Below are 55,070 nucleotides of genomic sequence, written 5' to 3'. Positions count from 1 at the left end.
AAGTAGAGGGTTTGGACGTTTTGCGCAACCGTAAACACATGTTTCAGATGTCACGTTCGGTTACGCTCTGTTTGGCCTTAAGTGTTCTGGCGTGGCCGGTGCTGGCGAAACAGCCGGTCGTGAGCGGCAGCGCCTATGCCGTCGATGGCGACACCCTGGTGATCAAACACCGGCATGTGCGCCTGTTCGGGATAGATGCCTTCGAGCACGATCAGACCTGCGGCCGCTTTCGCTGCGGCGTCGAGGCGACGTCTGCTTTGCGTGGGCTTATTGAAGGCCAGATCATCACCTGCCGGCAGCAGGATCATGACCAGTATGGCCGCATGGTTGCGATCTGCAAGCTACCGTCAGGCCTTGATCTCGGGGCTGAGATGGTGCGGCGCGGACTGGCGGTCGATTACCGCAGCTTCACGCTGGACTATATGGATGAGGAGACCGACGCCCGCGCGCACAAACGCGGCGCCTGGGCGCGGGGTTTTCAGAGCCTGGTGCAATATCGCCGGGAGCATCCGAGGTAGGAAAGAGTTGAACACGGAAAGGCACGGATGATGCGCAAGCGCATCAAGACGGATAAGGCACGGATTTTATGGGCTCTATAAGCTAGTGAGTTGCCGTAGCTATGAATGACGGCTTCGCCGTCTATAATAACAAGAGCGCGCATAGGTCTTTGGCTATTACCCTGAAATCCGTGCCTTATCCGTCTCGCCGCGCAGCGGCATCCATGCCTTTCCGTGTTAAAGCTTAAAAACTACACCTTCAGGGCGTTGGCGGCCGAAAGCACCGCCTTGATGCTGGCCGTGGCGACATCATGATCAATGCCGACGCCAAAGACCGTGCGGTCGCCGGCCCTGCACTCGACATAGGCCACCGCCTGGCTTTCGCTGCCGACATTGAGCGCGTGTTCGGCGTAATCGACCACTTCAAGGCCCAGATCATAGTGCGAATTGAGCCCGCGCACGGCGCTGGAGATCAGGCCATTGCCATGGCCAATGACCGAGGTCTCGATACCATCCTTGATGATCCTGCCCACGAAGGTGCGTGTGGCGCCGGAACGCACCGGCCCCTTGTGGTCGTATTCGATCAGTTCATAGGCCTGTGGCCCGGTCAGGTGGTAAGCCGCCTGGAAGGCGTCCCACAGATCCGTGCCACTGACTTCCTTGGCCGAGGCGTCGGTAATGTCCTGAATCTTCTTCGAGAAGTCTACCTGAAACCGGCGGGGCAGCTTCAGGCCATGATTTTGCTCAAGAATCCACGCTATCCCCCCCTTTCCGGACTGGGAGTTGACGCGGATCACGGCCTCGTAGCTCTCGCCGAGATCGGCCGGATCGATCGGCAGATAGGGCATTTCCCAATAGCCGTCGTTACGCTTCTCGTGGGCCGCGAAGCCCTTCTTGATGGCGTCCTGGTGCGAGCCTGAGAAGGCGGTAAAAACCAGTTCGCCGGCGTAGGGGTGGCGCGGATGCACCGGGATATTGTTGCAGTGTTCGACCGTCTTCACCACCTCGCGCATATGGGAGAAGTCGAGCTCCGGCGACACGCCCTGCGTATAGAGATTGAGCGCCAGCGTCACCAAATCGACATTGCCGGTGCGTTCGCCATTGCCGAACAGGCAGCCTTCGATGCGGTCGGCGCCGGCCAGCAGGGCCAGTTCGGCCGCCGCGGTGCCGGTGCCGCGGTCATTGTGCGGGTGCAGGCTGATGACCACGCTGTCGCGCTTGCTGATATGGCGGCAGAACCATTCGATCTGGTCGGCATAGGTGTGCGGACCGGCAACCTCGACCGTGGCTGGTAGGTTGAGGATCAAAGGCTTTAATGGCGTCGGCTGCACAACCTCGATCACGGCGTTGCAGACCTCAAGCGCGAACTCGGGCTCGGTGGCAGTGAAGGTTTCCGGGCTGTACTCGAAGCCCCATTCGGTTTCCGGTTGCGCGGCGGCCTCGGCGACCAGCAGGCCCATACCCTTGCGCGCCAATGCCAGCACGTCTGGTTTGTCCATGTTGAACACGACGCGGCGGAAGAGGGGGCTCGTCGCATTATAGAGGTGCACGATCGCCTTCTTGGCGCCGCGCAGGGCCTCGAACGAGCGCTTGATCAGGTCTTCGCGCGATTGCGTCAGCACCTGGATGGTGACGTCGTCGGGAATCAGGTTTTCCTCGATCAGCTTGCGCACGAAATCGAACTCGGTCTGCGATGCCGACGGGAAGCCGACCTCGATCTCCTTGAGGCCCACGCTGAGGAGAAGCTTGAAGAACATCAGCTTCTTGTCGACATCCATCGGATCGGCCAGCGCCTGATTGCCATCGCGCAGATCGGTGGAGAGCCAGCGCGGCGCTTTCGTGGTCACCTTGTCCGGCCAGGTGCGGTCGGACATGTTGACGCCGAGGGAAAACGGACGGTACTTGGTGTCGGGATTGGTCAGCATCATGGGTGGAAACCCTTATAGGTCTTAAAGAGTGCGAGTGTGACGCGCGAAGGCTCAAAGCTTCAGGATGTGAAGCCGGGGCGAATGCGCGGGAGAGATAGCAGATGGGAGAACATGATCAAAACCCGAAACGGGGATAAAGCCAAAAAAAGACGCAAACGACTTTCGCCTGACCGCAGTTAAGCGATCAGGGTGCCAATAAGGAGCGTGTTTAGGGCTTTGGACGTGATCATAGGCGGTTTTTGTCATGATTGACCGGCACGCGTCAATAAGGATTTGCGGGCAAACCGTCAGCCTTTAATGGCCGCGCCTTGCGCTCGCACAACAAATTTCATGAATTTCTTGTCTTTTCCGGCGACACGCGCTATTGGCACCGGTTCATGACTTTTTAGTCCTCGCCCTATGGCCGCCTCATCCTGTGCAGGCCAAGCGAAGACGCTCCTATATTGAGGTTCCTGCATGGCCCGCGTCACCGTCGAAGATTGCGTCGAAAAGATCGATAACCGCTTCAACCTCGTTTTGCTGGCCGCGCACCGCGCCCGCGCCATCTCGTCGGGTTCGTCGATCCTGGTCGACCGCGACAACGACAAGAACCCGGTCGTGTCTTTGCGCGAAATCGCCGACGGCGTGATCGAGCCGACCGTGCTGACCGAAAGCCTGATCGCTTCCCTGCAACGCGTTGACGAGCGCACCGAGGCCGAGGAAGAGGCCGAAACCCTCGCCCTGCTGGCCGATCCGTCGCACATGCAGATGTCGGAAAGCGAACTGATCCGCGCCCTGCAATCCGACCGCGATGGCGGTCAGGAAGAGCGCTACTAAGCTTCCCGTCTGGCAAACGCCGGCAAACTTATTATTTAAAAGGCTCAAGGGGATACCTTTGAGCCTTTTTACTTGTGTAAATCCGCGCTTGTGAGAAACTTTTTAACCCCTGATCCGATTAGGATAAGGCGAAGCGTTATCGAAAGTAAGTGTATGTCGGCAGAAAGCGAGCAGGTTTTGGACAAGGCGGCATCCGTTGAGCCAGCGCCCTTAGCCACGCCCGAAACGCCGAAGCCCGCAACCCATCGTCAGAAATTCCTGCGCCAGATCGAACTGATCGATCGCGTGGCCGCCTACGACCCGACGGTCGATGAGGCCATGCTCAACCGCGCCTATGTCTATGCCATGAAGATGCACGGCGCGCAGTTGCGGGCTTCGGGTGATCCGTACTTTGCCCACCCGATCGAGGTGGCCGGCATCCTGACCGACTACAAGTTAGATGCCGCCGCCATCGCCACCGCCCTGCTGCACGACACCATCGAAGACACGCCGGCGACCTATGAAGAGATCGCGTCGAAGTTCAGCGAGGAAATCGCCACCATGGTCGAGGGCGTCACCAAGCTGACGCGGCTCGAACTGCAATCGGAATACACCAAGTCGTCGGAAAACCTGCGCAAGTTCATCCTGGCCATCTCGAAGGACATCCGCGTCCTGCTGGTCAAGCTGGCCGACCGCCTGCACAATATGCGCACCCTGCATTTCGTGGCGCCGGAAAAGCGCGAACGCATTTCGCGCGAAACGCTGGAAGTCTACGCGCCGCTGGCCCGTTCGATCGGCTGCAACCGATTCGCCACCGAGCTGGAAGACCTGGCCTTTTCGCACATCAATCCGCTGGCCCATCAGGCGATCATCCATCGCCTTGAGGAGATGCGGACCGAGAAGGGCTCGACAATCGCTGCCATCGCCCGCGACGTTGCTGCCAAGCTGGAAAAGCAGGGCATGTCCGCGCGGGTCATGGGGCGTGAAAAGTCGCCCTATTCGATCTGGAAAAAGCTGCAGCGCAAGTCGGTCGGGTTTAACCAGTTGTCGGATATCTTCGCCTTCCGCGTGGTGATGCAGAATACGGACGACTGTTACCGCGCGCTTGGTATCATCCATCGCACCTGGCCGTGCGTGCAGGAGCGCTTCAAGGACTTTATCTCGACGCCAAAGTCCAACAATTACAAGTCTTTGCACACGACGGTGGTTGGCCATAAGGGAACGCGTATCGAGCTGCAAATCCGCACCGAGGAGATGGACCGCGTGGCCGAAGAGGGCGTAGCGGCGCACTGGGGCTATAAGAATCAGGCCTATGGCTTCGATGAAGAGGCGGCGACGCGCGACGGCGGTCGCAACCCGATGAATTCTTTGCGCAATATCGTCAACATCGTTGAAAATGGTGGCGACAGTGAGGATTGGGTCGAGCACGCCAAGATGGAGATGTATCTTGATCAGGTGTTCGTCTTCTCGCCGAAGGGACGTTTGATCTCGCTGCCGCGCGGCGCCATGCCGCTCGATTTCGCCTTTGCCGTCCATACCCAGGTCGGCGAAACGGCCATTGGCTGCCTGATCAATGGTGAGCACAAGCCCTTGCGCACCGTGCTGCAAAACGGCGATCAGGTCGAAATCCTGACCGGGTTGGAATCGCGCGTCAATCAGGACTGGTTCAGCCTGACCGTTACCGGCAAGGCCCGCTCGGCGATCCGCCGTCACCTGCGCCAGCGCGAGGCCGGCGATTTTATCAAGCTCGGCAAGACGGCTATTGAGCGTGCCGCCGCGCAGGTCGATAAGGCTCTGAAGGATATAAGCTGGCGGCCAGCGTTCGAGCGCTTCAACGTGACGAGCGAGGACGAGCTGTTTGAGCTGTGCGGCCGTGGCAAGATCTTCCCGGCCAAGATTCTCGAAGCCATCTTCCCCGGCCTCAAGCTGCCGATGATGCTGACCACCGATAGCCTGACGCGCATCAAGGATGGCGGAGGTGGCGCGGCCTTCGTGCGGGGCTCGGCCCTGCATGAATTGCAAACTGTCATCTTCTCGAAGTGCTGCTATCCGGTGCCGGGTGACCGCATCGTCGGCTTTGTCGAAGGCGATGGCGTCCATGTCCACTCCATCGAATGTGAGCAACTTGAGGCTCTTGAGGCGCAGGACGAAAGCTGGATCGACCTGCACTGGACGCTGAACGCGGAAAAGAACACGCTGTCGGTGGCGCGTCTGCGCGTCAATATGCAGAACAAGCCGGGCGTGCTCGGTCAGGCGTGTACGTTGATCGGCGAGGCCAAGGGCAATATCGTCAATATCAGGATAGCGAACAAACCGATGGACTTCCTTGATGTCGATTTCGATATCGAGGTGCTGGATGCCCGCCACATCACCAATATTTCGGCAGCGCTGCGTACCTCACCGATGATCGAAAGCGTCGACCGCGTGAGGGGGTAGACGGTATTTCATAATACCTTCGATCACGGCTTCATCTTCGAGGCACGCGCTTGCTGAACAACTTCATTGAACGCGTCAAGCAATGCGTCGGGGCGTTCTTCAAATATGAAATGGCTGGCGCCCTCTACAATGACATTCTTTCCTTGTGTGGAGTTGCGAGCCTGGTCTTCGTGGGCGCTGATCCAGGCATTATAAAGTGTATCCGCGTCCACACCGTTCGGCCTGTCTTCAGTAAAGTGCGCTTTGTCAGAAGAGAGGATAACAAGGGGGATCGAGCCAAGACTATGTCGGTTGGCGTCAAGATCATTCGACGAGGTTTCATCCTTACTTTCAGTTTCGGATAACATGACTTCAAAACGGCTCTTGCTGAAATATATTTCCGTAAGCTTTGACCATACGGCTTTGGACAGATCATGTGGGCGCTTAGGAAGGCAAGGATCCTCGGCCCCCGGCAGAATAAATCCGGGAGTGAGCGGGCCGGCCTCGAGTTGTTTCAGGCAGCCACGGTAGAAGCTGAGATTTTCATCATGATAGCTTTTAGGATAGGGCAGGCGTTTGTCGCCATGCTCTATGGCTGGGTCGACCAACAGAATACCTGCAACGTCCTCGGTATGTTTGTAGGCAAACAGGCGCATGTTTATCCCGCCCAACGAGTGCCCTACCAATATATAGGGTGGTTTAATAGCCGCTGCCTTCAGTGCGTTTTCGAGATTGCCGACTTCCGCAGAGGCATCACGCGGTAAGGGGCCTGGATCGCTAAAGCCGTATCCGGCCCTGTCGAAAGTACAGACCCTGGTGACTTGAGCCAGATCGCGCTGGATGTCCCGCCATTCCAGACTCCATTGACTAAGGCTGGAGTCTATCAGTGCCGTGGGACCGCCAGACCCAATACAGAAGATATTGAAACGCCGGCCATCCGGTAATTTAACGGCGTTCTGAGGCCGAAAATAGGCTTCCAGAGGCAGGGGCTCGGCTGCATGAGAGACCGTCGGTAAACCGAACAATAATACAATTTGCAGACATGCGCATACAATTCGAAACATAAGCCCCCCTCAGTCGTCGGCCGCGCTTCCGGCCCGTCTCCTAGATGCTCAATCTATACGTAACGCTTGTCAAACCTATTTGCTTGCCCTTTCAGATAAGGTTTAGGATTTCGACGGTTTGAACAAAGCTCAGCGCAATTCTTCATCTTCCAATAGCCGACCGAACGCGCTAAACCGCTGGCATCAGACAAGGATTCCCCATGACCAGTGAAGACGTAATCAACGAGTTCCGCGCCGCCAACGCTCTGCGCGAAGGCCATTTTGTGCTGTCATCCGGCCTGCACAGCCCGATGTTCCTGCAGAAAAACCTGGTCTTCATGAACGCCGACCGTTGCGAACGCCTTTGCAAGGCCTTAGCCGACAAGATCACTGCCGCGGTTGGCCCCGTCGATCTCGCCATTTCGCCGGCCGTCGGCGGCATCATCCCCGGTTACGAAACCGCCCGTCACCTCAAGGTGCCGTCGATGTATGTCGAACGCGAAGGCGGTGAGTTCAAGTTGCGCCGTGGCTTCCATATCGAGCCCGGCCAGAAGGTCGTGATGGTTGAGGATATCGTCACCACGGGCCTGTCGTCGCGCGAATGTATAGCAGCCATCAAGGCGGCCGGCGGCGATGTTGTGGCGGCGGCGTGCATCGTTGATCGCTCCGGCGGCAAGGTCGATGTCGGCGTGCCTTTGATCGCTCTGGCCTCGCTCGAAGTCCCGGCTTACCCTGCCGATAACCTGCCGCCCGAACTGGCCGCTATCCCGGTCGAAGACCCCGGTTCGCGCCGGCTGGCCAAGGCTTAGGGGCCATGCACGACCGTATCCGCTTAGGGCTCAATGTTGATCACGTCGCCACCGTGCGTAACGCCCGCGGCGGTCATGCGCCTGATCCGGTGCGTGCGGTGCAAATGGCGCTCAAGGCCGGCGTCGATGGCATCACGGCGCACCTGCGCGAAGATCGCCGCCATATCCTTGATAAGGACGTGTTCGCCATCAAAGAGGTATGCGACACCTTCGGCCGGCCGCTCAATTTCGAGATGGCGGTGACCGAGGAAATGGTGGCCATGGCGGTCGAGATGAAGCCGCACGCCGCCTGTCTGGTGCCGGAACGCCGCGAGGAACGCACCACCGAGGGCGGCCTTGATGTTGTCGGGCAACTGGAGGCGGTTGGCGCGGCGGTTGCAAAATTCAATGCTCTGGGTATTCGGTCGTCGCTTTTCATCGCCACCGATCCGGCGCAGGTGAGGGCGGCGGCCCTGGTCAAGGCGCCGGTGATCGAGTTCCACACCGGCGCGCTTTGCGATGCTTTCCGCGAACAGGAAGACGTCATTTTTAACAATGAACTGAACCGCTTACAGGCGGCGGTTCAACAGGCGCATGATCTCGGCATCGAGGTACACGCCGGCCACGGCATCGATTTCGACACGGTCGGTTTTATCGCCAGGATACCGCATATCCGCGAACTGAACATCGGGCACTTCCTGATCGGCGAGGCCATCTTTATCGGTCTCGAAGCTTCGCTGCACCGGATGCGAGACCTGATCGACGCCGCGCATAAAGGCGTGAAGGAATGATCGTTGGCATCGGTGTCGATCTGTGTGACGCCCGCCGCATCGAATCGTCGATGGAGCGCTTCACGGCGCGTTTTCTTGATCGCATCTATACCCCTGGCGAACAAAGCCACGCTCAGGCGGCGGCGCGTCCGGCCTTAAGTTTCGCCAAGCGCTTCGCCGCCAAGGAAGCGGTCGCCAAGGCGATGGGCACCGGCGTGCGCGGCTTTTTCTTCACCGATATCGAGGTCGTTTCCGGTCATCTTGGCAAACCGCACGTTATCCTGCACGGCGCGGCGGAGGAGGTGCTGCGCGGCCTGCTGCCGGAAGGCAAGACGGCGCATATCCATCTCTCCCTGAGCGACGAAGACCCTTACGCCACAGCCTATGCGGTTATCGAAGCGGTCTCTACGGAATAAAGCCTTGTGCTTGCCATAATCTGAGGTTAGGTGAATCCTGACATTACGGGAGCAGTCCCGCATTCTATCAGGGACTTTGGGGCCATCCTTATGACGAAACCGGAAAACGACAGCGCGAACGAGGCGATTGCCGCCGCGGCCAATACGGCTGCCAGAGTGGACGCGCATATCGAGGCTGAAGCCCACGCCGAACCTGAAGAGGTGGTTGATACGCGCAACGCCAAGCAGGTTGCTATCGACGAAGCCAAGGAAATTTTCAGCGTCGTCGGCGTTGCCCTGCTGCTGGTGCTGATCCTGCGCACCTTCCTGTTCCAGCCCTTCACCATCCCGTCGGCGTCGATGGAGCCCAATCTGTACGAAGGCGATTACATCATCGTCTCCAAGTGGGATTATGGCATTTCCAAGTATTCCTTCCCGATCACACTGCCATTTATCGAGGGCCGCATCATGAACCACGCGCCGACGCGTGGCGATGTGGTGGTCTTCAAGCTGCCGCGTGACAACAAGACCGACTATATCAAGCGCGTCATTGGCCTGCCGGGCGATACCGTACAGATGAGGCAGGACCAGCTTTATATCAACGGCAAGCCTGTGCCGGCCACCGATCTCGGTCCGGTCGAGGCCAAGGATTTCCCCGGCCGCTACGCCACCGCCTACAGCGAAGCCCTGCCGGATGGCCGCACCCACAAGATGCAGGACATGGTCAAGGATGGCCGCGCCGATGATACCGGTGAGTTCGTCGTGCCCGCCGGCAACTACTTCGTGATGGGCGACAACCGCGACAACTCGCTGGACAGCCGCTTCTCGCCGGAAGATCCTTATGAGCCCGGCGTCGGTTTCGTGCCGGAAGCCAATCTCGAAGGCCGCGCCGTGCTGGTCCTGATGTCGTGGAAAGAGGGCTCGTCGCTGTGGAAGCCCTGGACCTGGCTTAACTTCCACTGGAACCGCTTCTTCAAGCCTTTGCACTGATTAAGTGTAGCTGAAGCGCCGCATGGCTTACCTCGCATCAGCTCGGGCGGGCCGTCGCCCTTGCCAAACGCTAAAGCGTTTGGAGATTTCATAGGCTCAACAACCTTTTGCCTTTGGCAAAGGGTTGTTGTACATGCAAGCGATGAATGCCCGCGTGCCCCCTTCCAAAGAGACCAATCTGCGTCTGAAAGCCATCGACGTCCTGCAAAGCAATCTCGGCTACACCTTTCGTGACGCCGCCCTGCTCGAACTGGCGTTGACGCACGCTTCGGTCGCCGAAGGCGCGCGCAAGATGGCCGATAACGAACGCCTCGAATTTCTGGGTGATCGTGTGCTCGGCCTGATGATCGCCGAAGCCCTGATGGAAGCCCTGCCGGACGCCACCGAAGGCGAACTGTCGCGCCGCTTTCATACGCTCGTCAGCCGCGAAACCTGCGCCGATATCGCCCGCACGCTCGAACTGGGCGCCGCCATCCGTCTGGCCGCCGGCGAAACCAAGAGCGGCGGTCGCACCAACCCGACCATCCTCGGCGATGCCTGCGAAGCCCTGATGGCCGCCGTCTATATCGATGGCGGCTATGAGGCCGTGCTCAAAACCTTCAAACCCCTGTGGCTCAAGGCCCTGACCGAAAGCGGCAATGTTTCCCGCTCCAACCCCAAGTCCTTCCTGCAGGAATGGGCGGTCGCTCAGGGCATGGGCGCTCCTGTCTACAGCGTGGTCAGCCGCAAAGGGCCTGATCACGCCCCGGTCTTCACCATCGAGGTCCGAATCGACCACCTTCCCCCGCAATCGGCCACCGGCAAATCCCGTCAGGAGGCCGAAAAGGCCGCCGCGCTTGGCCTTATCGAACGAGAAAAACTCAATTGACCGAAATACCTCAAGCGACCCCGACTGAAAACACGACCTGCGGCTTCGTCGCCATTATTGGCGCGCCCAATGCCGGCAAGTCGACGCTCGTCAACCAACTGGTCGGCACCAAGGTGTCCATCGTGACCCAGAAGGTGCAGACGACGCGCTTCCCCGTGCGTGGGATCGCGCTGGTGGGGGATTGCCAGATGATTCTGGTCGATACACCGGGTATCTTCAAGCCGCGCCGCCGCCTCGATCGCGCCATGGTCAAGTCGGCCTGGAGCGGCGCCGAAGATTCCGACTGCATTGTGCTGCTGGTCGATGCCGCCGCGCAACTGGCGGTGAAGCACCCTAATGGCGATACCAAGGCGACCGGCGCGGATCACAAGGCGGTCGAAGACGTCGACATGATCATCAAGGGCCTGAAAGACAATGGCGCCAAGGCCATTCTGGCGCTCAACAAGATCGACCTGATGAAGAGCGAGAACCTGCTGGCCATCGCTGACGATCTCTACAAGGAAGGCGTCTTCGAGGACGTCCTAATGATCTCGGCCGAGAAGGGCCACGGCGTCAAGGACCTGCGCGCCCTGCTGGCGGCCAAGATGCCGGCGAGTCCCTGGCTCTATCCGGCCGATCAGGCCGCCGATGCGCCGGTGCGTATCCTCGCCGCCGAAATCACGCGCGAAAAGCTGTTCCTGCGCGTCCACGAAGAGCTGCCCTATGCTGCGGCGGTCGTCACCACCGATTTCACCGACAAGGCCGATGGTTCGGCGCGTATCGAACAGACCATCTTTGTCGAACGTGACAGCCAGCGTTCGATTGTGCTGGGCAAGAACGGTCAGACCCTGAAATGGATCGGCATGAAGTCGCGCGAGGAACTGGGCAAGCTGCTCGATCGCCAGGTCCACCTGTTCCTGCATGTCAAGGTCGAGGAACGCTGGAGCGAGGATCGTGCGCTCTATGCCCAGTTTGGTCTGGAATACGAATCCTGACGTCTTTGCGTCGGACAGAGTTGTAAGGTTTACCCGCAGATGACGCATGGAATTTGAAGACGAAGCCATTGTTCTTACGGCGCGGTCTCATGGCGAGACCGGTGCTATTGTCCATGTCCTGACCGAAAACCACGGCATCTATGCCGCACATGTCGCTGGCGGAGCGTCGCGCCGCATCAAGCCGCTGCTGCAGGCCGGATCGAGCGTCGCCTTCGCCTACCGTGCCCGCCACGCCGATCAGCTTGGCGCCGCCACGCTGGAAGCCTCCGGCACATCGCCCGATCTGCTCGATGAACCGCTGGGCCTGCTCGGTCTGCAATGCGCCTGCATCATGACGCAGAAGGTGCTGCCGGAGCGCGAAGCCCAAACCGGCGCCTATCACGCTCTTTCGGGCCTGATCACGCTCTTTGCCTTCGAGGATATCTGGCCGGCGGTCTATGTGCGCTATGAGGCTGGTCTGCTGGAATCTCTCGGCTATGGTCTCGACCTCAGTGCCTGCGCCGTCACGGGGGAGCATGACCAGCTTGTCTACGTCAGTCCGAAGTCGGGCAGGGCGGTCAGCCGCAAGGCCGGGGAGCCCTACAAGGACAAGCTGCTCGGCCTGCCGGGTTTCATGTTGTCGTCGCAAGGCGGGCTGGAGGTGGGCGATATTGCTCGCGGGCTGGCCTTGACCGGCTTCTTTCTGGAGCGCCACGTCTTCCATCCGCATAACCAGCCCTTGCCCGATATACGGATGCGGCTGAAAGAGTCTCTGATAAACAACGGCCTATAGCTCTCGGCGCCGACTCACATCAAAAACCGTTTGGTAACCGATATGTGTCATAACTCCGTTACATAGAGAGGTCGTGAATTTCATATGCTGCCCTACAGCGAACAGGAAGTGTTAGCCGCCAACGTCAATCCCTCCACGGGTTTGGCCACCGACTATCTGAATCTGTTCAATGAAGCGATCATGCTGTTCGAAATGGGCCTCGACATGCCGGACATGGCCGAGGAGCTGGCCGACTGGAAAAAACATAGCTACGTCGAACACTTCGAGAAATCGGGATTCGAAATGAAGGACATCGTCATATCGGCCTATCACCATGCGCCGGCTGAATTGCGCTGCGATTTTGACGATGTTTGCGAACGTGCGCTTTCGGTCTTCGATTCCTCGATTGATATTTTGATGAGCTCAAATCTCGAAGACGACGCGGCCCGCGTCGATCTGACCGAACGCCTGCGCGATATGAAGGCCCTGGTGATCGAGATGGATTCCCATATCCATGGCCGCGCCGACATGACCAAGAGCCTGCAAAGCGAAGTCGACGCCCTGTTCTAGCGGACTTCATCTTCAGCCCTTTTCACCTCCCTTAATTATAAAATAACGCGGTTGTGGCAAACATTGGCGTAACGGCGTTTTTATTGAGTTTTTGAGTAGCCATGCCCACCGCGACTTCCTTTTCGGATCATTCCATAGGCGCACAGCCAGAGACCATCGCTCGTATCGGTGAGGGGATGCTGGCGGCAGGCACCGCGCTGGCGCTTTTTACGCCCAGCGAAAACCTCTACTTCGCCACGCCCGGCTTCATAGAACTTTATGATATCCAGGAGGGACAGCAGAGCCTTGCCAGCATCCTGCGTCATTGCGCTGAAACCGGCATCGGTCCGGTTATTGAGGCGGACGAGATCGAAACCTGGCTGGCCAAGAATTGCGAAGAACTTCGCTACGGCACAAGCCTTCATTTTGAAGTGGCTATGCGTGATGGACGCTGGGTAATGGGGACGAAAACCCAGCTCAGTGATGGCTGGATTGTGCTGGTCATTACCGATTTCACCTCGGTCAAACGGCGGGAATTTCGTCTTGAAAGTGATCGTGACGCCGCGCTCATCGCTGCCGAAACCGATCACCTGACCGGTATTTATAATCGTGGCGCCACCATGTCGCGTTTCGGTCGTCTGGTCGAACGCGCCACAAAAACGGGCGAAGTGTTCAGCGCGGTCCTGATCGATCTCGACATGTTCAAGGCGATCAATGACCAGCACGGCCATGATGGCGGTGATCAGGTTCTGGTGCATTTCGCCGCCTGCGCGACGCAGGCCTTGCGCGAACGCGATATTCTCGGCCGAGTTGGCGGTGAGGAGTTCCTGATCATTATGCCAGGCGCCACGCGCGAACAGGCTCATACGGTCATAGAACGTCTTCAGGCGCATGTGCGCGACCAGCGCCTCGTCCTGGGTGGTGTGACCCTGCGCTATACCTTTTCCGCCGGCATCGCCGAATGGAAGCGGTCGAAAACGCTCGATGGTCTCTATCATGCGGCGGATCAGGCGCTCTATGCCGCCAAGCATGCCGGTCGCAACCAGGTGAAACTGGCCGGTTAGGCACAGGCTTGATCGGCGGGGGGACTTGTCTAAACCCCTTGTCCGTCCTAGGTTGCGACTATGAGTGACCTAGTGATTCCTGACGACGCCGGCGGGCGTATCCTTGACGAGCCGATGGGCGACGCCCTGTCGAAGCGCTACCTGGCCTATGCCCTGTCCACCATTATGCACCGGGCACTGCCCGATGTGCGCGATGGCATGAAACCTGTCCACCGTCGCATCATGTACGCCATGAGCACCATGCGCCTGTCGCCGGAAGCGGCGGCGCGCAAATGCGCCAAGGTGGTCGGCGAGGTCATGGGTAACTTCCACCCCCACGGCGACGCGTCGATCTATGATGCCTTGGTGCGTCTGGCGCAGGATTTCGCCCAGCGCTACCAACTGGTCGATGGCCAGGGCAATTTCGGCAATATCGACGGCGATAACGCCGCCGCCATGCGTTACACCGAATGCCGGCTGACCGCGGCCGCCATGCTTCTGATCGAAGGCATCAACGAAGACGCCGTCGATTTCCGCGCGACCTATGACGATCAGGACGAAGAGCCGGTCGTGCTGCCGGCGGGCTTCCCCAACCTGCTTGCCAACGGCGCGACCGGCATCGCCGTCGGCATGGCCACTTCGATCCCGCCGCACAATGTCGGCGAACTGATCGATGCCTGCCGCAAGCTGCTGACCAAGCCCGACACCACCACCGATGAGCTGGTGGAGTTTATCCCCGGTCCGGATTTCCCGACCGGCGGCATCTGCGTCGAATCCAAGGCGTCGATCCTCGAATCCTACAAGACGGGTCGTGGCTCCATCCGTACCCGCGCGCGCTACGAGATCGAGGATCTTGGCCGCGGCGGCTGGCGCATCATCGTGCGCGAAATCCCTTACTATGTGCAGAAATCGCGCCTGATCGAACAACTGGCCGACCTGATCGAAAACAAGAAAGCGCCGCTGCTCGGCGATGTGCGCGATGAGTTGGACGAAGAAATCCGCCTGATCCTTGAGCCCAAGTCGCGCAATATCGAACCCGAAGTGCTGATGGAGAGCCTGTTCAAGATCTCCGATCTTGAAACGCGCTTCAGCGTCAACATGAACGTGCTCGACGCCACCGGCACACCGCGCGTCATGGGGCTCAAAGACTGCCTGACTGCCTTCCTCGACCACCGCCGCGTCGTTCTGGTGCGCATGTCGAACTGGCGTCTCGATCGTATCGAAAAGCGCCTCCATCTGCTCGATGGTTTGATGATCGCTTTCCTCAATCTCGATGAGGTGATCCGCATTATCCGCGAGGAAGAGAAGCCGCGCGATGTCCTGATGGCGCGTTTCAACCTGACGGAACTGCAGGCCGATTACATCCTCGATACCCGCCTGCGTCAGTTGGCGCGGCTCGAAGAAATGACCATCAGCGACGAGCACAAGAAGCTCTCGGAAGAACGCGATGGCATTCGCACCCTGCTGGGGTCGGAAAAGCTGCAATGGAAGCGCATCGACCAGCAACTGGCCGAGGTGCGCAAGAAAATGCCGTCGCCGCGCCGCACCACCTTTATGGATGCGCCGGTTGGGATCGAGATATCCGCCATCGAATCCTATCTGCCGAAGGAGCCGATCACGGTCATCCTGTCGCAGCGCGGCTGGATCAGGGCTACCAAGGGCAAGGTCGAGGATCCGTCCGAGCTGAAGTTCAAGGAAGGCGATGACCTGGCCTATCTGGTGCCGGGCTTCACCACCGACAAGCTGCTGATCCTGACCTCCGACGGCCGTTTCCTGGCGCTCGGCTGCGACAAGCTGCCGTCGGGCCGTGGCAATGGCGAACCGCTGCGCCTGATGCTCGATATCGAGGAAACGGCAAAAATCGTCACCCTGTTCATGATGAAGACCGGCCAGAAGCGCCTGATGGTATCGAAGAACGGCTACGGCTTCGTGATGAACGAGGAAGACGCTTTCGCCAACAAGCGCGCCGGCAAGCAGGTGCTTAACGCCGATGGCACCGAGGCCTTCGCGGCCCTGGCGGTTACCGGTGATCACGTTATGGTGCTGGGCGAGAACAACAAGCTGCTGGTCTATCCGGTCAGCGAACTGCCGGAAATGGCGCGCGGCAAGGGCGTCAAGCTGCAGGGCTACAAGGATGGCGGCGTCAAGGATATCGCCGTGTTCGACATGGCGTCAGGCGCTCAGTGGTATGACGGTTCTGGCAAGGCGCGCGACTTCAAGGACGTGAAGGACTATATCGGCAAGCGCGCCAGCGTGGGCCGTATCGCCCCGCGTGGTCTGAGAAAGCTGCGTCTCTAACCTTATACCTCCCCGCTTGCCGGGGAGGGGGACCGCGCCCGCAGGGCGTGGTGGTGGGGTTTCTACTTCACATCCGGGAAGATCGGTTGCCAGCCCTGATCGGTCAGGCCTTCCAGCGGCTGATAGCGCGCCTTGTAGTCCATCTTGGGGGAATCCTTTACCCAGTAGCCGAGATAGACATAATCATAACCGGCGCGGTTGGACTGATCGATATGATCGAGGATTATGTAGCGGCCTAAGCTACGCGCCATCATATCCGTATCGTAGAAGCTGTAGACCAGAGACAGGCCGTCATTGAGCGCATCGACCAGCACGCAGGCGACAAGCTGTTCGCCCAGCCGGTATTCGATCATGTGGGTACGGACCAGGGTATCCTCGACCATGGCGACCAGATCGGGCCAGCTCATATCCATCATGCCGCCATCGGGATGGCGTGCCTTCAGATAGCGTTGCAGCAGGTCGAACTGTTCGCGGCTGGCCTCGGCCTCCACGAAGGCCTTGCTGAGATCGGCATTGGCCTTGATCACGCGCTTGTCGGACTTCGACATCTCGTAACGTTTGACCGGGATGCGCACGCTCTGACAGGCGCGGCAGTTCTGGCAGGCGGGGCGATAGGCGATATTCTGTGAGCGCCGGAAACCGATGGCGGAAAGCTGGTCGTTGACGCTGATGGCCTCTAACGGCGGCAGGTGCACGAACACCTTGCGCTCTTCCTGACCCGCCAGATAGGGGCAGGGGCCGGGAATGGTCAGATAATATCTGAGCTTTCTTCCTGGAAAGTGTTCGCTCATCTGGGCTCACTTAATCTCACGACATAGCCGCTCTGGGCCGCTTCGGAATATACCGTCAGTATCAGTTGACCCTAATTGGCAGGGGTAATCAAGGCAAAAGACGAAAGCCTTAGTTCTGCGGGAGTACCGGCGCCTCGCGCACCAGCACGATGGCGATGCGGCGATTACCGGCCAGCGACGGATCGTCAGGATAGAGCGGCTCCTTGGCGGCCTTGCCGGAGACCTGCGCGATGCGGTCCTGATCGACGCCTGCGCCTTGCAGGATGGCGCGCGAAGCATCGGCGCGGCCGCTGGACAGCGACCAGTCACGCGGATTTTGCCCGGACTGCCCGACCGAGCCGCTGGTATGCCCGGTGATCGAGACGCGGTTGGGAAGCTGGTTGATGACCTTGGCGACGGCGCGCAGCAACAGCTTGGCGCGGTCATTGGGCTGGATCGAGTTCTCGTTGAACATAGAGCGGCCTTCCTGATCGATCAACTGGATGCGCAAGCCCTCCGGCGTCTGGTCGACAAGGATATTCTTTGATAGCTCCGCCAGTTCCGGCATGTCCTGCAAGGCTTGTCGCAGGCTTTCCGCCGCGCTCTGGAAGGCCATCTGCTCGCGCTTTTGCGAATCGGTTTCCTGATCGGTGTCAGCCGTCGTGCCGGCGGCACCCTTACCGGTGTTTTCGGCCGCCTGGCCATCGCTGTCCTGGGTTTCCGGCGGCTTGGGCGCCATCTGCTCGATGAAGGACATGGTGCCCTCGTTCTTGTCGCCATCCTTGCCGAGCGCCTGCCCGCCGAGGATACCACCGGAACCCGAGGTCGATTGTGACACGTTGGCCGGGGCGAAATAATCGGCCACGCCACGCTTTTGTTCGGGGCTGGTCGTGTTGATCAGCCACATCAGAAGGAAGAAGGCCATCATCGCGGTCACGAAGTCGGCATAGGCCACCTTCCAGGCGCCGCCGTGGTGTCCGCCGCCGACGACCTTCTTGACTTTCTTGATGACGACGGGGGCGTCGCTTCTGGCCATGATGCTGCTCTCTTTTGAATTGTCTTTACTGTAGGTTCATTAACGTTAATAGCATGTTGAGGATTGGCGACAGGCGGCGAATTTCCGGACAAAAATGTGATCCGTCATTGCTTTGCCGGGCGGGCTCCTTTAGGCCATGAGGAAAGCCAACTCACAGTCGGAACCAGTTATGGATACCAAGGCCCTGCGGCAAGCCATGGGCGGATTCGCCACCGGCGTCTGCGTCATCACCGTGGCCGACCCAGATCATGAGGCGGGTCATGTCGTCGGCATGACGGCCAATTCGTTCAGTTCGGTGTCGCTCGATCCGCCGCTGGTGCAATGGTGCCTGGATCTCAAGGCCCATCGCTATGCGCTCTATTCCGCGGCGCAGGCCTTCGGCATCAATATCCTGAATGCCGAACACGAGGCCCTTTCGCGCCGGTTTGCCCGTGAAAATGCCCATATCTTACCGGAAGAGGGGCTGACCGACGCCGCCGATCCGCTGAAGCTCAACGGTGCTCTGGGCTTTTTCTCATGCGAACTCTACGAGGCGCGCCTGGTGGGCGATCACCTCGTGATCGTCGGTGAGGTCAAGCGTTTTGAAAGTGATCCATCACAGGCCGGGCTTACCTTTTTCCGCGGCACGTATGGACAGATTGGAGTTGCATCATGAAGCTGTGTTTTGCCGGTCTGGGCATTATGGGCGGGCCAATGGCGGGCCATCTGGTCAAGGCGGGTCACAAGGTCACAGGCTTTAACCGCACCCACCAGAAGGCGCTCGACTGGGCCAAAGCCTACGGTATGCACGCCGAGGCGGCGCTGGGCTCAGCCCTGATCGGCGCGGAGGCCCTGATCCTGTGCGTCGGCCGCGATGAAGACGTGCGGGATACCGTCCTCACTGCCTTGCCGAACATGAAGGCCGGTTCGCTGATCATCGATCACACCACCACTTCGGCTAAGGTGGCGCGTGAGATGGCGGCTATATGTGCCGAAAAAGGCATAAGTTTTTATGATGCGCCGGTTTCGGGCGGGCAGGCGGGTGCGGTCAATGGCCAGTTATCGATTATGGTCGGCGGCGACGAGTTGCGCTTCGCCGAAGTGGTCGAACTGACGAAGCCCTACACCAAGTCGATCACGCGTCTGGGCGAAGCTGGCGCCGGCCAGATGGCCAAGATGGCCAACCAGATCGCCATTGCCGGTGCGGTTCAGGGCGTGGCCGAGGCGCTGCATTTCACCAAATCTGCCGGTCTCGATCCGGACCTGGTGTTCAACGCCATTTCGGCTGGGGCTGCCGGTTCGTGGCAGATGTCGAACCGCTGGGCCACCATGGCGAAGGACGAATACGACTTCGGCTTCGCGGTTGACTGGATGCGCAAGGATTTAGGCATCGCGCTTGATGAAGCGCGGGCCAATGGCGCGCACCTGGCCGTGGCGGCGCTGGTCGATCAGTTCTATTCGGAAGTGCAGGCCATGGGCGGCGCGCGCTGGGATACGTCCTCGCTGCACGCCCGCCTTGAGGCGCGCCGCAAGCCCTGATCGCGCGGCTATAATCCCAGAGCGTCCATACGGGCGGTCTCGTAAATCGAGTCTTCTCCAGGATATCTCAGTTCGCTCTCAAAGCGGCCGCTTGCCTTTGCGGCGGCCCACAGCAAGCTTTGTCCGGCTGGCAAGGTATCGTACTCGATCTGCAAGTCGGCGCGTGCCAAGGCCGTGGAGGCGTCAACGAGCCGCCATCCTTTTTCGCGGAACATCCTGAGACCGTCGTCCAGAAACAGAGCGGTTGTCAGCCGATGATGGAGAAGAAGGGTGTGGTCGATCGACCTGCCGAGCATCTTCTGCGCCAGCCCGTCATAATAGGTCGCCCGTTCCCAGATATGATCGAGCCAGTAAGCCCGATACGGCGCTATGTCGCTATCTGGCGCCAGTTTCAACCGCCCCGCCATACGCTGGTCAATATACCAGTCGGACGTATCGATGGTGACCGGCGCGTTCTGATAGCCATGTGCACGCAACAGGACGCGCATCCTGTCCCGTCCCTCGGCTGTCTTGCCTTCGGCGAGAAAGGGAAAACGGAAAAGCTTTTGAAAGCCCGCATAAGGTGCAAGCAGAGATTCGCATTTCAGGATATCGGCCATTTCGCCATCCGGATCGCTGCCGCTGAAATAGCTGTGCGAAAAACTGTGATTGCCAAGGCAGTGGCCTTCCGCCGACCAGGCGGAGAGCACCTGGGGGCTCTTATCGGCATCTATGTATTTGCCGGCCACAAAGCCGGCGGCCTTGAGTTTCTGCCGTCGCAGGGCCTGCCGGATGGCTTCATCCCTTTGCAGACCACTCAATCGCGCTGTGTCTGCGAGATTGAAGTCGTCAATGGTGATCGCGATGCCTGGGGCTTTTGCCTTGGCGTTTGTCGGCGAACTGGCCATGGCAAGACCGCCGCCCAGAGCGCCAAGAACGGTCCGTCTGTTAACATAAGGCAGCATCACCGGTTCCTCTGGGATCAAAAGGCTAGTGTTGCGGAATCAACGGATGGATTCCCTTGATCTTGCAAATATGCGAGTTTGTGTCGATGGACATGGACAAAAGGCTGTTGCTGTCGCCTGAGGCTCGGGTGCGGTTGGAAGGTTGGGTGGCGGACCGGAACACGCCGCAGAAGCTTGTTTGGCGTGCGCGGATCGTGCTGATGTGGGCGGACGCGGCGAGTTTGGCGTCGATTGTGCGGACGCTGGGCAAGACCAAGAAGACGGCCTACCGCTGGCGCGATCGTTATCTTGAGCAGGGTGTCGATGGGCTTGGGCGCGACGCGACCCGGCCTGGCCGTAAGACGCCGTTGAGCGCCGAAGTCATTGCGCGTGTGGTCGAGATGACGCTGCGACAGAAGCCACCGGCTGCCACGCAATGGAGCGCGCGCACGCTTGCCAAGGCGGTGGGTCTGAGCCACACCAGCGTACAGCGCATTTGGAGCGCGCATGGGCTCAAGCCCCATTTGACCAAGACGTTCAAACTGTCGAACGACAAGCAGTTCGTCGAGAAGGTGACGGACGTCGTCGGTCTCTATCTTGATCCGCCGGACCGGGCACTGGTGTTCTCGGTCGATGAGAAGTCACAGATCCAGGCGCTGGACCGCACCCAACCGGGCCTGCCAATGAAGAAGGGGCGGGCGGGAACGATGACCCACGACTATAAGCGGCATGGCACGACGACACTGTTCGCCGCCCTCGATGTCGCCACCGGCAGGGTGATCGGCGAATGCATGAAACGTCATCGGCACCAGGAATGGCTCAAATTCCTTCGAACTCATCGACCGCAGCACGCCCAAGGGCTTCGACCTGCACCTGATCGCCGACAACTATGCCACCCATAAGCATCCGGCGGTCAAAGCATGGCTGGCCAAACATCCTCGCTTCCACATGCATTTCACCCCCACTTCGGCGTCCTGGCTCAATCAGGTCGAACGCTTTTTCGGCTTGATAACAGGCGATCGCATCCGCTGCGGCGTGTTCAAGAGTGTCGCCGAACTCGAAGGCGCAATTCAAGACTATCTCGATCATCACAACGCCGATCCAAAGCCCTTCGTTTGGACCAAATCCGCTACAGACATTCTTGAAAAGGTCGCCAGGGGGCGACAGGCGTTAAAGTCACAACACTAGCACTACTTTGGCATATTATTCTTGGCGGGCTCGGCGAGGCGTTTGTCACAGTGGGGACAGCGCCTTGGTGGCGGTCGCATGAAGAGGTCGAGAATGGCCTGGCGGATGGCGGGCATTGTCGGCTGAGGCGGTGGCCCCCCAACTTTTTTTTTCGTCCCGCTGCTTTGAGGCGGCGGGATTGGAGAAATGCAAAAGCGATCATCGCCATTAGACAATGTCGGTGCAAACCGGTCCATGACCTGCCTTCGAAGTGATCAAGCCCAAGCTCTTCCTTGAGTTGCTGATGTGCCTGTTCGCAGATCCACCTTGCCTTGATAGCCGCGGCTAGCATCTTGAGGGGGGCGTCGGCAGGCAGGTTTGACAGGTAGTATTTCTGTTCTCCGGTTGAACGCCTTTCCCCGACCAGCCAGACCTCCTCCTCGCCAGGCATGGCTTGGACACGACCGTCGCTCATACGATGCCTGTGGCCATCTGCGACCCGAACGCGGCAAGCGGCAAACTGGCAGTTCAGCTTGCCTTTGGTTCCGCGCCGCCAACTTACTTTCTTCCATTTCCCATCAGCCAACATCTTTTCGGCAGAGACAGCAACATCGTCAGGGACATGGTATTTGCGCCGCCTTCCGGTTGCCGCTTCCGGGAAGATTAGGCCGACGTCTGCCTGATACACATTCTGACGCCGTGATATGCCGACGGCCCACAACAGGTCGCGCTTGCTCAGGGCCTCGCGGAACGGCCCGCTTGACCCATAGCCAGCATCGGCCAGCACGCACCCGAACCGGGCCCCAGAGGCTATAACACGATCAATTTCCTCAATGGCGATCTCCGGCTTTGTCAGGGCAACCTGGCATTCTTGCGGGACCCGAGCCCGGTTCATCCGCGCGACATCATTCGTCCAACTCTCGGGCAAGAACAGGCGCAGGCCCACCATCACAGGCACTTCGCGCGATGCCAGCGTCACCGAAACAAGCGACTGGCAGTTGGACGTCTTGCCAAGCGAGGAAGCATATTGCGCCGCCACGCCAACCGAATGGCTGCCCTTTTTCGGCAGCGCCGTGTCATCGATGACAAGATAACCGGCATCATCCCCCACCAGACGGTCGGCCTCCTTCAGGAGAACGGCTTCAAGCGGTCCACTTTCCCAAACGCCGTCAGAGACAAAATGATGGAGTTGGTCATAGCCAAACTCGCCATCGCGGGCGGCCATCGGCTGGACACTCTTGCGGTCACCCGGGCCAATCAGGCCTGCAATATAGGCAGGGCACAGCCGCATCCGGGTCTTATGCCGCAAGGCCACCAGGAAGGGCGTCAACCAATCTTCCAAATCTACGCGCCAATGTTCCGACATCGCCAGTCTCCTTAAAGCTGGCTCTCTATGAATCACGCAATGTCAGCCGGGGGAATCCTCAAAATTCATTTTCTGCCAAAGTAGTGCTAGTTCAGCGTTGCCGAGGTGCGTTCGACATAACGTTGCAGGGTGCGGCTATAGCTGTCATCGAACTGGACCAGCGTAATTTCCTCATAGGGACAATCGAGCGCTTCCTCGATCCAGTTGCCGCCGGGATCGACCGCCTTGAGATCGACGCTGTCCTTTTCGATCGAATCGATTTGACCGACATCGGCGTCGTCTTCCAGCGACACGACCACGAACTTGTTCTTGAATTTCAGCGACTTGAACAACTCTTCGTAACTGCCTAGCTTGACCCAGCTATAGCGCTTGGTGCGCTTGACGCTGTTGAAGTCGAGAATTCGGATCTGGGCGTCGTGAAATTCCGACACCTCGCAAGCCTCGATGCTCTCCACCGGCGCGATCAGGGCGCCGACGTCCTGCCACTCGTGGATGGCCTGCAGCAGTACCAGTTGCTTGCTCAAGCCGACGATAAAGCCCTCATGTTCGCCTTCCGGCAGCGACAGGCGCACATAGGTGTTCGCCGTCATGGCTTCATACAGTTCGGTGCGGATGTCTGAAGGTAGGGTCATGGTCATGCTTTCAGAAGTTCGGCCACATGCTTGGCGAAATAGGTGAGGATGCCGGACGCGCCGGCGCGTTTGAAGGCCAGCAGGGTTTCCATGACGCCGCGGTCGTGGTCCATATAGCCTTTTTCGACCGCCGCTTTGATCATCGCGTATTCGCCGCTGACTTGATAGACGAAGGTCGGCACCCTGAAGGTGTGTGAGACCCGCTGGACGATATCGAGATAGGGCAGACCGGGCTTGACCATCACCATGTCGGCGCCCTCGGAAATATCGATGGCGACCTCGCGCAGGGCTTCCTCGGTATTGGCCGAATCCATCTGGTAGGTCTTCTTGTCGCCTTTCAGGGCTTTCACGCCGATCGCGTCACGGTAGGGGCCGTAGAAGGCCGAGGCGTACTTGGCGGCGTAGGACATGATCATCGTGTCCTGATGGCCGGCGGCTTCCAGCGCGGTGCGGATGGCGCCGATGCGGCCGTCCATCATATCGGATGGCGCCAGGATATCGGCGCCGCCGGCAGTGAGCGCCAGCGATTGCTGCACCAGCATGTCGATGGTGGCGTCGTTGTGAATCCGCCCGTCGATCAAGAGGCCGTCATGGCCGTGATCGGTATAGGGATCGAGCGCAATATCGACCAGCAGACCGATATCCGGCACGGCGGCCTTGATGGCGCGGCAGGCCTGCACGATCAGGCCTTCGGGGTCGATGGCGGCCTTGGCGTCCGCGCTGCGGATCTTCGCATTGAGGTGAGGAAACAGCGCTATGACATTGATTCCCAAGGCTCTTGCTTCGCGCAATTCCTTCACCGCTTCAGCGATGCTCAGGCGGTCGACGCCCTGTAAGGAACCGATGGCGTCGCGCGCCTTGTCCTGATCGTGGACAAAGATCGGCCAGATCAGATCGGAGACGTGCAGGCGGTTTTCCGCCACCAGATCGCGTATCCATGGCGCCTGGCGCAAACGCCGTGGGCGACCGGCAGGATAGGGGGCAAGGATCGGATTGAAGGTCATATGGCGTACTCTCAAATGATTGCCGACCTTTAGGCCGTTTGTAGTGCGGCTTCAAGCTTGGGAACAGAAATCTCCTCCCCATCGTGATGGGGAAGTGGCGCATAGCGCTGGAGGGGCGCCCCTCCGTCATTTGCTGCGCAAATGCCACCTCCCCACTGCGTAGGGAGGAGAGTGGACCAGCGCTCAAGATCGACAAATTGCGCGCCAATCTATAAAAGAATGGCATCTTGACGACGTCCGTGGGGGGGGGAACCGTGAAAAAGCGTCCAATATTCCTGTTGATGATATCCGTGCTCATCGGATTTACAGTGCTGTTCACATTAAATGCGCAGTTCAGGCAGTCGACAATCCTATTGGGTTTGATCGTTTATTCTGAAGTAACCAAACCGAATGATGCTATCACGCGGACGATCCGGAACGGTAGTCATGAATGGGGAAAGGCGATTGCACTGACACCTAAACCCTTCAAGATCGGCGATCCTGAAAGCGACGTTCTTCGTCACTTATCGAAGGCAAAATACACGACTGACACGGATAAAGCCTTTTCGTGGAGTAAGCCCAAATCATTTCCGGCTGATAGCCAATTTTATGAGAAGTCCGTAGGAGGGCTGCCCTGTTCCCTACATTTTGAAGTTGTGGTGAGATTTGACGATCAGCACCGCTTGCTCGAAGCCTGGGGAACTGAAGACGAGGCCGGGTGCCTGTAATCAGGAAAGCTCCATCGCCATATCCTGTAAAGTCTCGACCGTGTTGAGATTGCGGGCGGTCATATCGGCCTTGATGGCGCGACCGATCTTCTCGGCCATCTTAGAGCGGCCGATGCCTTCCGGCGCATAGAGATACATCAGCTCATCGCTAATCTCATAGGCTTCGCTGTCGTCTTTCAGGCTGTCGAGCAGGTCACGATCAATCTTCGACGGCGGCGCTTTGAAGAAGAAGACGTGCTGCGCCTTGCCCTTGTGCGCATGGTCGCGGAAAGGATTTTCCGCCAGCACCTTTTCCAGATGCGACAAGGTGATCAGGAAAACCGACGGTCGAAAGCCGAAGTTGGTTTCGACCAGATCGCCGATCAGGGCTTCCAGCGCCGCGTCATCTAAGTCAGAGCGAAACAGCACATTGCCGCTGGCGATATAGGTCTTCACATCGCTTAAGCCCGCCGCCAGCATCAACCGCGTCAGGTCCTTCATCGGCAGCTTATTGTTGCCGCCGACATTGATGCCGCGAAACAGGCCAATCCACACTTTCGACATCGGTCACCTTACATGCGACAATCTGCGCAAACCTGTCATAGCAAAAACTCTGGAAATTTGAACGAATATGTCACAAGGTGAGTATCAATGCTGTCGTCAGGGTTATTTTAATCCCTGTGGACTTGAATGGGGGCTGGCAAAGCGCTATTTCGCCGGTCAGATTTGCGGTTCCGAGTGAGGCCGCCGGAGTGTGATATGGATTACAATGCCGCTTTCGAGGCCGCCGTCAACGCCGTTCGCGCCGAAGGGCGCTATCGCGTGTTTGCCAATCTGAAGCGTCATGCCGGTCAGTTTCCGCGCGCCACCTGGATCCGCGAAGACGGCAAGGAGCGGGACGTCACGGTCTGGTGCTCGAACGATTATCTCGGACAGGGGCAAAATCCGGTCGTGATGCAGGCCATGCACGAGGCCATTGACGCGGTCGGTTCCGGTTCGGGCGGCACGCGCAATATTTCCGGCACCACCTTCTATCACAACCAGCTCGAAGCCGAACTGGCCGACCTGCACCACAAGCAGGCCGCACTCGTTTTCACCTCCGGCTATGTCGCCAACGAAGCGACCCTGACCACGCTCTACAAGATCCTGCCGGGCCTGATCATCTTCTCCGATGAACTGAACCACGCCTCGATGATCCAGGGCATACGCAATGGCCGCGGCGAGCGCCACGTCTTCCGTCACAACGACCTCGACCATCTTGAAGAACTTTTGAAGGCTGCGCCGGCTGACGCCCCGAAGCTGATCGCGTTTGAGTCGGTCTATTCGATGGATGGCGATATCTCGAACGTGCGCGGCACCGTGGCCCTGGCCAAACAGTATGGTGCGCTGACCTATATCGACGAAGTGCATGCGGTCGGCCTTTATGGCGAACGCGGCGCCGGTGTCGCCGAGCGTGACGGCATCATGGGCGAGATCGACATCATCGAAGGCACGCTTGGCAAGGCGTTCGGCATGATGGGCGGCTATATCGCCGGCACCTCGGCCATGGTCGATGCCATCCGCCTGTGGGCATCGGGCTTTATCTTCACCACCTCTTTGCCGCCCGCCGTGATGGCCGGCGCCGCTGCTTCGGTGAAGTATCTGAAAGAGCACAATGAAAAGCGCATTGCCCATCAGGAGCGCGCACAAAGCCTGCTGAAAAAGCTGCGCGCTGTCGGCATCGCTACCTTCCCGACGGAATCACACATCGTGCCGGTGCTGGTCGGTAACGCCAAGCACTGCAAGATGGTGTCGGATATGCTGCTCAACGACTTCGGCATCTATGTCCAGCCGATCAACTACCCGACCGTGCCCAAGGGCACCGAGCGCCTGCGCTTCACGCCATCACCGGACCACACCGACGAGATGATCGATCATCTGGTGGCCTCGATGGATAAGCTCTGGACGATGTGCAACGTCGCGCGCCTGCCGGCGGTGGCCTGACGTTCTTACACCTACCCACGTGTTGGGGAGGGGGCGCACAAACCGCGCAGTGGTTAGATGTGGGGTGGGTTTCTTGCATTCTTATAGCGCTTGAGACACAATCCGCGTCATGTCCGAAGTCTTCATCGAAATGCAGCGCAATGGCGCCTATCTGAAGGTCACCGCCATTGACCCGCAGACCGGCACAGAAGCCTCCGCCATGGGGCCGGCCAATGATCCGGGCAGCGTCAAGCGCCTGGCCATCCTCAAGCTGCAGAACAAACTCAAAGGCAATACGCCTGCGCCTGACGGGCGTGGCAAGCTGGTGTGACCGTGTCTGATGAGGGGCTTTTGGCGGGCGAAAAGCTTAAAAACCTTGCCTCACCCTGTCGATAAGCGTAAACGCTCCCCATATTCCCTCCATCCCTTTCTCCAGCACAGGAATCGCTCCCTTGAACGCACCCGCGAACCCCGGCTCCTTCATCCCGCAAGGCTATTTCCACGACAATCTGGCGACCGCCAATTCCGAAGTCATGGCCGCCATCACCGGCGAACTGCATCGCCAGCAGGACCAGATCGAACTGATCGCCTCGGAAAACATCGTCTCCAAGGCCGTTCTGGAAGCGCAAGGGTCGGTGCTCACCAACAAGTACGCCGAGGGCTATCCAGGCCGTCGCTACTACGGTGGCTGCGAATACGCCGATGACGTCGAGCGTCTCGCCATCGAACGCGCCAAGAAGCTGTTCAACTGTGCCTTCGCCAACGTCCAGCCGCACTCCGGCGCCCAGGCCAATCAGGCCGTCTTCTTCTCGCTGCTCCAGCCGGGCGACACCTATATGGGCATGGATCTGGCCTGCGGCGGTCACCTGACGCACGGTTCGCCCGCCAATCAGTCGGGCAAGTGGTTCAACGTTGTGCCTTACGGCGTGACGCGCGACACCAACCTGATCGACATGGATCAGGTCAATGACCTGGCCCAGCAGCACAAGCCGAAGCTGATCATCGCCGGCGCCTCCAACTATCCGCGCCACATCGATTTCAAGCGCTTCCGTGAAATCGCCGATTCGGTCGGCGCCTATCTGTTCGTCGACATGGCCCACTATGCCGGTCTGGTTGCTGGCGGCATGTATCCCGATCCGCTGCCGCACGCCCACGTCGTCACCACCACCACGCACAAGACCCTGCGCGGCCCGCGCGGCGGCCTGATCCTGTCGAACGACGAAGCGCTCGGCAAGAAGATTAACTCGTCGGTCTTCCCCGGCCTGCAAGGCGGCCCCCTGATGCACGTCATCGCCGGCAAGGCCGTGGCCTTCGGTGAAGCCCTGCAGCCTGAGTTCAAGCTCTACGCCCAGCAGGTCGTCGCCAATGCGCGCGCCCTGGCCGCCACGCTCGTTGAGCGCGGTCTGGCCATCGTCACCGGCGGCACCGACAGCCACGTCATGTCGGTCGATCTGCGCCCCAAGGGCCAGAACGGCAAGGACACCGAGGCCGCCCTCGAAGCCGCCTTCATCACCTGCAACAAGAACGGCATCCCGTTCGACGACAAGCCCTTCACCATCACCTCGGGCGTTCGTCTCGGCACCCCCGCCGGCACCACCCGCGGCTTCAAGGAAGCGGAATTCATCATCATCGGCAACCTGATCGCCGATGTGGTGGACGGCATGGCCGCCAATGAGGGCAAGCCCGATCTCGCTGTTCAGGAAAAGGTGCGCGCTTCGGTTAAGGCTCTCACGCAACAGTTCCCGATATATAGCTGATCGGTAACACATAATGCGCTGTCCCTTTTGCGGAAACCTTGAGACCCAGGTGAAGGATTCCCGTCCTTCCGAAGACGGCGCGGCCATCCGCCGCCGCCGGTCCTGTTCGGAATGCGGCGGGCGCTTCACCACCTTTGAGCGCGTGCAACTGCGCGATCTGATGGTGGTCAAACGCTCGGGACGGCGCACGCCCTTCGATCGCACCAAGCTGGAGCGTTCGGTCGCCATCGCCATGCGCAAGCGGCCGGTCGATCAGGAACGCACCGACCGCATGGTGTCGGGCATCGTCCGTCAGCTTGAGAGCATGGGTGAGACCGACATCACCTCTGATACGGTCGGAGGCCTGGTCATGGAAGCGCTGAAATCGCTCGATGTCGTGGCCTATGTCCGTTACGCCTCGGTCTATCGTGACTTCCGCGAGACCTCCGATTTCGCCAAGTTCCTCGGCGACGAAGGCCTGAGCAATGAGGTGATCGACGATCCGCGCGACATCAAGCAAGGGCTGGGCGAGCAGGATATTTCGCCGTCTGATGATGCTTGATCGCTATGGCAAACCATAGACAATCAAGCTTTTCTTTTGCGTTCAAGCGCCACGCGGGCTTACGCGTAAAAGTACGCGGCGGCCAGTCGGCCTTGCCGAATTTCCATATCGAAATTCGGAGTGATCGTTGATGCGCCCGCAAATCACCCTCAAGCTGGCCACCACGCTCGACGGACGCATTGCTACGGCGAACGGTCAAAGCAAGTGGATCACGGGTGAGGAGGCGCGCCGCGTCGTCCATGAACTGCGCGCCGGCCATGATGGTGTGCTGGTGGGCATCGAAACCGCGCTGAAGGACGATCCCGAACTGACGGTGCGGCTGGCGGGCTACGAAGGCTATCAGCCGGCGCGCATCATCCTCGATTCGCGTTCGCGGCTGCCTATGACGTCGAAACTGGTCCAGACTGCGCGCGTCATCCCCACCTATGTCGTGACGACGCAGGCTATCAGCGGCGAGATGCAGTCGCTCGGTGTGCGCGCCATCAAGGTGCCGTCCAAACATCAGCGCGTCGATCTGGAACTGGCGCTGGAAGCGATCGCTGCGGCCGGTATCGAGCGCCTGTTCGTCGAAGGCGGTGGCGTGGTGGCGACGGCTTTTCTGCGCGCGGGTTTCGTGGATCGCCTTGAATGGTTCCGTTCGGCCACCATCTTGGGCGGAGACGCCCGTCCCGTGATTGGTCACCTCAATATTGATGATCTGAACCAGATGGTGCGTTTCACGCGTTTAGGCGTTCAATCGGTCGGTGACGATCTGTGGGAAACCTATGAGTTAAGTTAAGAGAAGGGGTGTCTGTGGATAAGCCTTCTTAAGAAATATCAGCCTGAAACGGCGGTAAGGGATATAAAACAAGTGTTTACGGGCATTATTTCAAGCATGGGCACAGTCAGCGCTCTGATTAAATCGGACGCCGGCGTGCGCCTGACCATGGCGGTCGATTTCGATCTCGATGACGTCGATATCGGCGCCTCGATCAGCCATGCCGGCTGCTGCCTGACCGTGGTGTCGAAGCAGGGCCGCAGCTATGATCTCGATGTCTCGAATGAAACCCTGAACCTGACCAATCTCGGTGCCTGGAAAGAGGGCTCGAAAGTCAATATTGAGCGGGCTCTCAAGATCGGCGACGAACTGGGCGGCCATATCGTTTCCGGCCATGTCGATGGTCTGGCGACGCTGGTCAGCGTGACGCAGGATGGCGACAGCTACCGCCTGAAGATCGGAGCGCCCGCGCCGCTGCATCGCTTTATCGCGCCCAAGGGCTCGGTCGCGCTCGATGGCATTTCGCTGACCGTCAATGAGGTTGAGGGTAACATCTTCGGCGTCAACATCATCCCCCACACCTGGCTGCACACGACCTTATCGAAAACAAGCGTGGGTGACAGTATCAACCTTGAGGTTGATCGCTTAGCGCGCTATGCCGCCCGTTGGTTTGAGACAGAGTAATCAAAATGAGCCTGAACAAGATCACCAATGACCTGGGTATGAACCCGGACAACGGCTACGACAGCCCGATCTCCTCCATTGAGGATATCCTTGAGGATGCCCGCAACGGCCGCCCCTATATCCTGGTCGATGCCGAAGATCGTGAAAACGAAGGCGATGTCGTCATCCCCGCCCAGATGGCGACGCCCGATATCATCAATTTCATGGCGCGTTTCGCCCGTGGGCTGGTGTGTCTGTCGATCACCGGCGACCGGGCCAAAACCCTGCGTCTGCCGCCGATGGTGCACGACAACGGCGCGCGCAACGGCACGGCCTTCACCGTCTCGATCGAGGCCAAGGATGGCATCTCGACCGGCATTTCGCCGAAGGATCGCGCCCATACCATCGCCGTCGCCATCGATCCGAGTAAGGATTCTGGCGATATCGTCAGCCCCGGTCACGTCTTCCCGCTGGTGGCGCGCGAAGGCGGCGTGCTGGTGCGCGCCGGCCATACCGAAGCGGCCGTCGATATCTCGCGCATGGCGGGCCTCTATCCGGCCGGCGTGATCTGCGAAATCATCAATGATGACGGCACCATGGCGCGCCTGCCGGACCTGATCGTTTTCGCCCAGACCCACGGCATGAAGATTGGCACCATCGCCGACCTGATCGCCTATCGTCGCCGCACCGAGCGCTTTGTCGAGCGCGTGCTGGAGCGTCCGTTCGATTCGGAGTGGGGCGGCCAGTTCCGCCTCTATGTCTATCGCAACAAGCTCGATGGTGCCGAACATCTGGCGCTGGTCAAGCACCTGCCGCAGCCCAACAAGCCGACGCTCGTGCGCATGCACCAGCTCGATGTCGCTTCCGATGTCCTGGGCGGCGCCGGTGCCTCCATGCGTGCCGGTCATGTGCAGAAAGCCATGCAGATCCTGGCCGATCACAACGGTCCGGCGGTCATGGTCATGCTGCGTGATCCCGACCCGAAGGTGCTCTCCAGCCGCTTTGGCGCCACTGAAGAGACCGATCAAAGTCCGCGCGGTTTGCGTGATTATGGCGTTGGTGCGCAAATCCTGTTAGACCTTGGTGTGCGAGATATGATAGCGCTCAGCGGAACACGTCCGAAACCAGCCGCTTTGGAAGGCTACGGCCTCTCAATCACGGACTGGCAAAATCTAGATTAAAGAGAACCCCCTTTGACCCTTGAAACACCGCTTCGCATCCTGATCGTCGAAAGCCGCTTCTACGACGACATCGCCGACGAGCTTCTGGCGGGCGCTAAAGGCGCCCTGAGCGCGATGGGCGCCGAATACGATGTGGTGACCGTTCCCGGCGCTTTCGAGATCCCCGCCGCCATCGCCATGGCCGAAGAGGCCGCGCATCGTCCAATGGGTCGTGCCTATGATGGCTATGTCGCGCTTGGCTGCGTGATCCGTGGTGACACCACCCATTACGACTATGTCTGCAACGAATTGGCGCGCGGCCTGATGGAGCTCTCCTACAAGCAGCGTCTGGCCATTGGTTACGGCATCCTCACCGTAGAGGACGAGGATCAGGCCTGGGTGCGTGCCCGCCGTTCGGAAGGCGACAAGGGCGGCACGGTCGCCAAGGTGTGCCTGACCATGATCGGCCTGCGCAAGACCCTGATGGATGGCAGCCAATGAGCGAGCACGATTCGGGCGCGGCCCCTCAGCCGACCAGCCTCAAGGCCGTCATCGAGCACCTGAACGCCAAGGAAACCGAGACACGGTCCTTGTCGAACAAGGACAAGCGCGCCCGCACCGTGGCGCGTCTGGTTCTGGTTCAGGCGCTGTATCAGATGGAAATCACCGGCACCGGCGTCGAGACCGTGGTCAAGGAATTTACGGATTTCCGTTTTGATGGCGATCTCGAAGGCGAGCCGATGGCCGCCGCCGACGAAGCCTTCTTCGCCGAGGGCGCCCGCGCCATCGTCAAGGAACAGGGCATCATCGATCCCTTGATCATCAATCGTCTGGCGTCCGGCTGGCGCATCGAGCGACTGGATACGACGGTGCGCGCCATCCTGCGCGCTGGCACCTGGGAGCTTAAATACCGCAAGGATATCGGCCTTGAGGTGATCATCAACGAGTATGTCGAGATCGCCCGCGCCTTCTTCGGCGAAACCGAGGCGCGCTTTGTCAATGGTGCGCTCGATGGTATCGCTGCGGACGTGCGCAAGTAGCGCTCTGAGTGGCCAAATAGGCTTAAGGTGATCCACAGTTTTTTCCCCTCTCGCTGCTTAGCGGGGAGAGGACGGGAGCCGAGCAAAGCGAAGGCGACCGGGTGAGGGGCAATCCAAATTAGCCCCTCACCCGACAATCTGCGGCTTCGCCTTGCTTGTCATCCTCTCCCCATGAAAATGGGGAGAGGGGAATTAAAGGCGGTATGTTCTACCTAAACCAAGCGCATTCTTAATCTGTGAAATCTGTGCAATCTATGGATTTACCTGCCTTTTCTGGGGCATTCACATTTAATTTTGTCGTCTTTTTCCCCGATTCGTTGCAAAACGGTCAGTCTTGAGGATGAGCCGGATGAGCGAACACGACGAATTTTCCATCATTGATCAGCTTTTCAAACCGCTGGCGGGCCTGAGCCGCGAGGCGAGGGGGCTGATCGATGATGTCGCCGTCATCGCTGGCGATTCCACGCAGGATCTGGTGATCAATACCGATGCCCTGGTGGCCGGCGTCCACTTTTTCGAGCACGATCCGCTCGATCTGGTGGCGCGCAAGCTGATGCGCGTCAATCTCTCCGATATCATCGCCAAGGGCGCCAAGCCCTATGGCTATCAGCTTATGACGGCCTGGCCGCGCGGCACGTCTTACGCTGAAAAAGCTGATTTCGTCCGCGGCCTCAAGACCGAGCAGGACCGCTTCGGTCTCGATCTGTTTGGTGGCGATACCGTCTCGACCTACGGGCCGCTGGTCGTTTCCATGACGATGTTTGGGCGCGTACCGGCGGGCAGGGCGCTGTCGCGCCTCGGCGCAAGAGCCGGCGACAAGGTGCTGATCAGCGGCTATATCGGTCAGGGCTATCTCGGGCTGAAAGCTTTGCAGGGCCAACTCATGGGCCTGTCGCACGCCGACGTCAACGAGGTCATCAGCGCCTATCACCTGCCGGAAATCCGTACCGATCTGGCACCGGTCATTCTGGAACACGCGCGCAGTTCGATGGATGTGTCGGACGGCCTGCTGGCGGATGCCGATCATCTGGCACGCGCCAACAACCTGATGATCCGGCTTGATCTCAACACGGTGCCGACCTCACTGTCCGCCCGTGCCGCCATCGCTTCGGGCCTTAGTCCGGTCGATCTGGTGACCGGCGGCGATGACTACCAGATCCTCTGCACCGCCGATGAGGCCGGCGCAAAGGCCCTGATCATGGCCGGTTTCTACGAGATCGGCATGTGCCTTGGCGTTTCCGAAGATACCCCGGCCGGTGCGGAACTCTGGGCCGATGATCGCCGGCTGGATGTCGTGGCCAAGGGCTACACCCATCCGCTTTAGGCTTACCACTTCCTTATAAAGGCAAGCCCAAATACAGCGGTCAACCGGATTGTGCCTGTGATGATACAGCGTTAACTCCTTCATCGTCGCACTGTGTCGGCCTTTAGGCCGAACCGCAAAAGCGGCGACAACGGAAGGTAATCTGAGATGACATCTTTATTGAAAACCGGCCTGCTTTTAAGCCTGGCCGCTTCCATGGCTATCCCCGCGATGGCCTCGGCACAGGATCGTGACCTGCGCGGCTATGACGGCTATTGTTACGCAAAGAAAAAGGAGGCCCAGACCAACGGCACGGTTATCGGCGCTGTGCTGGGGGGGCTGGTCGGCAGCCAGATTTCCAAGAACGAACGCGGCCTTGGCACGGTCGGCGGTGCGGTGGTCGGCGGCGTGATCGGCAACAATGTCGGCAAGACAAGCGTCAAGTGCTATAACGGCGAATACTATTCCTACCAGGGCGCCTATTACGATCCCGCGCCGCCGCCTTCCGGCTATTCGGTGGTTTATTACAAGGACCGCCCGTCCAACGATCGCTATGAGCGCGTCTACTATGACCGCTACCGCCATACCAGCCCACCGCCCTATGCCTATGGCGACGCCTGGCGCAATGACAATGACAACCCCTATGGCTGGCGTGACAAGGACGGTCACTGGCACGACGGGCGCAATAACGACAACCGTCATCGCAACAGGCACAACAATCGCTAAGCGCAGCGATCTACGCCGGTTCAAGGCTCTCCGGTTCACACCGGGGAGCTTTTTTTCGTTTAGCCGTTATCAACCATTGTGCGGCATGATCGCGGCATGACAACATCGCCAGACCGCCGCCATCTCCTTGTCTCCGCTCTTGCCGGTGCCGTCGCCTTGTGTGCCGCGCCGGTCATGGCCAGCGAGGGCAAGAAGGACGCCAAGGAAGCCGGCGCCGCCTCGGTCCAGCTTGGCGCCATCGCCATTCCGATCACCGAAAACGGCAAGCTTTCCAACTACATCTTCCTCAATGTCCGCATCAACCTGACGATCAAGGCCGATGAAGCCAAACTGCGCGAGAAGGAACCCTATTTCCGTGACGCTTTGGTGCGGGTGTCGTCGAAGGTGTCGTTCGGACAGCCGGGCAAGGACTACCTGCTCGACGAGCCGCGCTTCAAACAGGTGATGATGGCCGAATGGACCAAGATTACCGGCCCCGGCATGATCAAGTCGATCGACGTTCTGGCGCAAAACCCCAAACGCCATCCGCTCTAGCGTCTTTCGGCCTGCGGTTGTGCTGCGCTGCGGCCCATCTAACATCCTGAATCTATGAACTATAAGTATTCGACCCTTTGCGATGCAGCATTCACAGGGCGAAAACCCTTGAAATATAATGGGTTGCATCATGATCAGGTCTTGAAACTCAGTTAAACATTTGGCAATCTCCGTGTCTGCCAGAAAGCAAGTCCCTGAAATCTGGACTGTTTTCTGGCGCATAAACGGGCGCGGCATTCCCTGCACACGCCTTAAATATAAAGACACAGGGGTTACATTATGAATATTGCTTTGATGCTCGCCATCGTGGCTGGCATACTTGGCCTGTTGTATGGCATTGTCCAGACCTTCGGTCTGCTGAAAGCCAATGCGGGCAGTGCGCGTATGCAGGAAATCGCCGCGGCGATTCAGGAAGGGGCCGCGGCCTACCTCAAGCGTCAGTACACCACCATCGCCATAGTCGGCGTCGTGATCTTCGTTCTGGCCTTCGTCTTTCTCGGTCACCTGTCGGCCGTCGGCTTCCTGATCGGTTCGGTGCTTTCGGGCGCGGCCGGTTATGCCGGTATGCTGATCTCGGTACGCGCCAACGTCCGGACCGCGCAGGCTGCTTCGGAAAGCCTGGCCAAGGGGCTGAAGCTGGCCTTCAATGCTGGCGCCATCACCGGCCTGTTCGTGGCCGGCGGCGCGTTGCTCGGCGTGTCGGGTTATTATGCCTACCTGACCGAAGTGCTGAAGCTTGGCGCCCATGACCGCGACCTGATCAATGCCCTTGTGTCCCTCGGCTTCGGCGCATCACTAATCTCGATTTTTGCCCGTCTCGGTGGCGGTATCTTCACCAAGGGCGCCGATGTTGGCGGCGATATGGTCGGCAAGGTCGAGGCCGGTATCCCCGAAGATGATCCCCGTAACCCCGCCACCATCGCCGATAATGTCGGCGACAATGTTGGCGATTGCGCCGGCATGGCGGCCGACCTGTTCGAGACCTACGCGGTGACCACGGTCGCCACCATGGTGCTGGCAGCCATCTTCTTTGGCGACAGCCCTTACGTCGGCATGATGATGCTGCTGCCGCTGGTGATCTGCGGCGTTTGCATCATCACCTCGATCATCGGCACCTATTTTGTCCGCCTCGGCAAGGACAACAACATCATGAACGCCCTCTACAAGGGCCTCATCGCCACCGGTCTTTTGTCGATCGTCGCCATCGCGGCGGTGATCAAGTATCTGCCGGGCCTCGGCTTCGATACCGCCTTTTCGTATGTTTCGGCCGGCACCACCTTTACCTTCACCGGCATGACGCTGTTCTATTGCGGTCTCGTCGGTCTGGCCGTGACGGCGGGCTTTATCGTGGTGACGGAATACTACACCGCCACGGGCAAACGGCCGGTCGTCTCGATCGCGCAGGCCTCGGTCACCGGTCACGGCACCAACGTCATCCAGGGGCTCGCGGTTTCGATGGAAGCCACCGCCGTGCCGGCGCTGATCATCGTGGCCGGCATCATCGGCTGTTACCTGCTGGCGGGCCTGTTCGGCATCGCTATCGCCACCACCACCATGCTGGCGCTGGCCGGTATGATCGTGGCGCTCGATGCCTTCGGTCCGGTGACGGATAATGCCGGTGGCATCGCTGAAATGGCCGGTCTGCCGCCGGAAGTGCGTCACACCACCGATGCGCTCGATGCGGTGGGCAACACCACCAAGGCCGTCACCAAGGGTTATGCCATCGGTTCGGCGGGCTTAGGTGCCCTGGTGCTTTTCGCCGCCTATACCTCCGATCTGAAATACTTTGCCGAACACGCCCTGCCGGGGTCGTTCTTCGAGGGCATGGGCAACCTGACCTTCTCGCTGTCGAGCCCTTGGGTCGTCGTCGGTCTCCTGATCGGCGGGCTCTTGCCGTATCTCTTCGGCGGTATGGGCATGACGGCGGTGGGGCGCGCGGCGCAGGCCGTGGTCGAGGAAGTGCGCAAGCAGTTCCGCGAAGATCCGGGCATCATGGCGGGTACGTCCAAGCCCAACTATGGCCGCGCGGTCGATATGCTGACCAAGGCGGCCATCCGCGAAATGGTGGTGCCGTCCTTGCTGCCGGTGCTGTCACCGATCGTTCTGTTCGTCATCGTCTACTTTATCGGTGGCGCGGTGCCGGCGTTTGAATCGCTCGGCGCCATGCTCCTGGGCGTGATCGTCACTGGCTTCTTCGTGGCCGTGTCGATGACGTCGGGCGGCGGTGCCTGGGATAACGCCAAGAAGTCGTTTGAGGACGGCTTCGTTGATAAGGACGGCGTGCGTCACCTCAAGGGCTCGGAGGCGCACAAGGCCTCGGTGACCGGTGATACGGTCGGCGATCCTTATAAGGATACGGCCGGTCCGGCGGTCAACCCGATGATCAAGATCACCAATATCGTGGCGTTGCTGATGCTGGCAGTCATCGCCAGAGGCGCTTGAATATATAGCCCCCGTCGGCAACGGCGGGGCTATATTATGTTCGAAAGAAAGATAAGTTATCCACAGATAAGCCAGATAAGCACAGATATTTTACGCCGAGTGACATGAATATTCGATTTGCCGACCGCGAAGATATGCCGCAACTGCTGAAACTGTATCGGCATCTCAACCCTGATGATAAAGAAACGACAGTTGAGGTCGCCTTGAAAAACTGGGAACGGCTGAAGCTTTACCCCGGCAGCGATATTCTCGTTGGATGCTTAGATGCGGATATTGTAGCGACCTGTACCTTAGTCGTGATCCCGAATCTCACGCGCGCGGGCGCACCTTATGCTTTAATAGAAAATGTCGTTACCCACCCAGCCCATCGCAACAAGGGGTACGGCAAAGCCGTCCTAAAAGATGCGACTGACGCGGCTTGGCGTGCTGGTTGTTACAAAGTCATGTTGCTTACAGGCTCAAAACAGTCGGCCGTACTGAAATTTTATCACGATGCGGGTTTTGAACAGAACAAGACCGGTTTCCAGATGAGAAAACTACCTCCACGTGCCTCTTAGGGCAGAAATTTTACGTTCATCGTGCCTTTAAGTTCAAAGGACATCTGCGCTTATCTGGCTTATCCGTGGATAACTATCCTTGCTTGCATACGAAAAAGCCCGCCAGGAACAAACCGGGCGGGCTTTTGATACCAGGCATGAAACGAAAACTATTCCTGGCGGCGCCGGTTGCCGGGGTTCGAATCCTGGCTGTTGTCGATGCGCTGGTGACCGACGGTGCCGAGGACCTGTTCAAGCGCGGTCAGTGAACGGCCGCGGGTAGGGGTCTTGTTCTGGTTCGGCGTCAGGGTGCGGCCATCGGAGAGCGCCAGGGTCTTTACAGCGGCGACCGTCTGCGTGGTGTTATCGAAATTGACCACAGTGACCGAGCGCGCGGTGACGCGCGATTGCTTGTAGGTCATCTTCATCGAGGTCTGGTCGATATAGTACCATTCCGACGGGTTGTAGATCGAGGTTTGCGACGGCGCGCCGAGCTTATCGAGCACGGTGGCCTGGGTATCGCCGACCTTGATATCAACCGAAGGCTTGGCGTCGTGCGACAGATAACCATGGTGCGTCATGGTGGGGGCGCAGGCCGTACCCATCAGGGTCAGGGCCGTGGCGGCAACCAGAGCAAGGCTTGTCTTAACAGATAGCCATTTTCTCGGCAAAAGGGGGCGCATGAATATCCTGTTTAGTAAACGAACGCATTTGACCTATAGGGAATTTAGGCTTACGGCAAGCTTAAGGCCTAAACATGGCCATGAACAGTGAAAATTTTTACCGGATCGTGACGGCTAAAATTCAGGACAAGGCGCCTGTTTTGCCGTAGCTTTTCACCGGCAGGCACAGGGCGGAAAAACCTCATGCGACCCTTACTGGACAAGCTGAAAACCCTCTTCAAACCACGTGGCGTTAAGCTGGTCGGTGATCGGCTTTACGTGGCATGCGTGGCGCAATCGCGCCTGCCGGTTTTCTATACCGATTACGGCGTTGATGATGCGATCGGTGCGCGTTTCGAGCTTCTGACCTTCCATGTCGGGCTGGTTGTGACGCGTTTGAAATCTTTGGATCCGGCCGACCCGCGCCATGAACAGGCGAAGGAGACGGCGCAGAAGCTGTTCGATTCCTTTTTGCTGGCGCTCGATTCGACTTTGCGCGAACAAGGCGTTGGTGATCTCAGCGTCCCAAAGAAGATGAAGAAACTTGGCCTCGTCATTTATACACGTATGAAGCGCTGGGACGATATGTGGCGCGATCATTCTGGTCTTGGCGCCGAAGCCGATTACGCCGCCCGCACGATTTTCGCCGGTTCGGACTATGACGATGAGGACGCGGGGGAGGAACTCGACGCCGGGCTTATCTCCGCCCTTACGCTTGAACGGGCGCAGGCCTTCGCTATCTATGCACAGGCGGCGCAGGACGCTTTCCGCATAGATGAGGCCTTAAGCGGTGATCTAGTGTGGCCAAATCCGGCGCCGCTTGGTAACGAGGCGTTCATAAGAGAATTTGTCCTGAGCGGAGATGTATGATGGACGAGCAACAAAAAGACGACCGCCAGAAGGATGAGGGCCTGTGGGAGCACCGCGTGCGCTTCGATCATGCACTGCGTGGCTTAAAGGTCGACCTGACAGCCGATGCAGCACAGCGTGAGGCGATCGCGAGAGGCTTTGGCATGATCGCGCTCGAGTCGCTGAGTGCCCATATCGAGACTCGCGCCGCCCCGAGCGACAAGCCTGTGGTCGAGGTGCGCATCACCCTGCAAGGAGAGGTGACGCAGGAGTGCGGCGTGACGCTGGAGCCTTTCACCCATGCTCTTTCCGGTGAGCTCGACATCACCTGCATGGAAAAGCAGCGTGTCACGCATGAGGTCGCCGAGGTGGGCGCCCGTGAGTTTACACTCGATGATCTCGACGAGCCTGATGTGATCGAAAACGGTCAGATCGATCTGGGCCAATACGTTATCGAAGCGCTCGGGGAAGCCTATGATCCCTTTGCGCGCAAGCCGGGCGCGGTATTTGAAGAGCCGGAAATCGAGGCCGAGCCGTCACCCTTTGCCGTGCTCTCCAAACTGAAACGTGATGAATAGGCTCGTGCCTTGCCGTGCGCGTCATGATATATCTTGCATAGTTGCGAAGTCGCGCTATCGTCCGCGGCTTGTTTTCAGCGCCCGGCAAGGGCGTGAAAACCCCAAGCGTAACGAAGCCCAGTGAGGTCAGATTAAAGTCCGTGTCGACACCTACAGAACCTCAACTCCTGCCACGAGCGCCTGAAAACGCACTGGTTATTGCCATTGACGCAATGGGCGGTGACCACGGTCCGGCCGTGACCGTATGCGGCGCCGCGCTCCTGCTCGATGAGCGCGCCGACCTGTTTTTCCAGCTTCACGGCGACGAAGCCCGAATCAATGCCGAATTGGCGCGTCTGCCCAGGCTCAAGGCGCGTTCGGTCGTGATTCACACCGATCAGGCCGTGGCCATGGACGAAAAGCCGGCCCAGGCCATTCGCCGTCGCAACACCAGCCTTGCCAACGCCATTCACGCCGTCAAATCGGGCGAGGCGAAGGCGGTCATTTCGGCCGGTAATACCGGCGCGCTGATGGCGCTGTCGAAGATGATCCTCAAAATGCTGACCGACGATCTGGAGCGTCCGGCCATCGGTTGTTCGTGGCCCAATAAAAAGGGCTTCGGCACGGTGCTCGATGTCGGCGCCAATGTGACCTCTGATGCGCACCAGCTGATCGAATTCGCCCTGATGGGCGCGGCCTTCCATCGCGCCGTGCGCGGCGTTGAAAAGCCGTCGATCGGCCTGCTCAATGTCGGCTCGGAAGACGTCAAGGGCCACGAAGAGGTCCGAGAAGCCCACAAGATGCTGCGTGAAAATGTCCTGGGCCTGAATTATCATGGCTTTGTCGAGGGCACCGACCTGTGCGAAGGCACGGTCGATGTGGTCGTCACCGATGGCTTCACCGGCAATGTAGCGCTGAAAACCGCCGAGGGCGCAGCGCGTTTCATCAAGGATCTGCTGAAGGATGCCTTCAAATCGTCGCCGCTAGCCATGCTGGGTGCGCTTCTGGCGGCGCCGGCGCTCAAGGCCATGGCCAAGCGCATCGATCCCGGCACAGGCAACGGTGGTCCGCTACTGGGTTTACGCGGCATCGTCATCAAGAGCCATGGCGGTGCCGATGCGCGCGCCTTCTCGAACGCCATCCGTGTGGGTGTCTCTCTGGCCGCCAGCGGTTATGAGCGCGATATCACCTTGTCTCTGGCACAGTTCTCGCAGAGCCTGGCCGAGCAGGAGGCTTTGTCTCTTGCCGCAACATCATCGGATACAACTATAAAAGACTTGCCGCTTGCCGGTCATCTGGAAGTCGCGGGTAACAAGGTAAACTAGGACATGCGTGTGTTAAGATCGGCGGTCACCGGCGTTGGCGGCTTCCTGCCCGAACAAGTGGTCACCAACGAAGATTTCACCAGGACAGTCGATACATCGGATGCCTGGATCGTCGAGCGGACGGGTATTCGTCAGCGCCACAAGGTTGATCCCGGCATGAAGACGTCGGACATGGCGGTCGAAGCGGCGAAGGTCGCTCTGGCGGCGGCGGGCAGGGACGTAAGCGACGTTGACCTGATCATCGTGGCCACCACCACGCCCGACATGCCGTTTCCCTCCACGGCCTCCATTGTCCAGCACAAGCTTGGGGCCCCGACCTGTCCGGCCTTCGATGTTCAGGCGGTCTGTTCGGGCTTCGTCTATGCCCTCAGCGTCGCCGATGGTTTCGTGGCGCGCGGCCTGTCGAAATGCGTGCTGGTCATCGGTGCCGAGGCCATGAGCCAGCTTCTTGACTATTCCGACCGCGGCACCTGCATCCTGTTCGGCGACGGTGCCGGCGCGGTGCTGGTCGAGCCGGTAGAAGGCAAGGGCGACAACACCGACAAGGGCATTCTGGGCTTCGATCTGCGCTGCGATGGCTCCAAGGTCGATCTTCTTTATGTCGATGGCGGCACGTTCGAGGCTGAAAACCGCATCGGCAAGATTTGCATGCAGGGCAATCAGGTCTTCAAGCAGGCGGTGCAGAAGATATCGCAAGCCGTTGAAGCGGCTGTAGAAAAATCCAATCTGTCGATTGCCGATATCGACTGGTTCATTCCGCATCAGGCCAATCAGCGCATCCTCAAAGGCGTGGCTGAGCGTCTCGGCCTCGATGAGGCGAAGGTGGTCTCGACGGTGGCGCAGCACGCCAATACATCGGCGGCCTCGATCCCGCTGGCCTGGTATACTGCGGTGCAGGACGGTCGCGTCAAGCCGGGCGATCTGGTGCTGATCGAAGCGCTGGGCGGTGGTCTGACCTGGGGCGCGGCGGCCATTCGTCTGTAGGAAGATCGTTTGCCCACAGATCGTACAGATTAAGGGGCGATTTGCGCCCGATCGAACAAGTCGCGCTTTGCTGACCTTAACAGTCTGAAAAATCTGCGTAATCTGTTTAATCTGAGGGTGTCTCCCTTATCTTTCTTCCATCAATTCCCCTGTCTGACGTTTTTTGTCCGAAGTTATCTATAACCCTTTGACGCAAACGAGAATTTGCGTCATTGTATGCGCTTGTACGGGTTATAATCCTTCAAGCTACGGGGCTTAGACACATGAAATCGCAAACCTTGACGCGGGCTGAACTGTTTGAAGATGTGCATAACGAACTCGGCTTGCCACGTCAGGAATGCGCCGCCATCGTCGAACGCACGCTCGATCTGGTGGTCGAAGCGCTGGAGCGCGGCGACACGGTCAAGCTGTCCGGCTTCGGCGTCTTCCAGGTCCGTGAGAAAAACGCCCGTGTAGGCCGCAACCCCAAGACCGGCAAGCCGGCCGCCATTGATCCGCGCAAGGTCATCTCCTTCCGTGCCTCGCAGATCGTCAAGGCGCGCGTTGACGCCGGCACCCACGAGTAACAAGGTAGCGTGCAGGTGAACAAAGGGCCCTTAGCCTTACGGACCATTTCCGAGACCGCCAACTCTTTGGGCGTGCCTCAGCATGTGCTGCGCTTCTGGGAAACCAAGTTCACCTTCATCCGTCCGACCAAGCGCGCCGGTGGCCGTCGTTTTTACCGTCCGCAGGATGTGGATCTACTGCAGGGCGTGAAAACGCTGCTCTATGATCGCGGCTACACCATCCGCGGCGTGCAGAAGCTGTTCAAGGACGAGGGCCAGAAGGCGATTCTCAATCCTTCCGGCGGCGTCTATACGGGCGGCGATTCCGAAGTGATCGAAACCGAGCAGGGTCTTGTGTCGCGCTATGAGATCGCGGCCGAGGATGCTGCCGGGGTGGCGCAGCCGGTATTTGACTGGGGCAATGCCGCGAATGTGCCGGCGCCGGCCATGTCGACCGAAATGCGTGACGGCTTTCTGAACATCGCCAAGGCTTTGGAGGCGGCGCAGGCCTCGCTTGGCCGTCATATCGGCAAGACATCGAGACGGTAGGATAAAATTCTGGGAAAACTGCCGTTTGGGGATTGCGGGGGCCGATTTTCGTCTCTATAAGCCGCCTCTCTTAAGGGCGACACTGGCTGTTTTCCTTATGTTTTGGCGGAGCGTGGCGCAGCCTGGTAGCGCACTTGACTGGGGGTCAAGGGGTCGCAGGTTCGAATCCTGTCGCTCCGACCATTTAAATAAATAAGACGTCCCCTTCGGGGGGCGTCTTTTTTATTTAAGGTCTGCGCAACAAGCTTCGAACCGTGAGAGGTTCGACGACAAATGAGATGCGGAGCATCTCATGCAGACGCGACGGAGCGAAGCGAAGTCAATCGACCCGAAAGGGCGATGGACGCCGAATGGCGCCCAGAAGGGGTAAGCATCGTTAAAACGATGCGCATCTATCCTGTCGCTCCCAGAAAACTCGTCGCGCAGCGACACCATCCCGCCTTTAAGTCCTAATCGGCCTGTCACCGAACCGTCATGATCAAATGATACTATATCATCAAGACCAACAAAACAGAGGAGACTGAATGCTAACAGACACGGCCCTTTGGCAGGCCATAAACGCCTACGAGATCGACGCAGCCGACGCTGCGTTACCCTTTAGCCGCCGGCTGGCGCGGGATAATGACTGGTCCCATAGCTTCGCTCTTGCGGCCATCGCCGACTACAAACGTTTTATCTATCTGATCTGCACATCCGGCACGGTGCTTACGCCCTCGGAAGAGATCGACGCCGTTTGGCACCTCCACCTCCTCTACACGCGGGACTACTGGGATCGCTTTTGCGGGCAAACCCTCGGCCGCAAGATCCACCACGGCCCGACCAAGGGCGGGGCTGTAGAAGCCGACACCTACCTGACTTGCTACCGCCGCACCCTGAGCCTTTATGAAGAGGTGTTCGGGCCACCACCACCGGCCTTATGGCCCGATGCGGCGACACGGTTCAGTCCGCCCCCTCGCAAGTCTGTCGATAGATCCACCCACATCATCCTGCCCAAGCGGCAGGTTTTTTTATGCCTCACAGCCGGGCTGCCGCTGCTGCTGGCAGGGTGCAAACTGGAAGGGATGCACCTGCCGTTCAAACTCGATGGCGGGCTTGTCTTCTACATCTTCTTGTTGGTTTGTATCGTCATCTTTGCCGTAACGAGTGCCAAAAAGCAGGAGAAAGGCAAGCGCAACAATAACGATAGCAGCGGCTGCGGCGGTAGCGGATGCTCCACCAGCAATTCCTCAGATCACCACTCTGGTCACGACTCAGGTCACGAACTCTGGCGGCGGCGACTCTGGATGCAGCAGTTCGGGCTGCGGAAGTGGCTGCGGTGGCGGAGGCGACTAAACGGGCGGCGGTTGCGGCATAAGCGCCTCGAACGTCTCCAGATCGCCCCTCATAAGCGCCTTGGCCGCACGTTCCAGCGTCAGGGCCGGTGAGGGAACCACCACCTTGGGTGGCGTGTCCGTCTTGACCTCCGCACATGCGGGGGCTTTGGCAGGTTCTTTGCCAGGTTCTTTGGATGAGGCTTTCGGCGGCGCCGGCTCACCGGACGCCGCGCTGACCGCCTTGCCGATGGCGATCAGGGCCCTGGCGGCGCGTTCGGCTTCGAGATAGGTCGAGGGGGCGTCGATCCGCTCATAGGCGTCGAGAAGCTCGGTGGCGAGGCGGTGCAGGCGCGCGGTGATGTCTGTCTGTTCCATGGCCAAAGCATAGATGGCGTCCGGAGCGCGGGGATTAATCGTGCTCGATGCGGCGATCGGGGATCAGCCAGATCAGCGCTACCATCACATAGCAGGCGATACCGGCAAAGCTGTTGAGGAAGGTCAGGCCGATGCCGACAATATAGAGCGCGGTCGAGATCAGGCCCTTGATATCATTGCCGATCGCTTGCGAGATCAGGCTGTCGCGGCCATTGACGGCCTTCAGCACGCGCACAAGGATATAGTAGGCGATGCTTGGCATGAGCAGGGACAGGCCGTAGGTCGCGGTGGGGATAGTGGCGAAATCGCTCTCGCCCATCCAGCTTGTGGTGAGGGGGATAATCGACAGCCAGAACAGAAGATTCAAGTTGGCCCACAGGGCGCCGCCGCTGATCTTGCTGACCGTATGCAGCAGGTGGTGGTGGTTGTTCCAGTAGATGCCGATATAGATGAAGCTGAGGGCATAGAGCAGGAAGGTGTGGAGCACGCCGGCCAGCGCTGCCCAGTCGTGGCCTTCGGGTGTATGCAGTTCCAGCACCATGATGGTGATGATGATGGCGAGCACGCCGTCGCTGAAGGCTTCCAGGCGCGTCTTGGTCAGGGGGCGCAAGGTTTTGGCGGTGACGGGCGTATCGCTCATTTCTTCTTCTTTTTCTTGTAGTTTTCTGACCAGGAGATCAGCGGAATGATCGGCAGGCCCCACAGGGTGCCGGCCAGGGCGAAAAAGACCAAAGCGGTGATCTTGCCGCCATGCAGGAAGCCGGCGATCGCGGTGACGATCACCACGTAGACGGCCAGAAAGACGACGATGCCGATGCAGGCGATCAGGCGGCGCTGCGGCAGTCTCAGGCCCTTGACCGGTTCATGCTCCATCTAGCGGCGCTCAAGCATACGGGTGAGGTGGAAAAAGCCGAGCAGCACCGAGCTCCCGACCAGCGACACCATCAGGATCGAGAAAAAGTGATCGTCGAGTTTTTCGGAGGTCTGGACGAAAAAATTGAGCAGGATGGCGCCGAAAATGGCGACGAACAGATTGATCGGAAAGCTGAAACGGCTTTTGCTCATGGCGTTGGCGATCCATCCGACCAGAAAGCCGGCCAGTGTCGCCAGGATATAATTCTCTGCCGTCATGGCGAGTCCCGTCCTTCTTCTCTGTGGCCAGCATCTTTCTTTGGCCTTTTTTATCCGGCAAAGCGCTTGAATTCGTACACCCGGTATGGGCAAATTGAACTGAAGGGCGAAGCTGTCGATGATCCTCTAGTTACAGTCAATCGACGGTAACGGCAAGGATTTGCGCGACGGCCGGAACTCTAAAAAACGAGACTATAGAATGAGGCGTAAGGTGCGACTTCCCCTTAGGTCGCCGCTGGTGGCGACGTGGTTATTTGTAGCGGCTTTCCTGATCGTGGCGCTGGTCTTTGTCGGCGGGGCCACGCGCCTGACCGAATTGGGTCTATCGATTACCGAGTGGAAGCCGATCTCAGGCGTCATCCCGCCGATGAACGATCAGGCATGGGCGGCCGAGTTCGAGAACTACAAGAAGATACCCCAGTTCAGCCAGATCAATCCGCACATGCAGGTGGCCGAATTCAAGGGCATCTACTGGTGGGAATGGGCGCACCGCCTGCTGGCACGGCTTGTCGGTGCGGTTTATCTGCTCGGTTTTGTCGCTTTTCTGGTGATGCGAGAAATTCCGGCGCGCCTGATCTGGCGCTGCGGGGCCTTGCTGGGGCTTATTGTGGTGCAGGGCGCCGTCGGTTGGTGGATGGTCTATAGCGGGCTGTCCGGCCGTGTCGAGGTGGCGCCCGAACGCCTGATGACGCATCTGAGCCTGGCGCTTTTGCTGCTGAGTTGTACGGTGTGGACCGGGTTTGAAGCGCTGGAAGGCCAGAAGCGTGGCCGCGGCGCGCCCGATGGCTGGAAAGTCGCCACCGGAGTCCTGCTGGGACTGGTCTTCCTGCAATGTATGCTCGGCGCCCTGGTGGCGGGTAATAATGCCGGCCTGATCTATAACGACTGGCCGCTGATGAACGGCCACATCTTCCCGCCGGTCGACTGGGCCAAGGGTGTTGGCTACAGCTTCCTGCACGATCAGGGACTGGTGCAGTTCACGCACCGTATAAACGCCTATATCCTGCTGATCTTCGCCACGGCCTTCGCTTTGGTGATCTCGCGCAAGAGCAATGCCGATGATCTCAAGACGCTGGCGGCCGTGGTGGCGACGAGCGTGTGGATACAGGCGGCGCTCGGCATCACCACCCTGGTGACCGTGGTGTCGATTGGCTTTGCCCTGTCGCACCAGTTGGTGGCGGTGATCCTGCTGATCCTGGCGGTGGCGCTGACGTGGAAAGTGTTCCGCGCCGACCGGTCGTTCCGGTAGCTAATGAAATGACCCTCCCCCGCGATGCAGGGGAGGATGAAGGCTTAAGCGATGGCCCGATCCGAAAACTGCTTCCAGGGGCCTGTGATGGCGACGGTGACGCCATTGCCCTGAATATTGGCGAACAGGGTCGAGCCGTCCGGCGAGAAGGTGACGCCGGCCCATTCCGAATGACCGCCGTCAACATTGCGCGCGAAGGTGGTCACCTTACCTTCCGGCGTGACGATGCGCAGGTGGTTGAACAGGATGTCGGAATAGCGGTCTTCGCAGACATAGAGATGGCCCCACGGCGAGGTGGTCAGGTTGTCGGCATAATCGAGCACGCGCAGGTCGCCGGATTCGACGAACAGTTCGATCTGGCCGGGCTGGTCCTTTTCGCGGTCGGTGCCTTCATAGGGGCTCGGGATATAACGCATAAGCTGGCCATAGGCCTTGGCGCCGCCCGAGGTGCAGGCAAAGAACATTTCGTTATTGCCGAAATGGATGCCTTCGCCGCGTGAGAAGCGCGCCGCGCCCTTGAGATAGGCCTGGGTGCGCAAAGAATTGTCCGGGCTCTCAACGTCGACGAGGTCGATCCAGACGGTGGCGAAGCGATCGCCGGGCTTCCACAGTTGCGAATACTTGTTGCTGGTGGTGGCGCGCGGCACATCGCGGAAGGCCAGCGCCTGCAGGCGGCCACCCTTGTGCAGGTAGCGCAGGTCGTTGGGCAGGTAACGGTAGAAGGCGCCGTCCGACATATCCTCGGTCATATAGACGATGCCGGTGCGCGGATCGATGCAAACGGCTTCGTGGTTGAAGCGGCCCATGGTCTTGATCGGCACGGGTGCGGCGAGGCCTTTATAACCAGACGGCACCTCGAAGATGTAGCCGTGGTCCTTTTTGACGCCATCGCCGGCGGCTTGTGTCGTTTCCTCGCAACTCAGCCATGAGCCCCAAGGGGTGGCGCCGCCGGCGCAGTTGGTCGAGGTGCCGGTGAGCGACAGATAGTGGCTCTCCAGACGCTGGTTCTTCAGATCGTAGATCAGCGTCGTTGTGCCGCCGCTGAGCGGGGTGCCGTCGCTGGCGTGGTCATACAGACGCGAACGGTCGATCTTGTCGATCAGTTGATACTTGTCACCCAGCGGCCCAACGCCGAGCACCGTGTGCTTGATCTCGTGGTTGCGCACGAGGACGACCTTGTCCGGCGACAGGTGCGGGAAGGCGGCCATGCCGTCATGCAGGGCAGGGACGTGGAAGCCGTCATCCATCACATCGCCAGCGGTCGAGAAGGTGGTGTAGGAGAAGCCGGCCGGCAGTTCGATAAAGCCTTTCGGATCGGGCTGCAGCGCGCCATAGCCCTCGATCTCGCTGAGATAGCCCGGATCGGCCGAAGGCTCGACGCGTACGGCGCCATTGGCGCGCTGGCCAAGGCCGGCGAAGGCGACCGAGGTGGCGACGGTACTGGCGAGCGCGCCATTGAGCAAAAACCGGCGGGAGAGCTGCATGTTGACCTCTTATATATGCTATGGCGTGTCCATGACACGCGACTATATAGCTTTTATGACGGATTTCGATGCGGTAATTTAATACCTTTGTCAATTTGCTCAATAAAAACAATGTACTGTCGGCAATTTTTGTGAAAATAATGCGTTGACAGGGTGGGGCGCCTTCTGTAAATACCGCGCCTCTTCTCCGTTCCAACTCTTGGGGCGGAAACAAAAGGATTTTATCATGTTGACCTCCACGACAGCGGCATTGAAGCCCGCGGATGTCGAGAAGAAGTGGATCGTGATCGACGCAGAGGACGCCGTACTCGGCCGTCTGGCCTCGTACATCGCCATGCGTCTTCGCGGCAAGCACCTGCCTACCTATACGCCGCACACCGATTCCGGCGACTACATCATCGTTATCAATGCTGAGAAGGTTCACCTGACCGGCAAAAAAGAAAACGAGATCTTCTACTGGCACACCGGTCACCCCGGCGGCGTCAAGCAACGCACGCTCGGCCAACTGCTGAACGGCAAGTATCCTGAGCGCGTGCTGACGAAAGCCGTCGAGCGCATGATGCCGAAGGAAAGCCCGCTGGCCCGTGGTCAGATGACCAACCTGCGTATCTACGCCGGTGCCGCCCATCCTCACGAAGCGCAGCAGCCGGAAGTCGTTGACTTCAAGTCGCTGAACGCCAAGAACGCCCGGAGAGCCTAATCATGTCCGACATCCAAGCTCCCGCCCAAGGCCTTGAAGCCCTCGCTTCGCTGTCGTCGAACCCGGTCGAGGCGCCTGCCGCCCGCGTCCAGATCCTCGACAAGTACGGCCGCGCCTATGCCACCGGCAAGCGCAAGAACGCCATCGCCCGCGTCTGGATCAAGCCGGGTTCCGGCAAGTGGATCATCAATGACCGCGAACAGGAAGTGTATTTCGCGCGTCCGGTTCTGCGCATGATGATCGCTCAGCCGCTCAACCTGACGGACCGCGCCACGCAGTTCGACATCTTCGTGACCGTCGTCGGTTCGGGCCTTTCCGGCCAGGCCGGCGCCATCCGTCACGCCCTGTCGAAGGCCCTGACCTATTATGAGCCCGCTCTGCGCGGCACTCTGAAGGCTGCTGGCTTCCTGACCCGTGACTCGCGCGTCGTCGAGCGTAAGAAGTACGGCCGTGCCAAGGCACGTAAGAGCTTCCAGTTCTCGAAGCGTTAATCGCACGAGCCACAAACTCATGCGGAAAAGCGCTTCGGGCAACCGAAGCGCTTTTTCTTTGTCTGTTTTCAAAGTAAGACACCCCACGACGCCTGCCTGTACCTCCCTGGCTATGCCGGGGAGGGGGACCGCGCCTGAAAAGCGTGGTGGTGGGGTATCTTGCTTTCGTTCTTTCGTCCTTTTCAGGAGCGTCCTATGTCTCATAAAGTGTTTATCGACGGCGAGGCCGGCACCACGGGTCTGCAAATCCGTGAGCGGCTGGAGAAGCGTTCCGACATCGAACTGATCCGCCTCAGCGACGATAAGCGCAAGGACGCCGGTGCCCGCAAGGAGGCGCTCAACAGCGCCGACGCCGTGATCCTGTGTCTGCCCGATGAGGCCGCGATTGAAGCCGTGTCCATGATTGACAATCCGGATGTGCGCGTCATCGACGCCTCGACGGCTTTCCGCACGGACGCGGCCTGGACCTATGGCTTCCCCGAACTGAACGACGGCCAACGTGCCGAGATAGCTGCCTCCAAGCGCATCAGCAATCCCGGCTGTCACGCCACGGGTTTCATCGCCCTGACGAATCCGCTGGTCGAAGCCGGCATCATTCCGTCCTTCTTCCCGATCACCGCCACATCCCTTACCGGCTATAGCGGCGGCGGCAAATCCATGATTGCCGAATTCGAGGGCGCGCAAGATCACGGTAAAGGCCATGAGCGGCTTTACGCCACCGGTCTGGCGCACAAGCACCTGCCGGAAATGACGCTATATTCCGGTCTGGAGTCACCGCCGATCTTCACGCCGATCGTCGCTAATTTCCCGCAAGGCCTGATCGTTCAGGTGCCGCTGCACCTGTGGGCGCTGCCGGATGAGCCGGATATCGATGCGATCCGCAACCTGTTGACGGCGCACTATCTCGGCGAACAGTTCGTGCGCGTGGCGAGCGCGGAAGAAAGCGAAGAGGCCGGTGCGGTGCATGGCGCCATGCTGGCCAACACCAACCAGCTTCTCATCCATGTGTTCGGTAATCCGGATCAGGACACGGCCAATCTGGTGGCGGTGTTCGATAACCTCGGCAAGGGGGCGTCCGGCGCCGCTGTACAAAACCTCAATCTGGTATTAGGTGTGGAAGAAAGCCTTGGTCTGATCTGAACCGCAGGGCAGCCAGCGGCGGAGACGATATGGAAAAGCAGTTTCGGATTCTGGCGAGCCTTGCCATTGGACTGGCGCTTATCATCACCGGATTGATGGTCTATCTGTCGATCCAGCAGGAAGGTGCCGCGCTTGATACCGGCAAACATCATTTCCCATGGATGGCCTTGCTGCCGACCTATCTGCTGCCGGTCTTTATCGCCGTCATCGCCCGTCGCCGCCGTGAAGCCGCCAAGGCAGCGCTTAAGGATACCCAATGAACCCGATTACCTGGGCCGCCATCTATATCATGATCTGGTGGGTGACCTTCTTCGCCATCCTGCCGTTGTGGAACCGCACCCCCACCGAAGACGGCGGCGAAACCATCAAAGGCCATGATACCGGTGCGCCGATCACCCACAATCTGGGGAAAAAGGTGCGGATCAACAGCCTGGTGGCGCTGGTCGTGTGGGTCATCGTCCTGCTGCTGATGTACGTGATTCATATCCCGCTGCCGGAAATTCCCGGTTAGTTTTGCCCCTGATCCAAAAATCGCCGCAATGCCTGCGCAAAACGCTTCACGCATAAGGCGTTACATTCTTTTCTGTCCACCTCATGTCTATCCAAAAAGTGCCTTCCACTTTTAGGCATGAGGTTCTACTGTTCGCGCCACTTCGCTCAATAATAACGGATTCTCCTCATGCGCCTGTCGCGCTTTTTCCTGCCCCTTCTCAAAGAAAACCCCGCTGAGGCCCAGATCGTCTCGCACCGCCTGATGCTGCGCACCGGCATGATCCGTCAGGAGGCTGCCGGCATCTATGCGTGGTTGCCGCTTGGCCTCAGGGTGCTGAAGAAGATCGAAAAGATCGTCGAAGAGGAAATGGTGCGGGCAGGGGCGATTCAACTGTTGATGCCGACCCTGCAACTGGCCGACCTGTGGCGTGAATCCGGCCGCTACGAAGACTACGGTCAGGAAATGCTGCGCATCAAGGACCGCCACGAGCGCGAGATGCTCTACGGCCCGACCAATGAGGAAATGGTCACGGAAATCTTCCGCGGCACGGTGCGTTCCTACAAGGATCTGCCGCTCAACCTGTTCCATATCCAGTGGAAATTCCGCGACGAACAGCGTCCGCGTTTCGGCGTGATGCGCGGCCGCGAATTCCTCATGAAGGACGCCTATTCGTTCGACGTTGATGAGGCGGCGGCGCGCAAGTCCTACAACCGCATGTTCGCGGCCTATCTCAACCTGTTTTCGCGCATGGGCCTGAAGGCCGTGCCGATGCGTGCCGACACCGGCCCGATCGGCGGCGATCTCAGCCACGAATTCATCATTTTGGCCGATACAGGCGAAAGCGCCGTCTTCTGCCACAAGGATCTGGTGGATATGCCGGCGCCCGGTCCCGATGTGGACTGGGACAATCTCGAAGGCGTGTTTGAAGCGCGCACCTCGCTCTACGCCGCCACCGAAGAAATGCACGATGAGGCGGCCTTCGCTCAGGTTCCGGCCGACAAGCAGCTTTCGGCGCGCGGTATCGAGGTCGGGCACATCTTCTATTTCGGTGAGAAATATTCCAAGCCGATGAAGGCTGTGGTCAATGGCCCCGATGGCGAGATCACCGTTCATATGGGCTCTTACGGCGTCGGTGTTTCGCGTCTGCTGGGCGCCATCATCGAGGCCTCGCATGACGAAGCCGGCATCATCTGGCCGGAAAGCGTCGCACCGTTCGATGTGGCCATCGTCAACCTGCGCCAGGGCGATGAGGCCTGCGACGCCGCTTGCGAAAAGGCCTACAAGGCCCTGACAGCCGCCGGCCGTGATGTGCTCTATCATGACACCGACGAACGCGCCGGCGCCAAGTTCGCCGCCATGGACCTGATCGGTATTCCTGTGCAACTGATCATCGGGCCCAAGGGCCTTGCCGATGGCAATGTCGAGATCAAGCACCGCGCCACCGGCGAACGCCACACCGCCGCCTTTGACGATGTTCTGACCCAACTGACGAAAGCTTAAAACCCATGGGGGCTGTGCTGTCGCTGTTCCGTTTCAAGGCCTGGGAGTTTGACCTCGCCATGAAGTATCTGCGTACCAAGCGCAAGGATGGCGGTATCGCCGTCATCGCCATCATCTCGTTTGTCGGGATCATGCTGGCGGTGACGGCGCTGATCAGCGTGCTGTCGGTCATGAACGGTTTCCGCGACGAGATGGTATCGCGCCTGCTGGCTTTCGGGGGGCATGAATATGTCTCCGGTGCCCCGCTCAATGATTTTGCGCATCGTGACGAAACCCTGAAGCGCCTGCGGGCGGTGCCGGGCGTTACCGAGGTCAGCCCGCATATCGATCAATACGGACTGGTGCAAAGTACGCACGGTGAAACCCAGGCCACTATCATGCGCGGTGTGGCGCCGGATGTTCTCAAAGGCACGAAGATTGTCGCCGACCACATTCAGAAGGGCGGTTCACTGGATAGCTTTGGTGTCGGCGAATATGGCGGCGATAATGTGCTGGTCGGTGACGATCTGGCGCAAAATCTCGGCATCAACGCCGGCGATGAAATCACCCTGATGACGCCGGGCGGCTCGACCGCCTTTGGCGCCGCACCGCGCCGTAAGGCCTATACGGTCGGCGGTATTTTCAGCAGCGGTGTCAGCGATATCGACAAGAATTTTATCTTTATGCCGATCACGCAGGCCCAGCTTTTCTTCGATCGTGAAGACGAATGGGACGTGATCGAACTCAAGGTGAAGAAGCCTTTCGACATTGAAAAATACCACGATGGCGTCGCCGCTGCCGCCGGTCCGGGCGCAGTTGTCTACACCTGGAAAGAGATCAATGCCTCGCTATGGAGCGCGCTCAAGATCGAGCGCACGGCTATGCGCTTCATTCTGTTCTTCATCGTCATCATCGCTATGCTCAACATCATTTCGGGCATCGTCATGCTGGTGAAAAACAAGACGCGCGACGTCGCTATCCTGCGCACCATGGGGGCGGATCGTTCCTCCATCCTGCGCATCTTCTTCATCGCCGGCACCACCATCGGCGCGGCCGGCACCGCCTGCGGCCTGTTGCTCGGCGTGCTGTTCTGCACCTTTATCGGGGACATCCAGCA

At 59.2% G+C, this 55,070-nt stretch carries 59 protein-coding genes, 1 tRNA gene and 2 pseudogenes (2 of these 62 only partly in view); 47 read left to right on the top strand and 15 right to left on the bottom strand.

Going from position 1 to position 55,070, the window contains the following annotated elements:
• A protein-coding gene (locus tag ABQ278_RS10095; protein ID WP_349319484.1) for a thermonuclease family protein crosses the window boundary here: on the top strand, nucleotides 1-518 show its 3' portion. It extends 58 nt beyond the left edge of the window; only the last 518 of its 576 coding nucleotides appear in the window; the start codon falls outside the window, past its left edge; the stop codon is at nucleotides 516-518.
• 230 nt (nucleotides 519-748) lie between these two features.
• Here ABQ278_RS10095 and leuA read toward each other — a convergent pair whose 3' ends face one another.
• Nucleotides 749-2,425, bottom strand: a complete 1,677-nt coding sequence (leuA, locus tag ABQ278_RS10090; protein WP_349319483.1) for a 2-isopropylmalate synthase — start codon at nucleotides 2,423-2,425, stop codon at nucleotides 749-751.
• 456 nt (nucleotides 2,426-2,881) lie between these two features.
• Between leuA and rpoZ the strand changes: the two genes are divergently transcribed.
• Nucleotides 2,882-3,241 (top strand): DNA-directed RNA polymerase subunit omega, encoded by a 360-nt coding sequence (gene rpoZ / locus ABQ278_RS10085; RefSeq protein ID WP_018080286.1) that lies wholly within the window; start codon nucleotides 2,882-2,884, stop codon nucleotides 3,239-3,241.
• Between the two features lie 153 nt (nucleotides 3,242-3,394).
• A complete protein-coding gene (locus ABQ278_RS10080; protein WP_349319482.1) occupies nucleotides 3,395-5,656 on the top strand; it encodes a bifunctional (p)ppGpp synthetase/guanosine-3',5'-bis(diphosphate) 3'-pyrophosphohydrolase in 2,262 nt (753 codons plus the stop codon).
• Nucleotides 5,657-5,679: 23 nt separating this feature from the next.
• On the opposite strand, the gene ABQ278_RS10075 is transcribed toward ABQ278_RS10080, so the two are convergent.
• Nucleotides 5,680-6,699 carry an alpha/beta hydrolase gene (locus ABQ278_RS10075; protein WP_349319481.1) on the bottom strand — a complete coding sequence of 340 codons (1,020 nt, stop codon included), beginning with the start codon at nucleotides 6,697-6,699 and terminating at the stop codon, nucleotides 5,680-5,682.
• Nucleotides 6,700-6,899: 200 nt separating this feature from the next.
• Between ABQ278_RS10075 and pyrE the strand changes: the two genes are divergently transcribed.
• The 10 genes from pyrE (at nucleotide 6,900) to parC (ending at nucleotide 16,104) form a co-directional block, all read left to right on the top strand.
• Nucleotides 6,900-7,487: an orotate phosphoribosyltransferase gene (pyrE, locus tag ABQ278_RS10070; RefSeq protein ID WP_349319480.1), complete on the top strand. Its 588-nt coding sequence runs from the start codon at nucleotides 6,900-6,902 to the stop codon at nucleotides 7,485-7,487.
• Nucleotides 7,488-7,492: 5 nt separating this feature from the next.
• The gene (locus tag ABQ278_RS10065) at nucleotides 7,493-8,257 is read left to right on the top strand and encodes a pyridoxine 5'-phosphate synthase (RefSeq protein WP_349319479.1); all 765 of its coding nucleotides are present in this window, start codon (nucleotides 7,493-7,495) and stop codon (nucleotides 8,255-8,257) included.
• Nucleotides 8,254-8,652, top strand: a complete 399-nt coding sequence (gene acpS / locus ABQ278_RS10060; RefSeq protein WP_349319478.1) for a holo-ACP synthase — start codon at nucleotides 8,254-8,256, stop codon at nucleotides 8,650-8,652. Before ABQ278_RS10065 ends, acpS begins: the two co-directional genes overlap by 4 nt.
• Nucleotides 8,653-8,742: 90 nt before the next feature.
• Nucleotides 8,743-9,621: a signal peptidase I gene (gene lepB / locus ABQ278_RS10055; protein WP_349319477.1), complete on the top strand. Its 879-nt coding sequence runs from the start codon at nucleotides 8,743-8,745 to the stop codon at nucleotides 9,619-9,621.
• A 142-nt stretch (nucleotides 9,622-9,763) separates the two neighbouring features.
• On the top strand, nucleotides 9,764-10,489 hold the full coding sequence (gene rnc / locus ABQ278_RS10050; RefSeq protein WP_031220327.1) for a ribonuclease III: 726 nt from the start codon (nucleotides 9,764-9,766) through the stop codon (nucleotides 10,487-10,489).
• Nucleotides 10,486-11,463, top strand: a complete 978-nt coding sequence (era, locus tag ABQ278_RS10045) for a GTPase Era (protein WP_349319476.1) — start codon at nucleotides 10,486-10,488, stop codon at nucleotides 11,461-11,463. The genes rnc and era overlap by 4 nt, the downstream gene beginning before the upstream one ends.
• 46 nt (nucleotides 11,464-11,509) lie before the next feature.
• On the top strand, nucleotides 11,510-12,235 hold the full coding sequence (gene recO, locus ABQ278_RS10040; RefSeq protein WP_349319475.1) for a DNA repair protein RecO: 726 nt from the start codon (nucleotides 11,510-11,512) through the stop codon (nucleotides 12,233-12,235).
• An 84-nt stretch (nucleotides 12,236-12,319) separates the two neighbouring features.
• A complete protein-coding gene (locus ABQ278_RS10035) occupies nucleotides 12,320-12,784 on the top strand; it encodes a hypothetical protein (protein ID WP_349319474.1) in 465 nt (154 codons plus the stop codon).
• Between the two features lie 101 nt (nucleotides 12,785-12,885).
• Entirely contained in the window at nucleotides 12,886-13,827 is a 942-nt protein-coding gene (locus ABQ278_RS10030; RefSeq protein WP_349319473.1) for a diguanylate cyclase, read from the top strand.
• 60 nt (nucleotides 13,828-13,887) lie between these two features.
• Nucleotides 13,888-16,104, top strand: coding sequence for a DNA topoisomerase IV subunit A (gene parC, locus ABQ278_RS10025; RefSeq protein ID WP_349319472.1), 2,217 nt, complete (start codon nucleotides 13,888-13,890; stop codon nucleotides 16,102-16,104).
• A gap of 62 nt (nucleotides 16,105-16,166) precedes the next feature.
• Here parC and ABQ278_RS10020 read toward each other — a convergent pair whose 3' ends face one another.
• A complete protein-coding gene (locus ABQ278_RS10020; protein WP_349319471.1) occupies nucleotides 16,167-16,895 on the bottom strand; it encodes an arginyltransferase in 729 nt (242 codons plus the stop codon).
• Between the two features lie 109 nt (nucleotides 16,896-17,004).
• Nucleotides 17,005-17,910, bottom strand: a complete 906-nt coding sequence (locus ABQ278_RS10015) for a flagellar motor protein MotB (protein WP_349319470.1) — start codon at nucleotides 17,908-17,910, stop codon at nucleotides 17,005-17,007.
• Nucleotides 17,911-18,079: 169 nt separating this feature from the next.
• Between ABQ278_RS10015 and ABQ278_RS10010 the strand changes: the two genes are divergently transcribed.
• Nucleotides 18,080-18,565: a flavin reductase family protein gene (locus ABQ278_RS10010; RefSeq protein WP_349319469.1), complete on the top strand. Its 486-nt coding sequence runs from the start codon at nucleotides 18,080-18,082 to the stop codon at nucleotides 18,563-18,565.
• A complete protein-coding gene (locus ABQ278_RS10005) occupies nucleotides 18,562-19,428 on the top strand; it encodes an NAD(P)-dependent oxidoreductase (RefSeq protein WP_349319468.1) in 867 nt (288 codons plus the stop codon). The genes ABQ278_RS10010 and ABQ278_RS10005 overlap by 4 nt, the downstream gene beginning before the upstream one ends.
• A gap of 8 nt (nucleotides 19,429-19,436) precedes the next feature.
• Here ABQ278_RS10005 and ABQ278_RS10000 read toward each other — a convergent pair whose 3' ends face one another.
• Entirely contained in the window at nucleotides 19,437-20,372 is a 936-nt protein-coding gene (locus ABQ278_RS10000; protein ID WP_349319467.1) for a polysaccharide deacetylase family protein, read from the bottom strand.
• A gap of 86 nt (nucleotides 20,373-20,458) precedes the next feature.
• Between ABQ278_RS10000 and ABQ278_RS09995 the strand changes: the two are divergent.
• Nucleotides 20,459-21,539: pseudogene (locus tag ABQ278_RS09995) on the top strand (IS630 family transposase).
• Between the two features lie 45 nt (nucleotides 21,540-21,584).
• On the opposite strand, the pseudogene ABQ278_RS09990 reads toward ABQ278_RS09995, so the two are convergent.
• The 3 genes and pseudogenes from ABQ278_RS09990 to hemB form a co-directional block, all read right to left on the bottom strand.
• Nucleotides 21,585-22,884: pseudogene (locus tag ABQ278_RS09990) on the bottom strand (IS701 family transposase).
• A gap of 86 nt (nucleotides 22,885-22,970) precedes the next feature.
• Nucleotides 22,971-23,516 (bottom strand): hypothetical protein, encoded by a 546-nt coding sequence (locus ABQ278_RS09985; protein WP_031220330.1) that lies wholly within the window; start codon nucleotides 23,514-23,516, stop codon nucleotides 22,971-22,973.
• A gap of 2 nt (nucleotides 23,517-23,518) precedes the next feature.
• Complete coding sequence (gene hemB / locus ABQ278_RS09980; RefSeq protein ID WP_349319466.1) at nucleotides 23,519-24,520, bottom strand: porphobilinogen synthase; 1,002 nt, start codon at nucleotides 24,518-24,520, stop codon at nucleotides 23,519-23,521.
• Nucleotides 24,521-24,774: 254 nt separating this feature from the next.
• Between hemB and ABQ278_RS09975 the strand changes: the two genes are divergently transcribed.
• Entirely contained in the window at nucleotides 24,775-25,227 is a 453-nt protein-coding gene (locus tag ABQ278_RS09975; protein WP_349319465.1) for a hypothetical protein, read from the top strand.
• Here ABQ278_RS09975 and ABQ278_RS09970 read toward each other — a convergent pair whose 3' ends face one another.
• Entirely contained in the window at nucleotides 25,228-25,770 is a 543-nt protein-coding gene (locus ABQ278_RS09970; protein WP_349319464.1) for a DUF1697 domain-containing protein, read from the bottom strand.
• A gap of 195 nt (nucleotides 25,771-25,965) precedes the next feature.
• Here ABQ278_RS09970 and hemA point away from each other — a divergent pair, with 195 nt between their 5' ends.
• The 14 genes from hemA to ABQ278_RS09900 all read left to right on the top strand — a co-directional run bounded on the left by hemA (nucleotide 25,966) and on the right by ABQ278_RS09900 (nucleotide 38,648).
• On the top strand, nucleotides 25,966-27,189 hold the full coding sequence (gene hemA / locus ABQ278_RS09965; RefSeq protein ID WP_349319463.1) for a 5-aminolevulinate synthase: 1,224 nt from the start codon (nucleotides 25,966-25,968) through the stop codon (nucleotides 27,187-27,189).
• A 109-nt stretch (nucleotides 27,190-27,298) separates the two neighbouring features.
• Nucleotides 27,299-27,499, top strand: a complete 201-nt coding sequence (locus tag ABQ278_RS09960) for a DUF6898 family protein (protein ID WP_349319462.1) — start codon at nucleotides 27,299-27,301, stop codon at nucleotides 27,497-27,499.
• Nucleotides 27,500-27,620: 121 nt separating this feature from the next.
• Nucleotides 27,621-28,925, top strand: coding sequence for a serine hydroxymethyltransferase (gene glyA, locus ABQ278_RS09955; RefSeq protein WP_349319461.1), 1,305 nt, complete (start codon nucleotides 27,621-27,623; stop codon nucleotides 28,923-28,925).
• 13 nt (nucleotides 28,926-28,938) lie between these two features.
• Nucleotides 28,939-29,466, top strand: coding sequence for a transcriptional regulator NrdR (nrdR, locus tag ABQ278_RS09950; RefSeq protein ID WP_026172551.1), 528 nt, complete (start codon nucleotides 28,939-28,941; stop codon nucleotides 29,464-29,466).
• Between the two features lie 130 nt (nucleotides 29,467-29,596).
• Entirely contained in the window at nucleotides 29,597-30,244 is a 648-nt protein-coding gene (locus ABQ278_RS09945; RefSeq protein WP_018080261.1) for a RibD family protein, read from the top strand.
• Between the two features lie 96 nt (nucleotides 30,245-30,340).
• The gene (locus ABQ278_RS09940) at nucleotides 30,341-30,907 is read left to right on the top strand and encodes a riboflavin synthase (protein ID WP_349319460.1); all 567 of its coding nucleotides are present in this window, start codon (nucleotides 30,341-30,343) and stop codon (nucleotides 30,905-30,907) included.
• Nucleotides 30,908-30,912: 5 nt separating this feature from the next.
• Nucleotides 30,913-32,067, top strand: a complete 1,155-nt coding sequence (gene ribB / locus ABQ278_RS09935; protein ID WP_349319459.1) for a 3,4-dihydroxy-2-butanone-4-phosphate synthase — start codon at nucleotides 30,913-30,915, stop codon at nucleotides 32,065-32,067.
• 12 nt (nucleotides 32,068-32,079) lie between these two features.
• Nucleotides 32,080-32,547 (top strand): 6,7-dimethyl-8-ribityllumazine synthase, encoded by a 468-nt coding sequence (locus tag ABQ278_RS09930; RefSeq protein ID WP_349319458.1) that lies wholly within the window; start codon nucleotides 32,080-32,082, stop codon nucleotides 32,545-32,547.
• On the top strand, nucleotides 32,544-33,086 hold the full coding sequence (gene nusB / locus ABQ278_RS09925) for a transcription antitermination factor NusB (protein ID WP_349319457.1): 543 nt from the start codon (nucleotides 32,544-32,546) through the stop codon (nucleotides 33,084-33,086). The genes ABQ278_RS09930 and nusB overlap by 4 nt, the downstream gene beginning before the upstream one ends.
• A gap of 349 nt (nucleotides 33,087-33,435) precedes the next feature.
• On the top strand, nucleotides 33,436-34,410 hold the full coding sequence (gene thiL, locus ABQ278_RS09920; protein WP_349319456.1) for a thiamine-phosphate kinase: 975 nt from the start codon (nucleotides 33,436-33,438) through the stop codon (nucleotides 34,408-34,410).
• 147 nt (nucleotides 34,411-34,557) lie between these two features.
• The gene (locus ABQ278_RS09915) at nucleotides 34,558-35,115 is read left to right on the top strand and encodes a glycine zipper 2TM domain-containing protein (RefSeq protein ID WP_349319455.1); all 558 of its coding nucleotides are present in this window, start codon (nucleotides 34,558-34,560) and stop codon (nucleotides 35,113-35,115) included.
• 96 nt (nucleotides 35,116-35,211) lie between these two features.
• Nucleotides 35,212-35,649 carry a hypothetical protein gene (locus ABQ278_RS09910; protein WP_349319454.1) on the top strand — a complete coding sequence of 146 codons (438 nt, stop codon included), beginning with the start codon at nucleotides 35,212-35,214 and terminating at the stop codon, nucleotides 35,647-35,649.
• A gap of 279 nt (nucleotides 35,650-35,928) precedes the next feature.
• Complete coding sequence (locus ABQ278_RS09905) at nucleotides 35,929-38,091, top strand: sodium-translocating pyrophosphatase (RefSeq protein WP_349319453.1); 2,163 nt, start codon at nucleotides 35,929-35,931, stop codon at nucleotides 38,089-38,091.
• A gap of 104 nt (nucleotides 38,092-38,195) precedes the next feature.
• Nucleotides 38,196-38,648, top strand: coding sequence for a GNAT family N-acetyltransferase (locus tag ABQ278_RS09900; protein WP_349319452.1), 453 nt, complete (start codon nucleotides 38,196-38,198; stop codon nucleotides 38,646-38,648).
• 149 nt (nucleotides 38,649-38,797) lie between these two features.
• Here the strand turns inward: ABQ278_RS09900 and bamE are convergent, their stop codons facing one another.
• The gene (bamE, locus tag ABQ278_RS09895; protein ID WP_349319451.1) at nucleotides 38,798-39,310 is read right to left on the bottom strand and encodes an outer membrane protein assembly factor BamE; all 513 of its coding nucleotides are present in this window, start codon (nucleotides 39,308-39,310) and stop codon (nucleotides 38,798-38,800) included.
• A gap of 183 nt (nucleotides 39,311-39,493) precedes the next feature.
• Here bamE and ABQ278_RS09890 point away from each other — a divergent pair, with 183 nt between their 5' ends.
• The 8 genes from ABQ278_RS09890 (at nucleotide 39,494) to ABQ278_RS09855 (ending at nucleotide 45,522) form a co-directional block, all read left to right on the top strand.
• Nucleotides 39,494-40,159: a ubiquinol-cytochrome C chaperone family protein gene (locus tag ABQ278_RS09890; RefSeq protein WP_349319450.1), complete on the top strand. Its 666-nt coding sequence runs from the start codon at nucleotides 39,494-39,496 to the stop codon at nucleotides 40,157-40,159.
• Complete coding sequence (locus tag ABQ278_RS09885; RefSeq protein WP_349319449.1) at nucleotides 40,156-40,716, top strand: YceD family protein; 561 nt, start codon at nucleotides 40,156-40,158, stop codon at nucleotides 40,714-40,716. The genes ABQ278_RS09890 and ABQ278_RS09885 overlap by 4 nt, the downstream gene beginning before the upstream one ends.
• A 212-nt stretch (nucleotides 40,717-40,928) precedes the next feature.
• The gene (plsX, locus tag ABQ278_RS09880) at nucleotides 40,929-42,020 is read left to right on the top strand and encodes a phosphate acyltransferase PlsX (protein ID WP_349322138.1); all 1,092 of its coding nucleotides are present in this window, start codon (nucleotides 40,929-40,931) and stop codon (nucleotides 42,018-42,020) included.
• 3 nt (nucleotides 42,021-42,023) lie between these two features.
• A complete protein-coding gene (locus ABQ278_RS09875; RefSeq protein WP_349319448.1) occupies nucleotides 42,024-43,004 on the top strand; it encodes a beta-ketoacyl-ACP synthase III in 981 nt (326 codons plus the stop codon).
• A 263-nt stretch (nucleotides 43,005-43,267) separates the two neighbouring features.
• Nucleotides 43,268-43,570 carry an integration host factor subunit alpha gene (locus ABQ278_RS09870; protein WP_018080247.1) on the top strand — a complete coding sequence of 101 codons (303 nt, stop codon included), beginning with the start codon at nucleotides 43,268-43,270 and terminating at the stop codon, nucleotides 43,568-43,570.
• 15 nt (nucleotides 43,571-43,585) lie between these two features.
• A complete protein-coding gene (locus ABQ278_RS09865; protein ID WP_349319447.1) occupies nucleotides 43,586-44,098 on the top strand; it encodes a MerR family transcriptional regulator in 513 nt (170 codons plus the stop codon).
• 106 nt (nucleotides 44,099-44,204) lie between these two features.
• A tRNA-Pro gene (locus tag ABQ278_RS09860) sits at nucleotides 44,205-44,281 on the top strand.
• Between the two features lie 341 nt (nucleotides 44,282-44,622).
• A complete protein-coding gene (locus ABQ278_RS09855) occupies nucleotides 44,623-45,522 on the top strand; it encodes a hypothetical protein (protein WP_349319446.1) in 900 nt (299 codons plus the stop codon).
• On the opposite strand, the gene ABQ278_RS09850 is transcribed toward ABQ278_RS09855, so the two are convergent.
• Genes ABQ278_RS09850 through ABQ278_RS09835 form a run of 4 tightly spaced genes read right to left on the bottom strand, consistent with a single transcriptional unit; the run spans nucleotide 45,427 to nucleotide 46,917 of the window.
• A complete protein-coding gene (locus ABQ278_RS09850; RefSeq protein ID WP_349319445.1) occupies nucleotides 45,427-45,786 on the bottom strand; it encodes a hypothetical protein in 360 nt (119 codons plus the stop codon). The two genes, ABQ278_RS09855 and ABQ278_RS09850, sit on opposite strands and share 96 nt — an antisense overlap.
• A gap of 34 nt (nucleotides 45,787-45,820) precedes the next feature.
• Nucleotides 45,821-46,426 (bottom strand): TMEM175 family protein, encoded by a 606-nt coding sequence (locus ABQ278_RS09845; protein WP_349319444.1) that lies wholly within the window; start codon nucleotides 46,424-46,426, stop codon nucleotides 45,821-45,823.
• Complete coding sequence (locus ABQ278_RS09840; RefSeq protein WP_349319443.1) at nucleotides 46,423-46,659, bottom strand: DUF2842 domain-containing protein; 237 nt, start codon at nucleotides 46,657-46,659, stop codon at nucleotides 46,423-46,425. Before ABQ278_RS09840 ends, ABQ278_RS09845 begins: the two co-directional genes overlap by 4 nt.
• Nucleotides 46,660-46,917 carry a hypothetical protein gene (locus tag ABQ278_RS09835; RefSeq protein ID WP_018080241.1) on the bottom strand — a complete coding sequence of 86 codons (258 nt, stop codon included), beginning with the start codon at nucleotides 46,915-46,917 and terminating at the stop codon, nucleotides 46,660-46,662. It abuts the gene before it with no gap.
• A gap of 199 nt (nucleotides 46,918-47,116) precedes the next feature.
• On the opposite strand from ABQ278_RS09835, the gene ABQ278_RS09830 reads away from it, so the two are divergent.
• The gene (locus tag ABQ278_RS09830; protein WP_349319442.1) at nucleotides 47,117-48,166 is read left to right on the top strand and encodes a COX15/CtaA family protein; all 1,050 of its coding nucleotides are present in this window, start codon (nucleotides 47,117-47,119) and stop codon (nucleotides 48,164-48,166) included.
• A 44-nt stretch (nucleotides 48,167-48,210) separates the two neighbouring features.
• On the opposite strand, the gene ABQ278_RS09825 is transcribed toward ABQ278_RS09830, so the two are convergent.
• Nucleotides 48,211-49,650, bottom strand: coding sequence for an alkaline phosphatase PhoX (locus tag ABQ278_RS09825; protein WP_349319441.1), 1,440 nt, complete (start codon nucleotides 49,648-49,650; stop codon nucleotides 48,211-48,213).
• A gap of 226 nt (nucleotides 49,651-49,876) precedes the next feature.
• Between ABQ278_RS09825 and rplM the strand changes: the two genes are divergently transcribed.
• The 7 genes from rplM to ABQ278_RS09790 form a co-directional block, all read left to right on the top strand.
• The gene (gene rplM, locus ABQ278_RS09820; RefSeq protein WP_349319440.1) at nucleotides 49,877-50,350 is read left to right on the top strand and encodes a 50S ribosomal protein L13; all 474 of its coding nucleotides are present in this window, start codon (nucleotides 49,877-49,879) and stop codon (nucleotides 50,348-50,350) included.
• Between the two features lie 2 nt (nucleotides 50,351-50,352).
• Nucleotides 50,353-50,841: a 30S ribosomal protein S9 gene (rpsI, locus tag ABQ278_RS09815; protein WP_018080237.1), complete on the top strand. Its 489-nt coding sequence runs from the start codon at nucleotides 50,353-50,355 to the stop codon at nucleotides 50,839-50,841.
• 195 nt (nucleotides 50,842-51,036) lie between these two features.
• Nucleotides 51,037-51,981, top strand: coding sequence for an N-acetyl-gamma-glutamyl-phosphate reductase (gene argC, locus ABQ278_RS09810; protein WP_349319439.1), 945 nt, complete (start codon nucleotides 51,037-51,039; stop codon nucleotides 51,979-51,981).
• Nucleotides 51,982-52,010: 29 nt separating this feature from the next.
• Nucleotides 52,011-52,241, top strand: coding sequence for a hypothetical protein (locus tag ABQ278_RS09805; protein ID WP_349319438.1), 231 nt, complete (start codon nucleotides 52,011-52,013; stop codon nucleotides 52,239-52,241).
• Complete coding sequence (locus ABQ278_RS09800) at nucleotides 52,238-52,492, top strand: DUF1467 family protein (RefSeq protein WP_018080234.1); 255 nt, start codon at nucleotides 52,238-52,240, stop codon at nucleotides 52,490-52,492. Before ABQ278_RS09805 ends, ABQ278_RS09800 begins: the two co-directional genes overlap by 4 nt.
• 168 nt (nucleotides 52,493-52,660) lie before the next feature.
• Complete coding sequence (gene proS, locus ABQ278_RS09795; protein WP_349319437.1) at nucleotides 52,661-53,974, top strand: proline--tRNA ligase; 1,314 nt, start codon at nucleotides 52,661-52,663, stop codon at nucleotides 53,972-53,974.
• A gap of 5 nt (nucleotides 53,975-53,979) precedes the next feature.
• Nucleotides 53,980-55,070 carry the 5' portion of a lipoprotein-releasing ABC transporter permease subunit gene (locus tag ABQ278_RS09790; protein WP_349319436.1) on the top strand. It continues 196 nt past the right edge of the window, so 1,091 of the gene's 1,287 nt are visible here — the first part of the coding sequence; it begins with the start codon at nucleotides 53,980-53,982; its stop codon lies off the right edge, out of view.

Origin of the sequence: Asticcacaulis sp. MM231 (genome assembly GCF_964186625.1) — a bacterium.
Lineage (GTDB): Bacteria > Pseudomonadota > Alphaproteobacteria > Caulobacterales > Caulobacteraceae > Asticcacaulis.
Note: the sequence above shows the minus strand (reverse complement) of the source record. Positions and strands in the feature narration are given on the sequence as shown.

Bases quoted from the DNA above. Each gene is read 5' to 3' on its own strand.
- leuA (WP_349319483.1), bottom strand. From the start codon at position 2,425: ATGATGCTGACCAATCCCGACACCAAGTACCGTCCGTTTTCCCTCGGC.
- rpoZ (WP_018080286.1), top strand. From the start codon at position 2,882: ATGGCCCGCGTCACCGTCGAAGATTGCGTCGAAAAGATCGATAACCGC.
- ABQ278_RS10080 (WP_349319482.1), top strand. From the start codon at position 3,395: ATGTCGGCAGAAAGCGAGCAGGTTTTGGACAAGGCGGCATCCGTTGAG.
- ABQ278_RS10075 (WP_349319481.1), bottom strand. From the start codon at position 6,699: ATGTTTCGAATTGTATGCGCATGTCTGCAAATTGTATTATTGTTCGGT.
- pyrE (WP_349319480.1), top strand. From the start codon at position 6,900: ATGACCAGTGAAGACGTAATCAACGAGTTCCGCGCCGCCAACGCTCTG.
- ABQ278_RS10065 (WP_349319479.1), top strand. From the start codon at position 7,493: ATGCACGACCGTATCCGCTTAGGGCTCAATGTTGATCACGTCGCCACC.
- acpS (WP_349319478.1), top strand. From the start codon at position 8,254: ATGATCGTTGGCATCGGTGTCGATCTGTGTGACGCCCGCCGCATCGAA.
- lepB (WP_349319477.1), top strand. From the start codon at position 8,743: ATGACGAAACCGGAAAACGACAGCGCGAACGAGGCGATTGCCGCCGCG.
- rnc (WP_031220327.1), top strand. From the start codon at position 9,764: ATGAATGCCCGCGTGCCCCCTTCCAAAGAGACCAATCTGCGTCTGAAA.
- recO (WP_349319475.1), top strand. From the start codon at position 11,510: ATGGAATTTGAAGACGAAGCCATTGTTCTTACGGCGCGGTCTCATGGC.
- ABQ278_RS10035 (WP_349319474.1), top strand. From the start codon at position 12,320: ATGCTGCCCTACAGCGAACAGGAAGTGTTAGCCGCCAACGTCAATCCC.
- ABQ278_RS10030 (WP_349319473.1), top strand. From the start codon at position 12,886: ATGCCCACCGCGACTTCCTTTTCGGATCATTCCATAGGCGCACAGCCA.
- parC (WP_349319472.1), top strand. From the start codon at position 13,888: ATGAGTGACCTAGTGATTCCTGACGACGCCGGCGGGCGTATCCTTGAC.
- ABQ278_RS10020 (WP_349319471.1), bottom strand. From the start codon at position 16,895: ATGAGCGAACACTTTCCAGGAAGAAAGCTCAGATATTATCTGACCATT.
- ABQ278_RS10015 (WP_349319470.1), bottom strand. From the start codon at position 17,910: ATGGCCAGAAGCGACGCCCCCGTCGTCATCAAGAAAGTCAAGAAGGTC.
- ABQ278_RS10010 (WP_349319469.1), top strand. From the start codon at position 18,080: ATGGATACCAAGGCCCTGCGGCAAGCCATGGGCGGATTCGCCACCGGC.
- ABQ278_RS10005 (WP_349319468.1), top strand. From the start codon at position 18,562: ATGAAGCTGTGTTTTGCCGGTCTGGGCATTATGGGCGGGCCAATGGCG.
- ABQ278_RS10000 (WP_349319467.1), bottom strand. From the start codon at position 20,372: ATGCTGCCTTATGTTAACAGACGGACCGTTCTTGGCGCTCTGGGCGGC.
- ABQ278_RS09985 (WP_031220330.1), bottom strand. From the start codon at position 23,516: ATGACCCTACCTTCAGACATCCGCACCGAACTGTATGAAGCCATGACG.
- hemB (WP_349319466.1), bottom strand. From the start codon at position 24,520: ATGACCTTCAATCCGATCCTTGCCCCCTATCCTGCCGGTCGCCCACGG.
- ABQ278_RS09970 (WP_349319464.1), bottom strand. From the start codon at position 25,770: ATGTCGAAAGTGTGGATTGGCCTGTTTCGCGGCATCAATGTCGGCGGC.
- hemA (WP_349319463.1), top strand. From the start codon at position 25,966: ATGGATTACAATGCCGCTTTCGAGGCCGCCGTCAACGCCGTTCGCGCC.
- ABQ278_RS09960 (WP_349319462.1), top strand. From the start codon at position 27,299: ATGTCCGAAGTCTTCATCGAAATGCAGCGCAATGGCGCCTATCTGAAG.
- nrdR (WP_026172551.1), top strand. From the start codon at position 28,939: ATGCGCTGTCCCTTTTGCGGAAACCTTGAGACCCAGGTGAAGGATTCC.
- ABQ278_RS09945 (WP_018080261.1), top strand. From the start codon at position 29,597: ATGCGCCCGCAAATCACCCTCAAGCTGGCCACCACGCTCGACGGACGC.
- ABQ278_RS09940 (WP_349319460.1), top strand. From the start codon at position 30,341: ATGGGCACAGTCAGCGCTCTGATTAAATCGGACGCCGGCGTGCGCCTG.
- ribB (WP_349319459.1), top strand. From the start codon at position 30,913: ATGAGCCTGAACAAGATCACCAATGACCTGGGTATGAACCCGGACAAC.
- nusB (WP_349319457.1), top strand. From the start codon at position 32,544: ATGAGCGAGCACGATTCGGGCGCGGCCCCTCAGCCGACCAGCCTCAAG.
- thiL (WP_349319456.1), top strand. From the start codon at position 33,436: ATGAGCGAACACGACGAATTTTCCATCATTGATCAGCTTTTCAAACCG.
- ABQ278_RS09915 (WP_349319455.1), top strand. From the start codon at position 34,558: ATGACATCTTTATTGAAAACCGGCCTGCTTTTAAGCCTGGCCGCTTCC.
- ABQ278_RS09910 (WP_349319454.1), top strand. From the start codon at position 35,212: ATGACAACATCGCCAGACCGCCGCCATCTCCTTGTCTCCGCTCTTGCC.
- ABQ278_RS09905 (WP_349319453.1), top strand. From the start codon at position 35,929: ATGAATATTGCTTTGATGCTCGCCATCGTGGCTGGCATACTTGGCCTG.
- ABQ278_RS09900 (WP_349319452.1), top strand. From the start codon at position 38,196: ATGAATATTCGATTTGCCGACCGCGAAGATATGCCGCAACTGCTGAAA.
- bamE (WP_349319451.1), bottom strand. From the start codon at position 39,310: ATGCGCCCCCTTTTGCCGAGAAAATGGCTATCTGTTAAGACAAGCCTT.
- ABQ278_RS09890 (WP_349319450.1), top strand. From the start codon at position 39,494: ATGCGACCCTTACTGGACAAGCTGAAAACCCTCTTCAAACCACGTGGC.
- ABQ278_RS09885 (WP_349319449.1), top strand. From the start codon at position 40,156: ATGATGGACGAGCAACAAAAAGACGACCGCCAGAAGGATGAGGGCCTG.
- plsX (WP_349322138.1), top strand. From the start codon at position 40,929: ATGGGCGGTGACCACGGTCCGGCCGTGACCGTATGCGGCGCCGCGCTC.
- ABQ278_RS09875 (WP_349319448.1), top strand. From the start codon at position 42,024: ATGCGTGTGTTAAGATCGGCGGTCACCGGCGTTGGCGGCTTCCTGCCC.
- ABQ278_RS09870 (WP_018080247.1), top strand. From the start codon at position 43,268: ATGAAATCGCAAACCTTGACGCGGGCTGAACTGTTTGAAGATGTGCAT.
- ABQ278_RS09855 (WP_349319446.1), top strand. From the start codon at position 44,623: ATGCTAACAGACACGGCCCTTTGGCAGGCCATAAACGCCTACGAGATC.
- ABQ278_RS09850 (WP_349319445.1), bottom strand. From the start codon at position 45,786: ATGGAACAGACAGACATCACCGCGCGCCTGCACCGCCTCGCCACCGAG.
- ABQ278_RS09845 (WP_349319444.1), bottom strand. From the start codon at position 46,426: ATGAGCGATACGCCCGTCACCGCCAAAACCTTGCGCCCCCTGACCAAG.
- ABQ278_RS09840 (WP_349319443.1), bottom strand. From the start codon at position 46,659: ATGGAGCATGAACCGGTCAAGGGCCTGAGACTGCCGCAGCGCCGCCTG.
- ABQ278_RS09835 (WP_018080241.1), bottom strand. From the start codon at position 46,917: ATGACGGCAGAGAATTATATCCTGGCGACACTGGCCGGCTTTCTGGTC.
- ABQ278_RS09830 (WP_349319442.1), top strand. From the start codon at position 47,117: ATGAGGCGTAAGGTGCGACTTCCCCTTAGGTCGCCGCTGGTGGCGACG.
- ABQ278_RS09825 (WP_349319441.1), bottom strand. From the start codon at position 49,650: ATGCAGCTCTCCCGCCGGTTTTTGCTCAATGGCGCGCTCGCCAGTACC.
- rplM (WP_349319440.1), top strand. From the start codon at position 49,877: ATGTTGACCTCCACGACAGCGGCATTGAAGCCCGCGGATGTCGAGAAG.
- rpsI (WP_018080237.1), top strand. From the start codon at position 50,353: ATGTCCGACATCCAAGCTCCCGCCCAAGGCCTTGAAGCCCTCGCTTCG.
- argC (WP_349319439.1), top strand. From the start codon at position 51,037: ATGTCTCATAAAGTGTTTATCGACGGCGAGGCCGGCACCACGGGTCTG.
- ABQ278_RS09805 (WP_349319438.1), top strand. From the start codon at position 52,011: ATGGAAAAGCAGTTTCGGATTCTGGCGAGCCTTGCCATTGGACTGGCG.
- ABQ278_RS09800 (WP_018080234.1), top strand. From the start codon at position 52,238: ATGAACCCGATTACCTGGGCCGCCATCTATATCATGATCTGGTGGGTG.
- proS (WP_349319437.1), top strand. From the start codon at position 52,661: ATGCGCCTGTCGCGCTTTTTCCTGCCCCTTCTCAAAGAAAACCCCGCT.